47 protein-coding genes (2 of these 47 cut by a window edge) are annotated in these 57671 nt (G+C 59.3%); 21 read left to right on the forward strand and 26 right to left on the reverse strand.

The genetic code is table 11. From position 1 onward, the window contains the following. Both ACYZUM_RS00510 and ACYZUM_RS00515 read right to left on the reverse strand, forming a co-directional pair. Window positions 1-843: the 5' portion of an alpha-xenorhabdolysin family binary toxin subunit B gene (locus ACYZUM_RS00510; RefSeq protein ID WP_108181657.1), read on the reverse strand. It extends 159 nt beyond the left edge of the window; the window shows 843 of its 1002 coding nt (coding positions 1-843); it begins with the start codon at window positions 841-843; the stop codon falls past the left edge of the window. Between the two features lie 30 nt (window positions 844-873). Then, entirely contained in the window at window positions 874-1947 is a 1074-nt protein-coding gene (locus tag ACYZUM_RS00515) for an alpha-xenorhabdolysin family binary toxin subunit A (RefSeq protein WP_108181658.1), read from the reverse strand. A gap of 304 nt (window positions 1948-2251) precedes the next feature. On the opposite strand from ACYZUM_RS00515, the gene ACYZUM_RS00520 reads away from it, so the two are divergent. Further along, a complete protein-coding gene (locus ACYZUM_RS00520; RefSeq protein WP_108181659.1) occupies window positions 2252-4465 on the forward strand; it encodes an alpha-xenorhabdolysin family binary toxin subunit A in 2214 nt (737 codons plus the stop codon). Window positions 4466-4518: 53 nt separating this feature from the next. Continuing rightward, a complete protein-coding gene (locus tag ACYZUM_RS00525) occupies window positions 4519-5391 on the forward strand; it encodes a hypothetical protein (RefSeq protein WP_108181660.1) in 873 nt (290 codons plus the stop codon). A 44-nt stretch (window positions 5392-5435) separates the two neighbouring features. Here ACYZUM_RS00525 and ACYZUM_RS00530 read toward each other — a convergent pair whose 3' ends face one another. The 5 genes from ACYZUM_RS00530 to ACYZUM_RS00550 all read right to left on the reverse strand — a co-directional run bounded on the left by ACYZUM_RS00530 (window position 5436) and on the right by ACYZUM_RS00550 (window position 10659). Beyond that, entirely contained in the window at window positions 5436-6599 is a 1164-nt protein-coding gene (locus ACYZUM_RS00530; protein WP_047291221.1) for a type III PLP-dependent enzyme, read from the reverse strand. Between the two features lie 635 nt (window positions 6600-7234). Then, complete coding sequence (locus tag ACYZUM_RS00535) at window positions 7235-8392, reverse strand: osmoprotectant ABC transporter ATP-binding protein OsmV (protein WP_108181661.1); 1158 nt, start codon at window positions 8390-8392, stop codon at window positions 7235-7237. Further along, complete coding sequence (locus ACYZUM_RS00540; protein ID WP_041066877.1) at window positions 8389-9042, reverse strand: ABC transporter permease; 654 nt, start codon at window positions 9040-9042, stop codon at window positions 8389-8391. Before ACYZUM_RS00540 ends, ACYZUM_RS00535 begins: the two co-directional genes overlap by 4 nt. A gap of 12 nt (window positions 9043-9054) precedes the next feature. Continuing rightward, window positions 9055-9948, reverse strand: a complete 894-nt coding sequence (locus ACYZUM_RS00545; RefSeq protein WP_108181662.1) for a glycine betaine ABC transporter substrate-binding protein — start codon at window positions 9946-9948, stop codon at window positions 9055-9057. A 21-nt stretch (window positions 9949-9969) separates the two neighbouring features. Continuing rightward, window positions 9970-10659 carry an ABC transporter permease gene (locus ACYZUM_RS00550; protein WP_473061352.1) on the reverse strand — a complete coding sequence of 230 codons (690 nt, stop codon included), beginning with the start codon at window positions 10657-10659 and terminating at the stop codon, window positions 9970-9972. A gap of 449 nt (window positions 10660-11108) precedes the next feature. Here ACYZUM_RS00550 and ACYZUM_RS00555 point away from each other — a divergent pair, with 449 nt between their 5' ends. The 3 genes from ACYZUM_RS00555 to ACYZUM_RS00565 all read left to right on the forward strand — a co-directional run bounded on the left by ACYZUM_RS00555 (window position 11109) and on the right by ACYZUM_RS00565 (window position 15337). After that, on the forward strand, window positions 11109-12692 hold the full coding sequence (locus ACYZUM_RS00555; RefSeq protein ID WP_007965665.1) for a peptide chain release factor 3: 1584 nt from the start codon (window positions 11109-11111) through the stop codon (window positions 12690-12692). Between the two features lie 1003 nt (window positions 12693-13695). Further along, on the forward strand, window positions 13696-14925 hold the full coding sequence (locus ACYZUM_RS00560) for an MFS transporter (protein WP_108181664.1): 1230 nt from the start codon (window positions 13696-13698) through the stop codon (window positions 14923-14925). Between the two features lie 157 nt (window positions 14926-15082). Next, window positions 15083-15337 carry a hypothetical protein gene (locus ACYZUM_RS00565; RefSeq protein WP_047291237.1) on the forward strand — a complete coding sequence of 85 codons (255 nt, stop codon included), beginning with the start codon at window positions 15083-15085 and terminating at the stop codon, window positions 15335-15337. Window positions 15338-15547: 210 nt separating this feature from the next. Here ACYZUM_RS00565 and ACYZUM_RS00570 read toward each other — a convergent pair whose 3' ends face one another. The 9 genes from ACYZUM_RS00570 to ACYZUM_RS00610 all read right to left on the reverse strand — a co-directional run bounded on the left by ACYZUM_RS00570 (window position 15548) and on the right by ACYZUM_RS00610 (window position 28176). Continuing rightward, window positions 15548-16528, reverse strand: coding sequence for a peptide ABC transporter ATP-binding protein (locus ACYZUM_RS00570; protein ID WP_047291239.1), 981 nt, complete (start codon window positions 16526-16528; stop codon window positions 15548-15550). Continuing rightward, on the reverse strand, window positions 16528-17496 hold the full coding sequence (locus ACYZUM_RS00575; protein ID WP_041072769.1) for an ABC transporter ATP-binding protein: 969 nt from the start codon (window positions 17494-17496) through the stop codon (window positions 16528-16530). Before ACYZUM_RS00575 ends, ACYZUM_RS00570 begins: the two co-directional genes overlap by 1 nt. 10 nt (window positions 17497-17506) lie before the next feature. Then, a complete protein-coding gene (locus tag ACYZUM_RS00580; protein ID WP_041072771.1) occupies window positions 17507-18433 on the reverse strand; it encodes an ABC transporter permease subunit in 927 nt (308 codons plus the stop codon). 10 nt (window positions 18434-18443) lie between these two features. Next, window positions 18444-19454: an ABC transporter permease subunit gene (locus ACYZUM_RS00585; protein WP_041072773.1), complete on the reverse strand. Its 1011-nt coding sequence runs from the start codon at window positions 19452-19454 to the stop codon at window positions 18444-18446. 73 nt (window positions 19455-19527) lie between these two features. After that, window positions 19528-21123 (reverse strand): ABC transporter substrate-binding protein, encoded by a 1596-nt coding sequence (locus ACYZUM_RS00590; RefSeq protein WP_047291244.1) that lies wholly within the window; start codon window positions 21121-21123, stop codon window positions 19528-19530. A 77-nt stretch (window positions 21124-21200) separates the two neighbouring features. After that, window positions 21201-22613: an OprD family porin gene (locus ACYZUM_RS00595; RefSeq protein ID WP_041072777.1), complete on the reverse strand. Its 1413-nt coding sequence runs from the start codon at window positions 22611-22613 to the stop codon at window positions 21201-21203. Window positions 22614-22789: 176 nt separating this feature from the next. Further along, a complete protein-coding gene (locus tag ACYZUM_RS00600; RefSeq protein WP_108181665.1) occupies window positions 22790-24388 on the reverse strand; it encodes an ABC transporter substrate-binding protein in 1599 nt (532 codons plus the stop codon). A 300-nt stretch (window positions 24389-24688) separates the two neighbouring features. Then, complete coding sequence (locus ACYZUM_RS00605; RefSeq protein WP_041072781.1) at window positions 24689-26314, reverse strand: ABC transporter substrate-binding protein; 1626 nt, start codon at window positions 26312-26314, stop codon at window positions 24689-24691. A 260-nt stretch (window positions 26315-26574) separates the two neighbouring features. Further along, window positions 26575-28176, reverse strand: coding sequence for an ABC transporter substrate-binding protein (locus ACYZUM_RS00610; RefSeq protein ID WP_108181666.1), 1602 nt, complete (start codon window positions 28174-28176; stop codon window positions 26575-26577). Window positions 28177-29128: 952 nt separating this feature from the next. On the opposite strand from ACYZUM_RS00610, the gene ACYZUM_RS00615 reads away from it, so the two are divergent. Then, entirely contained in the window at window positions 29129-29491 is a 363-nt protein-coding gene (locus ACYZUM_RS00615; RefSeq protein ID WP_108181667.1) for a DUF6124 family protein, read from the forward strand. 169 nt (window positions 29492-29660) lie between these two features. Here ACYZUM_RS00615 and ACYZUM_RS00620 read toward each other — a convergent pair whose 3' ends face one another. Then, complete coding sequence (locus ACYZUM_RS00620; RefSeq protein ID WP_027610819.1) at window positions 29661-30380, reverse strand: SIMPL domain-containing protein; 720 nt, start codon at window positions 30378-30380, stop codon at window positions 29661-29663. A 408-nt stretch (window positions 30381-30788) separates the two neighbouring features. Here ACYZUM_RS00620 and ACYZUM_RS00625 point away from each other — a divergent pair, with 408 nt between their 5' ends. The 4 genes from ACYZUM_RS00625 to ACYZUM_RS00640 all read left to right on the forward strand — a co-directional run bounded on the left by ACYZUM_RS00625 (window position 30789) and on the right by ACYZUM_RS00640 (window position 35368). Then, entirely contained in the window at window positions 30789-32051 is a 1263-nt protein-coding gene (locus ACYZUM_RS00625) for an ATP-binding protein (RefSeq protein ID WP_027610820.1), read from the forward strand. Next, complete coding sequence (locus ACYZUM_RS00630; RefSeq protein ID WP_003221630.1) at window positions 32044-32604, forward strand: response regulator transcription factor; 561 nt, start codon at window positions 32044-32046, stop codon at window positions 32602-32604. The genes ACYZUM_RS00625 and ACYZUM_RS00630 overlap by 8 nt, the downstream gene beginning before the upstream one ends. 107 nt (window positions 32605-32711) lie before the next feature. Further along, a complete protein-coding gene (locus tag ACYZUM_RS00635) occupies window positions 32712-34439 on the forward strand; it encodes an ABC transporter ATP-binding protein/permease (protein WP_041072797.1) in 1728 nt (575 codons plus the stop codon). A 182-nt stretch (window positions 34440-34621) separates the two neighbouring features. Next, window positions 34622-35368 carry a FadR/GntR family transcriptional regulator gene (locus ACYZUM_RS00640; RefSeq protein ID WP_186448505.1) on the forward strand — a complete coding sequence of 249 codons (747 nt, stop codon included), beginning with the start codon at window positions 34622-34624 and terminating at the stop codon, window positions 35366-35368. Window positions 35369-35372: 4 nt separating this feature from the next. On the opposite strand, the gene ACYZUM_RS00645 is transcribed toward ACYZUM_RS00640, so the two are convergent. The 3 genes from ACYZUM_RS00645 to ACYZUM_RS00655 form a co-directional block, all read right to left on the reverse strand. After that, the gene (locus ACYZUM_RS00645; RefSeq protein ID WP_108181670.1) at window positions 35373-35726 is read right to left on the reverse strand and encodes a hypothetical protein; all 354 of its coding nucleotides are present in this window, start codon (window positions 35724-35726) and stop codon (window positions 35373-35375) included. A 271-nt stretch (window positions 35727-35997) separates the two neighbouring features. Beyond that, window positions 35998-36186 (reverse strand): hypothetical protein, encoded by a 189-nt coding sequence (locus tag ACYZUM_RS00650; RefSeq protein ID WP_041072799.1) that lies wholly within the window; start codon window positions 36184-36186, stop codon window positions 35998-36000. 3 nt (window positions 36187-36189) lie between these two features. Next, complete coding sequence (locus ACYZUM_RS00655) at window positions 36190-37503, reverse strand: phospholipase (protein ID WP_142580040.1); 1314 nt, start codon at window positions 37501-37503, stop codon at window positions 36190-36192. Window positions 37504-37740: 237 nt separating this feature from the next. On the opposite strand from ACYZUM_RS00655, the gene kdgD reads away from it, so the two are divergent. From kdgD to ACYZUM_RS00680, 5 genes are all read left to right on the forward strand, one after another. Then, entirely contained in the window at window positions 37741-38652 is a 912-nt protein-coding gene (gene kdgD / locus ACYZUM_RS00660; protein WP_041072803.1) for a 5-dehydro-4-deoxyglucarate dehydratase, read from the forward strand. Between the two features lie 60 nt (window positions 38653-38712). Then, a complete protein-coding gene (locus ACYZUM_RS00665; RefSeq protein WP_108181672.1) occupies window positions 38713-40158 on the forward strand; it encodes an aldehyde dehydrogenase family protein in 1446 nt (481 codons plus the stop codon). A 156-nt stretch (window positions 40159-40314) separates the two neighbouring features. Then, window positions 40315-41679: an MFS transporter gene (locus ACYZUM_RS00670; protein WP_108181673.1), complete on the forward strand. Its 1365-nt coding sequence runs from the start codon at window positions 40315-40317 to the stop codon at window positions 41677-41679. An 11-nt stretch (window positions 41680-41690) separates the two neighbouring features. Beyond that, a complete protein-coding gene (garD, locus tag ACYZUM_RS00675) occupies window positions 41691-43244 on the forward strand; it encodes a galactarate dehydratase (protein ID WP_041072809.1) in 1554 nt (517 codons plus the stop codon). A gap of 152 nt (window positions 43245-43396) precedes the next feature. After that, window positions 43397-44338 (forward strand): AEC family transporter, encoded by a 942-nt coding sequence (locus ACYZUM_RS00680; RefSeq protein WP_041072811.1) that lies wholly within the window; start codon window positions 43397-43399, stop codon window positions 44336-44338. Window positions 44339-44423: 85 nt separating this feature from the next. Here the strand turns inward: ACYZUM_RS00680 and ACYZUM_RS00685 are convergent, their stop codons facing one another. The 6 genes from ACYZUM_RS00685 to gatC all read right to left on the reverse strand — a co-directional run bounded on the left by ACYZUM_RS00685 (window position 44424) and on the right by gatC (window position 49643). Further along, window positions 44424-44801 carry a carboxymuconolactone decarboxylase family protein gene (locus ACYZUM_RS00685; RefSeq protein WP_007966091.1) on the reverse strand — a complete coding sequence of 126 codons (378 nt, stop codon included), beginning with the start codon at window positions 44799-44801 and terminating at the stop codon, window positions 44424-44426. Beyond that, entirely contained in the window at window positions 44798-45859 is a 1062-nt protein-coding gene (locus ACYZUM_RS00690; protein WP_108181674.1) for a calcium/sodium antiporter, read from the reverse strand. Before ACYZUM_RS00690 ends, ACYZUM_RS00685 begins: the two co-directional genes overlap by 4 nt. A 46-nt stretch (window positions 45860-45905) precedes the next feature. Then, window positions 45906-46280 (reverse strand): septal ring lytic transglycosylase RlpA family protein, encoded by a 375-nt coding sequence (locus ACYZUM_RS00695; protein ID WP_108181675.1) that lies wholly within the window; start codon window positions 46278-46280, stop codon window positions 45906-45908. A gap of 151 nt (window positions 46281-46431) precedes the next feature. Then, window positions 46432-47877: an Asp-tRNA(Asn)/Glu-tRNA(Gln) amidotransferase subunit GatB gene (gene gatB, locus ACYZUM_RS00700; RefSeq protein WP_041072816.1), complete on the reverse strand. Its 1446-nt coding sequence runs from the start codon at window positions 47875-47877 to the stop codon at window positions 46432-46434. 10 nt (window positions 47878-47887) lie between these two features. Further along, window positions 47888-49339, reverse strand: a complete 1452-nt coding sequence (gatA, locus tag ACYZUM_RS00705; RefSeq protein WP_041072817.1) for an Asp-tRNA(Asn)/Glu-tRNA(Gln) amidotransferase subunit GatA — start codon at window positions 49337-49339, stop codon at window positions 47888-47890. Window positions 49340-49355: 16 nt separating this feature from the next. Continuing rightward, window positions 49356-49643 carry an Asp-tRNA(Asn)/Glu-tRNA(Gln) amidotransferase subunit GatC gene (gene gatC, locus ACYZUM_RS00710; RefSeq protein ID WP_003221657.1) on the reverse strand — a complete coding sequence of 96 codons (288 nt, stop codon included), beginning with the start codon at window positions 49641-49643 and terminating at the stop codon, window positions 49356-49358. A gap of 211 nt (window positions 49644-49854) precedes the next feature. On the opposite strand from gatC, the gene mreB reads away from it, so the two are divergent. From mreB to ACYZUM_RS00740, 6 genes are all read left to right on the forward strand, one after another. Next, on the forward strand, window positions 49855-50892 hold the full coding sequence (gene mreB, locus ACYZUM_RS00715) for a rod shape-determining protein MreB (RefSeq protein ID WP_002555108.1): 1038 nt from the start codon (window positions 49855-49857) through the stop codon (window positions 50890-50892). 141 nt (window positions 50893-51033) lie between these two features. After that, window positions 51034-52161: a rod shape-determining protein MreC gene (gene mreC, locus ACYZUM_RS00720; RefSeq protein WP_108181676.1), complete on the forward strand. Its 1128-nt coding sequence runs from the start codon at window positions 51034-51036 to the stop codon at window positions 52159-52161. Next, on the forward strand, window positions 52161-52652 hold the full coding sequence (gene mreD, locus ACYZUM_RS00725) for a rod shape-determining protein MreD (protein ID WP_003221660.1): 492 nt from the start codon (window positions 52161-52163) through the stop codon (window positions 52650-52652). The genes mreC and mreD overlap by 1 nt, the downstream gene beginning before the upstream one ends. 44 nt (window positions 52653-52696) lie before the next feature. Continuing rightward, the gene (locus ACYZUM_RS00730) at window positions 52697-53293 is read left to right on the forward strand and encodes a Maf family protein (protein WP_108181677.1); all 597 of its coding nucleotides are present in this window, start codon (window positions 52697-52699) and stop codon (window positions 53291-53293) included. A 58-nt stretch (window positions 53294-53351) separates the two neighbouring features. Beyond that, complete coding sequence (gene rng, locus ACYZUM_RS00735) at window positions 53352-54809, forward strand: ribonuclease G (protein WP_007961585.1); 1458 nt, start codon at window positions 53352-53354, stop codon at window positions 54807-54809. A 75-nt stretch (window positions 54810-54884) separates the two neighbouring features. Then, window positions 54885-57671: the 5' portion of a YhdP family protein gene (locus ACYZUM_RS00740; RefSeq protein ID WP_108181678.1), read on the forward strand. 1017 nt of this gene lie beyond the right edge of the window; the window shows 2787 of its 3804 coding nt (coding positions 1-2787); its start codon is at window positions 54885-54887; its stop codon lies off the right edge, out of view.

The raw sequence follows: 57671 nt of genomic DNA on the forward strand, positions 1-57671 counted from the left end.
ACTGACATAGGTTTGCTGGTGTGGCACAACCTTCTGCGTATCTTTCAACTGGCGGGTCTTGTCGTCATTGTCGCGCAGTTGCCTGGCCAGCGACGCCACGCGCTCCTCGCGTTGTGCACGGCGACTCTGGATGATCTGGCGCGCCTTGATCAGATCCTTGTATTTGATCAGCTCGTTGGCTTCGTCGAGAAACTTGTTGGCGATAATCAGTCCGGCCTCCAGCGCCGCCGCTTCAGGGGTGGTCGGTTTGTTGCCGATGATCGCCTTCAGTTGTTCAAGCAATGGCTTGATTCGATCAATGAATGTCAGCTTTTCGAACTCGGCAATGGCCAGATTCAGAACGGTTTCATCGTCTTTCAATTCAGCCAGCGGGATTTGCTCGGCGTCGTACTCCCGGGTCAGATTGATTTTGCTCGCGGCCAGCTCTTCAAGTCTGAAACGGTTGTTGCTGATGCCGATGCTCTGCACCCCGAATGCACTGTTGTGCAGCGAAGTGTGGAGTCTGGTCATTTGTTCAGTGCACAGCTTGATCAGTTGGGTGACGATCTGCGAATACTGCTGGCGTGCTTTTTCAACCTGAGCACTCGGTTCACGGGCGTTGAGGCTGGCCAGTGCCTGCAGGTTTTCGTTCAGGTCGTCGGTCTCCAGCGCTGTCATTGCCGAAGTGAAGATATTCGCGGCCGTAAGATCAAGGTCGCTGACGGCGGCATTCAAAGCGATCAACTCATCGCTCAAGGCTTTGATGTACAGGTTGGCAGAGCCAACGATCGCTTGATAACGGATCGCCTCGCGGCTTTCTTGAATGCGGCCAAGGTCAGGCTGGGCATAACTGAGGTTTGTCATGATGAATATTTCCTGAATGATTGAGTGGCGTCAGTCGAATGCGTGGATAAGTTGATTCGCGTTGGCTTGAACGGTTTTCCAGTTTTTAATGACAATCTTGAAACTGGAGACAAAGCTTCTGAGGGTCAGAAACTCGTGCATACCCATGACTTTATTTTGCGAGGCGTTGATGTAGTCGGTAACGGAGATCCATAGCGTCTCCAGTTGCGAGGTACTCTGTATCGCGCCTTCGACGTACAGCGACATGCTGTCCAGACCCGACTGAAACTCCATGAGCGTGCCGGCCAGAATATTGGTTTGTTTGATCTGCTCCGCGAGTTGATCTCGCTGGGCAATCAATGGGCGTAAATGGGTATTTTGCTGAAGTTCGAGCGTTTTGTAATAAACGCTCGAGCTGAGAGGGCCGCCCTTGTAAGCGGCGACAAAACCAAGAATGTGATCAAAAAAATCCGGCGCCGTCTCGCGGGTTTTTTCCTCTATGAGTTTATTCGCTCGATCAATCGCAACATTCAGTTCAGTCAGCTGTCGGTTGAGTTGCGCATCGCCGGCCAGGCGTAGTTTTTCACCAATATTGACGGCAACCTTGTCGTTAAGATCGATCTTGAAGTACTTCAATCGCTCGCTGACATCCACACTGCTGAGCTTCTTCTCGCCGATCGATCTTTCGATGAACGCGAGAGACTCCTGAATGGAGCCGAAACGGTTCTTTTCTGCCGTGCCGATCTCCAGTGGCGGAAGCCTGGTTATTTGTTCTTCGCTCAGCGAGTCGATAGTACCCAGGTAGTTTATGTAACCCGGCATCGTCACGATGGCGTCGATAATTTCCTGACCAAAATTTTCCAGGTCCTCCGAAAAGGTCGAAAGACTTCCGGCCACACGCTTCATCGAGTACTCGATGTCGCTCCACGAATTGGCATTGTTGATGATCATATGATTGAGCTGAACAATATCGATCGGTTCCAGACCGATGATGCCGGTGTGTCTGGTTTTCAATTGGCGTTCTACATCTTCGATATTGCGCGGCAATGCTTTGGCGGCAGAGATGTAGTTTTTTATTTTTCGAATGTCGTCTTTGGTGACGAGCGGGTTTGAGCTGGGCTGCACTTTTAATTCCTTGAGTGGTTGTCTGAGCCTCAAGGTTAATATTGCTTTTGCTCGTGGGTATATGCATTGAGTGTGACTTCTTGTTGGTTATGATTTGTCGTTTTTTGAAATCTCTTGCATAAGTGGTGGGCGGGTTTGGGTTGTTCGGGATCTGTGTATTTTCTTCTAATATTTAATGGCTTGTGGGTATTTGTTTTCGTGCACTAAGTTAAATTGCAGCGCTGATGATATGCGTTCTGGATGGTTGGTTCAGCGTTGTAAATGAATAGTCAATATACAATCCGAAGAAGACAAGGAGTCTCTGATGGAACCGAAGTTAAGTGACAAGTTGGTTGAGGCCGCCGCAAAGGCGCCGCTGTTATTCGTGAGTGCATCGTTGGGGGAGGGCGGTGAATACAATCGAGATCCAGGGTTTCAGCTAACCAAGGAAGATATCGTCAACTTGCGCAAGTATGAGGTGTTAGGCCTGTCGCTTCCTGTGACTCTAGAAGATGTGATGGTCTATCTGGACTACGGTCAAGGCGAAACAGGTGGGCCGGGGCTGACGGCTCGTGATTTCCAGGCTACGTTCAAAAAAACCTATGATCACGCCAGGCGCTGGTCGCCGCTGCGTGAAAAAATAATGCTGACGGGCACCGATTTAAAGATCTTTGCCGGGAGTATTCTTCTGGCGGGCAGTGGAATCAGAGAGATATATGACGATCTGAAAGCCTCGAAATACCTTGAAGAGCACGACATCAAGACACCAGAGCAATATCTGGAACTGAAGCGGCGGATTCCAGGGCTTCCCGAACTGGACTTGCCGGCGGGTGACGTACCTGAACTGAAACTGTATCTGGATGACATTCTTGCCAAAGTTCGGAATGCTCATGCCAGAGCCGCATCTGTCAGGGATCAACTGGATAGCTTTGGCACAGACCTGCGCGAAGATGTGCTTCCGCAAGTCCAGTTACGCTTGAGGGCCGTTTCGAATAATACCTATCAGCAGGATATCAAAGAGCTGCAAAACAAGATGGATGAGCGCTCGAAAGAGATTGATGTGCTCACCAAACAATATGACCAGATGGTTCAGGAGGCAATCAAGTCGGCGGCAGGTCTCAATATTGGAGGGTTGATTCTGGCTATTTACACAGGCGTCCAGGCTGAAGCCATCCGCAAGAAGCGTAATGCCCTTAATGAAGAACAGCGCAACGATAATCTGCGAATGGCCAGTAAAAACAAGACGCTGGGGTCATTGAACAGAGTGCGCGCTGATTTGCAGGAGTTGAACAACGTTACCGTTGAGGCAGATGTGGCTACCCGCAATCTGATGTTGGTCTGGAATTCGTTGGCTGAATATATTACAGCCTCGAAAGAGGAGGCCGACTCGCTGACCATTGCCACAGAACTTAGGCGTTTCATGAACCATCTGGCAAAAATCGTCCTGCCATGGGAGCAAATCAAGGTCGATTCTGATCAATTACTTCGCGTGTTCGCTGAAGCAGATAAGGAGTACGAGGCGGGTAAAATAAAATTCACCGGAAGGATGGGGGCTTTTATGTTGAATCAAAAGGTTTCGCAAGAATTCAATATCGTCAGGCTGCGCGATTTTAATGCTGAGATGCAAGATATCAATGTCACCGCGCAAATGCTTTTCGAGCGGTATGTCTATGCGTCAGGCCCCGTGCAAACAGCTAATGGGCTGGCGCTTTCCGCCAGCCGGGCAACGGCTGATCTGCGTATTAAAGGTCAGACGCTTATTATCAATATGGAACGCTCACAGAGAAATTTGCGATTGCTAAAGGAGGAGGTTAACGACCCTGCAGATGCTGACGACGTTCGTGAAGACATGGAGGCTGAATTGTCGGCTATTGCCAAAAAGATCCAGGCGCAGTCTGAGGATCTGAAAGGCATTAATAAAAATCTGATGGCCGCTTACAGTCGCAGTGATTCGGCAAGATCGATTGCCGGTCTTCAGGATGAGCGCGCTTACGCGCAAGAGCGCAAGGATAAGCTTGAGGAGCAACTGGTCGAGCTGGACGCAGAAATAAAGTCAGTGGCTGAGGCCATTGACTTGATTGCCAAGGCCGGAATCGAAAAAATCGGCGAAGGCGTCGCACTGTCGCTCAGTAGCTTGAAGGAGTTGGGACTAGCGCCACCGCAGGTTCAAGTTGCCATGTTGGCTATCGATACGCTTAAAAAGCTGATCTCGGGGATCGGCGAGGCCGTGTCCTTCCTCAACATGGTGGCGGCTCACAACAAGCTCAGGGAAAAAGCCTTGGCGCTGAAAGACCAGGTGAAAAAGTACGCGAAAGATATCGTGGAAGCGGACGGGAAAATCGAACTGCTGGAAACGCTGGATAAGGTCGACGATGCGCGCTGGAAGTACGTCGGTGAATTTGCCGGACTGCTGGCCTATTTCGAAGAGCTGTCCAGCTCGTTTACTCAGGACACGTCCGTGCCAGTTGAGGAGCGAGTCGATCTGGCGATTGCCGGTGTTACACAAGCGATCCGGTATTTGAAGCCACTGACCTTGTAATACGTCGGTGGGGAGGGTGGGAGTCAGCCACCCTCCTTCATAAGGATATGAGCATGGCCGGATATGAATTTACCCGTGAGCAGCGCCGCACACTGGAGCGCTATATCGTTTTTCTGTCGACGGTTGTCGCAACGCATGACAACGCCAACCTTGTTTTTGCGCGACGCGCCCAGAGTGGCCATCAACGTACGTATTTACCATACGACTCGCGTCTGAATAATGCATTTTGGGATGAGCGAACACTGCTGGGGTTACACAAGCGCGTCGAAGAGCTGAAAAGCCAGGCCAGTCAATACATAGAGGCACTGCTTACTTTCAGAAAAGAGGTACTGGAATATACCGCCAGAACCTCCAGATCCGAGCCGGTCGATCAGGTGGATATCAGCTCTTTCACTATCGTGCAGTCGCCCATCTGGGGCTCGTTTCGACCCCGTACCATCAAGGATCTGGTTTACGGCCTGGGTAATCTGTTCTTCGCCGGAAAGGGCGACATGATTGTTATCGAGAAGATCGTCCAGGATGTGCATGAGCATTCATTCGGGCTCAAAGCGATATTCACCAGAGCCATGGGGTATCGCACGTGTGAATGTCATTCGCAGCCGATGGTTGCTCCCGAGTTGTTCAGGGCTCATGACACGACTCCTCAATGGAGTATTGAATATTCCTCGTCGGATCCCCTGATCAGGTCGAGAGAGTATGAGGCGGACGTAAAGCGGCTCTTTGATCAACAGGCGTATTTGCTCATGCAGATCGGCGCTTTTTTCGAGGAAGTTACTCAGCGCTTCGACAGTGCAAGAGTTGAACTTACCAAAGCCGATGACCTGACGACCCTGGGAAGGCTGAATGTGAAGCTGGCCACTGGCGAGGAGAATGCTGTGGAGCTATTGCAGAGGTTGACCCATATCGAGTCATGGTTGCGCAAATAAACAAAGGCCCATGAAAACATGGGCCTTTTGCCAATCGACGTGGTTTACACGTAGAACGATTTCAGCGGGGGGAAGCCATTGAATTCGACGGCGCTGTAACTGGTGGTGTAGGCACCGGTCGACAGCCAGTACAGACGATCACCGATCGCCAGGTTCAGTGGCAGGCCGTACTTGTAGTTCTCGTACATGATGTCGGCGCTGTCGCACGTTGGACCGGCGATCACCACTTCTTCCATCTCGCCTTTCTTCTCGGTCCAGATCGGGAACTTGATCGCTTCGTCCATGGTTTCGATCAGGCCGGAGAACTTGCCCACATCGGTGTAGACCCAACGCTCGACGGCGGTGCGCGATTTGCGTGCGACCAGTACCACTTCGCTGACCAGAATGCCGGCGTTGGCGATCAGCGAACGGCCCGGTTCGAGAATGATTTCCGGCAGGTCATCACCGAAGTCTTCTTTCAGGAAACGGATGATTTCTTCGGCGTAGGTTTCCAGGCTGTTGGTACGGGTGATGTAGTTGGCCGGGAAGCCACCACCCATGTTGATCAGCTTCAGGTGGATACCGTCTTCTTCCTTCAGGCGCTCGAAGATCACTTTGACCTTGGCGATCGCCGCGTCCCAGACGCTGATGTCGCGCTGCTGCGAACCGACGTGGAACGAGATGCCGTAAGGCACCAGACCGAGGTCGCGGGCCAGGATCAGCAGGTCCATGGCCATGTCGGTCTGGCAGCCGAATTTGCGCGACAGCGGCCAGTCAGCGGTGGTCGAGCCTTCGGTGAGGATGCGCACATAGACTTTCGAACCCGGCGCGGCTTTGGCGATGTTGCGCAGGTCGGCTTCGGAGTCGGTGGCGTACAGACGCACGCCCTTCTCGAAGAAGTAGCGGATGTCCTTGGACTTCTTGATGGTGTTGCCGTAGCTGATCTGATCCGGGCTGACGCCACGGCTCAGGACTTTGTCCAGCTCATAGATGGAGGCGATATCAAAGCTCGAGCCTTTCTCTTTGAGCAGGTCGATGATCTCGACAGCCGGGTTGGCCTTGACCGCGTAGTAGACCTTGGCGAATTCGAAACCGGCGCGCAGGTCATCGTAGGCCTGGGCGATCATCGCGGTGTCGATCACCACGAACGGGGTTTCCTGTTTGTCGGCGAACGCCTTCATTTTCTGAAAGGTTTCGCGCGCGAAATAGTCTTCGACCTGGATCGACATGCTGGAGTGCTCCTATGGGCAAACGGGTAAAAACATGGGTGTAAATGAACGTCCTCCGTATCCCCACTTTGGTTCGCCTACTTCCCAAGGCATGTCGCCGAAAGCAAAAAGGCCACGGGCGTAACTGCCCTTGGCCTTGCTGTCTCGTCGTCAGTACTTGAGCCGGATGGATCGTTTCCAGCATGGACGTTCGGCGCGAACTTTAGGGCGTGAGGGGCCTGAGATCAACTAAAAATGTCGCGTTTTTGCACGCTTCTGACGTACGTCGCGGATATCACTCTTTGTAGCCGACCGAGATGACGGACAGATGTTCCCCAAGAATTTTCATGTGTTAAAAATACCTGCACGTTCGCCGCTTTTGTCGGCGAAGTCGAGGGTAAGTACGTTAGGCGCAACATCGGCGACGTTGGCGGCGAGAGGTGGGTGTGAGGGGGATTTTGCTTGTTTGAACAGGTGTCTTTGCCCAGGTCCAACGAACATTGCTGTTGAGATTCTTTTCCGCCCTGTAAATGCCCCGAGGATTGCGCGAATCCTGTGGGAGCGAGCCTGCTCGCGAAAACATTTTCACAGCCAACATCATTGTTGACTGTTATTGCGCATTCGCGAGCAGGCTCGCTCCCACAGATTTGGAGTTTTTACGCGATTACAGCCTCAGCCGGCGAAACGATATTGGTCTTCATGCCCCGCGAACGTCCCGAGCTCAGGTAAGCCGCAATCGACTCCTGCGTCACCTCGCCGAGGAACACCCGCTCGGCATCCATCACCGGCAGCCACGAGCGATTGAACTCGTACATGCGCGACAGCAGGATGCGCAGGTGCTCGTCGTACGCTGCAGTGACGTTGAACTCGCGCAGATACTGCGCGCAGGTGCCGGTCTGGCGATGCAGGTCGCGGCGTCGCACATAACCCAGCGCCTTGTTCTCGGCACAGGTGACCACCACGTAGCGGCGGTCATGCTCGTCCATCAGCTCCAGCGCATCGGCCACCGGGGTTTCCGGGCTGACTGACGGGGCGTTGTCCGCCGCGTCTTCCGCCTTCACCAGCAGCAGACGCTTGAGGGTGCTGTCCTGGCCGACGAAGTTGCTGACAAAGTCGTCCGCGGGGTGCGCGAGCAGGGTGTCCGGGTGATCGATCTGCAGCAGTTTGCCGGCGCGGAAGATCGCGATCTTGTCGCCGAGCTTGATCGCTTCGTCGATGTCGTGGCTGACCATGATCACGGTCTTGTTCAGCGCGCGTTGCATCTCGAAAAACTCGTTCTGGATCATCTCACGGTTGATCGGGTCGACTGCGCCGAACGGCTCGTCCATCAGCAACAACGGCGCATCCGCCGCCAGTGCGCGGATCACACCGATGCGCTGTTGCTGGCCGCCGGACAGTTCACGCGGGTAACGATGCAGATACTGCTTGGGTTCCAGCTTGATCATGCTCATCAGTTCGCGGGCGCGGTCGTGGCATTTCTGTTTGTCCCAGCCGAGCAGTTTCGGCACCACGACGATGTTCTCTTCGATGGTCATGTTGGGGAACAGACCGATCTGCTGGATCACGTAGCCGATGTTGCGGCGCAGGGTGACTTCGTCGAGGTCGGTGGTGTCTTCGCCGTTGATCAGGATCTTGCCCGAGGTCGGCTTGATCAGGCGGTTGATCATTTTCAGCGTGGTGCTTTTGCCGCAACCCGATGGCCCGAGGAACACACAGATTTCGCCTTCATTGACGGTCAGGCTTACCGAGTCCACGGCTTTGACATCTTTGCCGTTGCTCTGGAAGGTCTTGCTGAGGTTTTGAAGTTCGATCATTTGAGGAGTCCTTTTGGAGTCAGCGTACGTTGCAGCCACTGCAGGAGAAGGTCGGCGAAGATCGCCAGAAGACTGACCAGCAGCGCGCCGACGATCAGCATCGACATGTCGCTGCGGCTGATGGAGGCGAGGATCAGCACACCGAGGCCTCCGGCGCCGATGGTCGCGGCGATGGTCATCACGCCGATGTTCATCACCACCGCAGTGCGCACGCCGGCGAGAATCACCGGCACCGCAATCGGCAGCTCGACCATGCGCAGGCGCTGGCCGAAGGTCATGCCGATGCCGCGCGCGGCTTCACGAATGCCCGGTTCGACGCCGGTCAGGGCGAGGTATGTGTTGCGCATGATCGGCAGCAGCGAATAGAGGAACACCGCAGTGATCGCCGGCATCGGCCCCAGGCCCTGGCCGAATTTGGAATAGAACGGCAGCAGCAGGCCGAACAGCGCAATCGACGGCACGGTCAGCAACACTGTGGCGCTGGCTTGCAAGGGACCTGCGAGTGTCGGGAAGCGCGTCATCAGAATGCCCAGCGGCACGCCGATGAGAATCGCCAATGTCACCGCGATGCCGACCAGGGTGATGTGCTGCCAGGTCAGGTGCATCACCTGCTGCCAGTCGAGGTGGGAAAAGGCGTTCAGAAATTCCATGACTTTTCCTCCTTAGTTGAGTGGATGCTGGCGCAGGAAATCGGCGGCCACTTTCGATGGGCTTTCGTGATCGACGTCGACCCGCGCGTTGAGCTGGCGCATGGTTTCGTCGTCGAACAGTTGCGCCAGCGGCTTGAGTTGCTCGGCCAGTTGCGGGTGCGCATCGAGGTAGGCCTGGCGCACCACCGGCGCAGCGGTGTAGTCGGGGAAGTAGTGCTTGTCGTCTTCCAGCAGTTTCAGGCCGAACGCATTCAGGCGGCCGTCGGTGGTGTAGACCAGGCCGGCAAACACCTGGCCATTGCGCAGCGCGGTGTAGACCAGCCCCGCGTCCATCTGCCGGATGTTCTTGCGGGTCAGGTTCATGTCGTAGAGCTTGACCATGCCGTCCAGACCGTCGGAGCGGTTGGCGAACTCGGTGTCCAGCGCCACCAGGTGATTGGTCTTGGCCTCATCGCGCAGCACCTTGTTCAGGTCGCTGATGGTGTTGACCTGCGGATACTCCTCGGCGACTTTTTTCGGCAGGGCGAGGGCGTAGGTGTTGCTGAATTTCGACGGGGTCAGCCAGACCAGGCCTTTTTTCGCGTCGAGTTCTTTGACCCGGGCGTAGGACTGTTCGCTGTCGAGTTTCTCGGTGACATGGTTGTAGGCCACCAGCGACACGCCGGTGTATTCCCAGAGCATGTCCAGCTGACCGCTTTCGTGGGCGCTGCGGGCGAGGTTGCTGCCCAGACCGCCGGTGATCTGCGCGTCGTAGCCTTTGCTGCGCAGGTATTGCGCGGTGATTTCCGCGAGCAGCGTCTGCTCGGTGAACACCCGGGCGCCGAGGCGGATAACCGGTTTTTCGGCGGCTTGGGCCAGTCCTGCAAACAGCAGGAGGCAGCTCAAGATCAAGCTAAATCGTTTCATAAATATTCCTTCGCAAAAGCCTTAAGACGGGCGCAAACCGCGTTCCAGCCAGAGACGGCTGGCGAGGGTGACGACGCCATCGAGCAGCAGGGCCAGCAGCGCGGTACACGCGGCGCCGAGCAGCAGTTGCGGCTGATTGTTCAGGGCGATGCCAGGGAAGATCAGGCTGCCGAGGCTGTTGGCGCCGATCAGGAAGGCCAGCGGCGCGGTGCCGACGTTGATCGCCAGCGCCACGCGCACGCCACCGATAATGATCGGCACGGCGTTGGGCAATTCGACTTTCCACAGCACCTGGCGCGGGGTCATGCCAATGCCGACGGCGGCTTCTTTGAGCGAACCCTGAACGTTTTTCAGGCCTTCGTAGGTGTTGCGCACAATTGGCAACAGAGAAGCGAGGAACAAAGCGAAGATCGCCGGACCACTGCCGATGCCGAGAATCCCCAGGGCAATCGCCAGTACCGCCAGCGGTGGCACGGTGTTGCCGATATTGAAGATCTGCATGAAGCGTTCAGCGCGGCCGACCATGCTCGGGCGGCTGAGAAAGATACCGGCGGGGATGCCCACGACCAGGGCGGCCAGCATTGAAGCGAGGACGAGAATCAGATGAGCTTGCAGGTAAAACAACAAATCGTCGCGGTAGTGTTTGATCGTGTTGATGCCGATCCAGTGAACCAGCAGGGCCAGGAGCGCGATCACCACCGCACCTCCCATCAGCCCTTTGCCATAGCGGATAGCCACAGGCGGACTCCTTTTTTTGTAGTCGGCGAACGCAGCTCCGTGTGGCAAGGCCATTCCTGGCTGCCGAAGTCAGCGTTCGCGAAAAGTAGCCGTTTTTCAGGACCGGCCAAGCGATCTGAAAGCGAGCCATGAGCGCAGCCTCGTCAGGCTAACTTGCTGATTTTTCAGCCCCTGACGAAATGTCGTAACAGGGGATGGACGTCTCCGTGCTTTAAAAGGTTCCCACGTCAGACACTGTTTGGCCACCTGTAGGAGCTGCCGCAGGCTGCGATTTTTTGATTTTGTTCTTGAGAGCAAGATCAAAAGATCGCAGCCTGCAACAGCTCCTACAGGGTTTTGCGCGGCCGAGGGACGGTGGTTCGGCGGTTACTTTTTAAGCTATACTCGCCGCCCTTTTTTGAATCACCGCCAGGCGATTTCCCATGACCAACCAGGCCGCCGAAGTCGCGAAACGCCGCACTTTCGCCATTATTTCCCACCCCGATGCCGGTAAAACCACGATCACCGAAAAGCTCCTGTTGATGGGCAAGGCGATTGCAGTGGCCGGCACGGTGAAATCCCGTAAATCCGACCGCCATGCGACATCCGACTGGATGGAGATGGAGAAGCAGCGCGGTATTTCCATTACCACGTCGGTCATGCAGTTCCCGTATCGCGAACACATGATCAACCTGCTCGACACCCCGGGCCACGAAGACTTCTCCGAAGACACCTACCGCACCCTGACGGCGGTCGACTCGGCGCTGATGGTGCTCGACGGCGGTAAAGGCGTTGAGCCACGGACCATCGCCCTGATGGACGTCTGCCGTCTGCGTGACACGCCGATCGTCAGCTTCATCAACAAACTCGACCGTGACATCCGCGACCCGATCGAACTGCTCGACGAAATCGAAGCCGTTCTGAAGATCAAGGCAGCGCCGATCACCTGGCCGATCGGTTGCTACCGCGACTTCAAGGGCGTGTACCACCTGGCCGACGACTACATCATTGTCTACACCGCCGGTCACGGTCACGAACGCACCGAAACCAAGATCATCGAGAAACTCGACTCCGACGAGGCGCGCGCGCACTTGGGCGACGAGTACGAGCGCTTCCTCGAACAGCTGGAACTGGTGCAGGGCGCCTGCCACGAGTTCAACCAGCAGGAATTCCTCGACGGCCAACTGACTCCGGTGTTCTTCGGTACGGCATTGGGCAACTTCGGTGTCGATCACGTGCTCGACGCTGTAGTTGACTGGGCACCGCGTCCGCTGGCCCGTGTCGCCAACGAACGTACCGTGGAGCCGGTGGAAGAGAAGTTCTCGGGCTTCATCTTCAAGATTCAGGCGAACATGGACCCGAAACACCGCGACCGTATCGCTTTCATGCGTATCTGCTCCGGCAAGTACGAGAAAGGCATGAAGATGCGCCACGTGCGTACCGGCAAGGACGTGCGCATCGGCGACGCCCTGACGTTCTTCTCCTCCGAGCGTGAACAGCTGGAAGAGGCGTACGCCGGCGACATCATCGGTCTGCATAACCACGGCACGATCCAGATCGGCGACACCTTCAGCGAAGGCGAAGTCCTCGGGTTCACTGGTATCCCGCACTTCGCCCCGGAGCTGTTCCGTCGCGTGCGTCTGCGTGATCCGCTGAAATCCAAGCAATTGCGTCAGGGTCTGCAGCAGTTGGCCGAAGAGGGCGCGACTCAGGTGTTCTTTCCGGAGCGCAGCAACGACATCATTCTTGGCGCCGTCGGTGTGCTGCAGTTCGATGTGGTCGCCAGTCGTTTGAAGGAGGAATACAAGGTTGAGTGCTCGTATGAGCCGATCACTGTTTACTCCGCGCGCTGGATCGAGTGCAGCGACAAGAAGAAGCTTGAGGAGTTTTCCAACAAGGCGGTGGAGAACCTCGCGCTGGATGGCGGTGGGCACCTGACCTACCTGGCGCCGACGCGGGTTAACCTGGCGTTGATGGAAGAGCGGTGGCCGGATGTCAAATTCCGTGCGACGCGTGAGCATCATTAAGCGCTGAGCTGGGTTGTTCGAAAGCCCCTGAGGTGTAGGCCTTGGGGGCTTTTTTTGGGCTTTGCCTTGGCGGCCTTTGGGCCGACCAGGCTTCGGGTGGTTTTGGGTGTATATCCGTTTTTTAGGTGATGGCGGCTTAGGGTTTCGCCCTGACGGCGACTCACTTTTTTGACAAACGCCTCAAAAAAGTAAGCAAAAAAAGGCTTGCTCCTGCGTTCGGCCCGCTCGCTGGGGCTCGGGGTCCCTTCGCTCCGGGATTGATCCGGGCGCAGCGCCTACGGTTTGCTTCGCTGCACCTCCTCTCGCTGTGTTTGGCTGCGCCAAACGGTCGCTGCGCTCCCACCCCGGATCAATCCCTCCGCTCAGCCTTCCGATGTCGCCCGTGGATCAAGATCAAAAGCGGTACTCGAGCTAACGCTCATTGTGTTGAGTGGTGAGGAGCAAGAGCGGTGCGCGTTCTGCTCTTGCTCTTGTGTGGGAGCTGGCTTGCCAGCGATGGCGGCCTGCGAGCCGACCAATCTCCCACTGAAGTCACTCAATTTCCCTGTGGGAGCGAGCCTGCTCGCGAAGGCGCCCTGCCAGCCAACCGTTCTCCAAATGAATACCCCAATCCATTGTGGGAGCTGGCTTGCCAGCGATGGCGGCCTGTCAGCCGACCAATCGCCCACTGAAGTCACTCAATTTCCCTGTGGGAGCGAGCCTGCTCGCGAAGGCGCCCTGCCAGCCAATCGTTCTCCAAATGAATACCCCCAATCCATTGTGGAAGCTGGCTTGCCAGCGATGGCGGCCTGCGAGCCGACCATTTTCTAATCGAACTTAGCGACCGAGGGCTGCGATCTTTTGGATTTGAAGCGCGAAGTCAAAAGATCGCTGCCTACGACAGCTCCCACAGGGTTGTAGGGCGACTCTGTATTTTGAGATATCGATGTTCTTGAGCGCGACAACCGGTGTGCTGGGCGTTAGTGTTTCAGGTCCACGCCAGTCGCTTTGAGAGGTCAATGGAATGACGCGCAACCTCGTCCATCTGCTGCGCCCCAACGGCTATTTCAGCCTGATGGCCTGGGTGCTCGCGGCGCTGCTGTTCATCAATCGCTTGAGCAGCATGGTCAAGTTGTTCATGGCGCTGTATCTGCGCCAGGAGCTGGGGCTGGCGATCGAGACGGTGGGCTGGCTGTTGTCGGCTTACGGAGCCGGGTTGTTGATTGGTTCGATGCTGGGTGGGCTGCTCAGTGATCATGTGCGGACGGCGCGGCTGACCGCCGCGTTGTTCTTTGTTTCCATGTGGGTGTTGATCCTGTTGGGGCTGGTGACGCAGGTGGCGTTGCTGGCCGTGTTGCTGTTGCTCAGTGGTGCCGTCGACGGGGCGATTCGAACGCTGCATCAGCGACTGATCATGGAGTATTGCGAGCCTGCGCAGCGCTCCCGTGCCCAAGCCTTGAGCCGGGTGGCGCGAAACCTTGGCATGGCGGCGGCCGGGGTGGCCGGCGGGGTGTTGGCGCAAACGGATTTCCGTTGGGTGTTTTTTGTCAGTGCGGCGATGACGCTGCTCGCGTTGCTGTGGTTTGTGCGCACTACATGGCGCCGCGCGGTACTCAAGCCCGATGAGGTGACCGAAGCTGGCACTGGTACACCGTTGCGCGACGCGGCATTCCTCTGGCTGCTCGGTGCGGCCGTGTTGCTGGGGATGGCCTTCGACACGGTTTACAGCACGCTGGGCAACTATCTGCGCGACTACTACCACTTGAGCACCGAGGCCATCGGCTGGCAGTTCGGGCTTAACGCGATGCTGGTGGTGGCGCTGCAGATCCCGCTCACGCACTGGGGCGAGCGGTGGGGCTTGCGTCGGCAATTGCTCGCGGGTTGTGTGTTGTTGGCGGTCGGGTTGGGGATGTTGCCGTTTGGCTCCGGGTTGCTTTACGTGTGTCTGTCGACGGTGATCTGGACCTTGGGTGAAGCTTTTTTCATGCCGCCGCTGAATATGCTGGTCATGCGGCACGCGCAGGGCGGCAAAAGCGGCCAGTATTTCGGTCTGTTTTTCATGAGCTGGAGCGCCAGTGCATTGTTGTCGCCGGTGTTGAGTGGTCAGCTGTATGGGCACTTCGGAGGGCACAGCGTATGGCTTGCAAGCGCGACACTGGCGTTGTTGACCTTGCCGCTGATCTGCCTGGCGACGCGCTCGTCGACCCAGGCCAAAGCGCTGGCCACCAGCGAACGCACGGCCTCGCTTAGCTGATTCGGTTATAGCGGTTATTCACAAGTGATCTCTCGTACCAGGGCATTTCCCGGGGTTGGTCAGCGTCCTATCTGGTGAACCGGACTGATCGGAACTAGATTTCATTCAGCGCCGGATCGGCACCCCAGGCTTCAACCACGAAAGGATGGAAATGGCTATGAGCATTTTTCAACGCATTGTGCTGTTGCTTAAGGTTTTGGTGATGTTGACGCTTGGCACTACGGCGGCGTGGGCAAGTTCTGCCACACCATCACAGGGGTTTAACGCAGCCCACGGGCAAGCCGGTGTGGTCATGCTGGCCAAGTCGGAATCCGAACCGGGCGATCAGGATCAGGGCGGCAGCAAGGATGATGACGACTCGACCACTGACGAGCCGGACACTGACGATGACGAAGGCGACAGCCAGTCGTAAAGCGCCGGCAAAAGAAAACCCCTTCTTCCCCGACTGATGCGCAATCGGGGGAGAAGAGGTTTGGGTTAACACATTATTTCCGGATAAACACGATTCCTGCAGGAGCTGCGGCACGCTGCGATCTTTTGATCCTGATGCTGAAAATCAACAGATCGCAGCCTCGTTTCACTCGACAGCTCCTACAGGTTGAGTGGCGGTCTCCGGTTTTGCCTACGCGGCGCCATCAAGGAACTGCTCGGCGTAGTGGCAAGCCACCTGCCGGTTGTCGAGTTGGCGCAGGGCCGGCTCTTCAGTGCTGCAACGCTCGGTCGCGTACGGGCAACGCTTGTGGAACGCGCAGCCCGGTGGCGGGTTCAGCGGGTTGGGCAGTTCGCCGACAATCTTGATTTTCGGCTTGTCCGGATCCGGGTGGATCGTGGGTGTCGCCGACAACAAGGCCTGGGTGTAAGGGTGCAGAGGTCGGGTGTAGATGTCCTCTTTCGGGCCCATTTCCACCGGACGGCCGAGGTACATCACCAGCACCGAGTCGGCGACGTGACGCACCACCGCCAGGTTGTGCGAGATGAACACGTAGGCGGTGTTGAACTCCTGCTGCAGGTCCATGAACAGGTTCAGCACCTGCGCCTGAATCGACACGTCCAGCGCCGAGGTCGGTTCGTCCGCCACCAGCACTTTCGGTTGCAGCATCATCGCCCGCGCCAGGGCAATACGCTGACGCTGACCACCGGAGAACATGTGCGGATAGCGCTGGTAGTGCTCGGGACGCAAGCCGACCTGCTTCATCATCGCCTGGACTTTCTCGCGACGCTCGGTAGCACTCAGGTTGGTGTTGATCAGCAGTGGCTCGGCCAATTGATCACCGATTTTCTGCCGCGGGTTCAACGACGCGTACGGGCTCTGAAACACCATCTGCACGTCTTTGCGCAGTTGTTTGCGCTGGGCCTTGTCGGCGCCGGCGACTTCTTGCCCGGCGATTTTCAGCGAGCCGGAAGACGGCTCTTCAATCAGGGTCAGGGCGCGAGCGAGGGTGGATTTGCCGCAACCCGATTCGCCTACGACAGCGAGGGTCTTGCCGGCTTCGAGCTCGAACGACACGCCGTTGAGGGCGCGCACGGTCGCGTGGCCCTTGAACAGGCCACGGGAGACTTCGTAGTGACGGGTCAGGTCGCGGGCGGTAAGTACGACGGCCATTACGCCACCTCCTGGTTCAGCGGGTAGAAGCAACGGGCGAGGCTGTTGGCTTTCGGATCAAGGGCTGGACGTTGCACGCGGCAGCTGTCCTGCACGTACGGGCAGCGCGGCGACAGCAGGCAGCCCTGCGGACGGTCGTAGCGGCCTGGAACGATGCCCGGCAGGGTCGACAGGCGCTCGGCGCCCAGACTGTGCTCGGGAATCGCCTTGAGCAGGGCTTCGCTGTAAGGGTGTGCCGGGATGTCGAACAGTTGCGGCACCTGACCGACTTCTACCGCTTGGCCTGCGTACATCACACAGACGCGCTGGGCGGTTTCGGCCACGACCGCAAGGTCGTGAGTGATCAGCACCAGGCCCATGTTCTGTTCTTTCTGCAACGCCAGCAGCAGATCCATGATCTGCGCCTGAATCGTCACGTCCAGCGCCGTGGTCGGTTCGTCGGCGATAAGCAGTTTCGGCTCGCCGGCAATCGCCATGGCAATTGCCACACGCTGGCTCATGCCGCCGGACAGTTGGTGCGGGTAGGCGTCCATACGGCTGGCGGCGCCCGGGATTTCCACTTTCTCCAGCAGTTCGATGGCGCGTTTGCGCGCTTGCTTGCCGGACATTTTCAGGTGCAGGCGCAGCACTTCTTCGATCTGGAAACCGACGGTGTAGCTCGGGTTGAGCGCGGTCATCGGATCCTGGAACACCATCGACAGGTCTTTGCCGACGATTTGCCGACGCTGACGATTGCTCAGCTTGAGCATGTCTTTGCCGTCGAAGCTGAGCGAGTCGGCCGTGACGATGCCGGGATGCTCGATCAGCCCCATCAGCGCCATCATGGTCACGGATTTACCCGACCCCGACTCGCCAACGATGGCCAGGACTTCGCCCTTGTCGACTTTCAGGTCGAGGCCATCGACCACGGGCGTCGCGTTCTTGTCGCCGAAGCGGACGTTGAGATTCTTGATTTCTAGCAGTGACATGGGAATCTCCTCAGGCGGCGTTCTTGAGTTTCGGGTCCAGCGCATCGCGCAGACCGTCGCCCATCAGGTTGATTGCCAGCACGCTGAGCAAAATGGTCAGACCCGGCAGACTCACGACCCACCAGGCGCGTTCGATGTAGTCGCGGGCCGAGGCCAGCATGGTGCCCCACTCAGGGGTTGGCGGTTGTACGCCAAGGCCGAGGAAGCCCAGCGCCGCCGCGTCGAGAATCGCCGAAGAGAAACTCAGGGTGGCCTGAACGATCAGCGGTGCCATGCAGTTGGGCAGCACGGTGATGAACATCAGGCGCGGCAGACCGGCACCGGCCAGGCGCGCGGCAGTGACGTAGTCGCGGTTCAGTTCGCCCATCACGGCGGCACGGGTCAGACGCACGTAGGACGGCAGCGAAACCACGGCGATGGCGATCACGGTGTTGATCAGGCCAGGGCCGAGGATGGCGACAATCGCCACAGCCAGCAGCAGGGACGGCAGGGCCAGCATGATGTCCATCAGACGCATGATGGTCGGGCCGATCATCTTCGGGAAGAAACCGGCGAACAGACCCAGCAGGATCCCCGGGATCAACGACATCACCACCGACGACAGACCGATCAGCAGCGACAGGCGCGAACCCTGGATCAGCCGCGACAGCAGGTCGCGGCCCAGTTCATCGGTGCCGAGAAGGAACTGCATTTGCCCGCCTTCGAGCCACGCCGGTGGCGTCAGCAGGAAGTCACGGTATTGCTCGCTCGGGTTATGCGGCGCGACCCACGGCGCGAAGATCGCGCAGAAAATCACCAGCAGCATGAACAGCAGGCCGGCAACCGCGCCCTTGTTCTTCGCGAAGGCTTGCCAGAATTCTTTGTACGGTGACGGATACAGCAGGCTTTGATCCGCGCTTGGGGCGGAAGTGGCTACTGAGGATGTTGGAGTGCTCATGGTATGGACCTCAGCGCTGATGACGGATGCGTGGGTTGGCAAAGCCGTAGAGGATGTCCACTACGAAGTTGACCAGAATCACCAGGCAGGCGATTAACAGGATGCCGTTTTGCACAACCGGGTAGTCCCGGGCGCCGATGGCTTCGATCAGCCATTTACCGATGCCGGGCCAGGAGAAAATGGTTTCGGTCAGGACCGCGCCGGCCAGCAGGGTACCGACTTGCAGGCCGACCACGGTCAGAACCGGAATCAGCGCGTTACGCAGGCCGTGCACGAACACCACGCGCGACGGCGACAGGCCTTTGGCCTTGGCAGTGCGGATGTAGTCTTCACGCAGCACTTCGAGCATCGACGAACGGGTCATCCGCGCGATCACCGCCAGTGGAATGGTGCCGAGCACGATGGCCGGCAGAATCAGGTGATGCAGGGCATCGAAGAATGCGCCCATGTCATCGGCCAACAGCGTGTCGATCAGCATGAAACCGGTGCGCGGCTCGATGTCGTAGAGCAGGTCGATCCGCCCGGACACCGGGGTCCAGCCCAGGCTCACCGAGAAGAACATGATCAGGATCAGGCCCCACCAGAAGATCGGCATCGAATACCCCGCCAGGGAGATGCCCATCACCCCATGGTCGAACAGGGATCCTCGTTTGAGGGCCGCGATCACCCCGGCCAGAAGACCGAGAATGCCGGCGAACAGCAGGGCGGCCATGGACAGTTCCAGGGTCGCCGGGAAGAGGGAGGTGAACTCGGTCCATACGCTCTCACGCGTACGCAGGGATTCGCCGAGATCGCCGTGGGCCAGTTTGCCGATGTAGTCCAGGTACTGGGCATACAGCGGTTTGTTCAGACCAAGGCGTTCCATTGCCTGAGCGTGCATTTCGGGGTCGACCCGACGTTCGCCCATCATCACTTCCACGGGGTCGCCGGGAATCATGCGAATCAACGCGAAAGTCAGCAGGGTGATGCCGAAAAACGTGGGGATCAACAACCCCAGTCGGCGGGCAATAAAACTAAACATCTTGTGTGGTACCTCATCAGCCGGTTAGGCGTGCCCGGCGACCCTGGGGTCAGGGAGGCCGGGAGTTTCTTATCTACTTCACCTGGGTGGTGGCGAAGTTATTCGTGGTCAGAGGGCTGATGTGGTAACCCTCTACGTTATTGCGCATTGCGGTAAACATACGGGTGTGGGCCATGCTGATCCACGGTTGGTCCTGATTAAACAGCACCTGAGCCTGTTCGTAGAGCTTCGCGCGTTCGGCCGGATCTACTTTAGCCCGTGCTTCGTCGAGCAGTGCCTGGAATTTCTCGTTGCACCAGCGCGCGTAGTTTTCGCCGTTCTTGGCCGCTTCGCAACTGAGCATAGGCGTCAGGAAGTTATCCGGGTCGCCGTTGTCGCCCGCCCATCCGGCCGACACCATATCGTGTTCGCCGGCCTTGGCGCGCTTGAGCATCTCGCCCCATTCCATCACACGGATGTCGACCTTGATCCCGACTTTCGCCAGATCGGCCTGCATCATCTGTGCGCCGAGCATCGGATTGGGGTTGGTCGGGCCGCCGCCGTTACGGGTAAACAGAGTAAACACGGTGCCTTCCGGGACCCCGGCTTCCTTGAGCAGGGCGCGGGCCTTGTCGAGGTCACGTGGCGGGTTCTTCAGGTCGTGGTTGTAGCCCAGCAGTGTCGGCGGGTAGGGGTTGACCGCTACGGTCGCGTTGCCTTTGCCGAACAGGGCGTTGACGTAGGCTTCCTTGTCGAAAGCGATGTCGATCGCTTTGCGGACCCGCACGTCGCTCATGTATTTGTGCTGAGTGTTCATGGCGATGTACGAGACGGTCATCGCGTCCAGTTCATCGACCTTCAGGTTGCTGTCTTTCTTGATGCTCGGGATGTCATCCGGCTTCGGATACAGTGCGATCTGGCACTCGTTGGCCTTGAGCTTCTGCAGGCGCACGTTGTTGTCGGTGGCGATTGCCAGGATCAACGCATCGGCCGGTGGCTTGCCACGGAAGTAGTCCGGGTTGGCCTTGAAGCGCACCTGCGCATCCTTGGCGTAACGCTGGAAGATGAACGGGCCGGTGCCTACAGGCTTGTTGTTGAGGTCGGCGGTCTTGCCGGACTTGAGCAACTGGTCGGCGTATTCGGCCGGGTAAATCGAGGAAAACGCCATGGCGATGTCGGCCAGGAACGGCGCTTCGCGGCGGGTCAGGGTGAACTTGACCGTGTTGTCGTCGACTTTTTCGACGCTTTTGAGCAGTTCCTTGAAGCCCATGCTTTCAAAGTACGGGAAGCCCACGCTCGACAGTTTGTGCCACGGGTGATTCGGGTCCAGCTGACGCTGGAAGCTCCAGACCACGTCGTCGGCGTTCATGTCACGGGTCGGCTTGAAGTATTCGGTGGTGTGAAACTTGACGCCTTTGCGCAGGTGGAACGTGTACGTCAGGCCGTCTTCACTGATGTCCCAGGATTCGGCCAGTGCCGGAATCACTTCGGTGGTGCCGGGCTTGAAGTCCGCCAGACGGTTGAAGATCGTTTCGGCCACCGCATCGGCAGTGACTGCAGTTGTGTACTGGACCATATCGAAGCCTTCCGGGCTGGCTTCGGTGCAGACCACCAAGGGTTTGGCCGAGACGCCGATGGCGGCGCTCAACAACACAGCCGTGACGGCCGCACGTAGGGGAAGCATTTTCATCGATAACCCTCTGCAATCGGTTGAAGACAAAAAACCGAACGGCCGACTCGTCATGAGTCAGCCGTCGGTCGGCGTTTTTACAGGATGTTGAACGGGATGGTGGTCACGAGACGGAACTCGTTGATGCTGCCGTCAGCCTGGTTTTCGCTGGCGCGGTGAGCGGTGTAGGTGCCACGGATGGTGGTCGCCTTGAGCGGGCCGCTCTGTACGGCGTAGGTCGCACCAATGCCGTATTCGTAGTGGTGCTCGCCGTCCATGTTGCGTACGTCATAGGCAGTGCCGGTGTAGTGAGTACCGTCGATACCCCAGCCGCGAGCCTGGTAGATGTTGAACTTCAGGCCTGGCACGCCATATTCGGCCATGTTCAGACCATAGGCGACCTGGAAGGATTTCTCGTTCGGGCCGTTGAAGTCGGACAGCAGGGAGTTGGCCAGGTAGATGCCGTTGGTTTCGTGCAGGTAGTCGAAGTACTCGTTACCGTTAATTTCCTGGTACGAGAAGGTCAGGCTATGAGCCTGGTGAGTCAGGCCGAACGACAGCGAGTAGGTGTCGTTGTCGATTTCGCCCATCTCTTTTTTGCCGGTATCGACGGTCTTGTAGTAGTTCAGGCCGGTGGTCAGGCTGACGACATTGCTGTCACCCAGTTCGTGGGTGGCGCCGAAGTAGTACTGGTTCCAGAAGTCTTCAACCTTGGAGGCGTACAGGCTGGTCTTCAGGCTTTTCAGCGGCTGATAGTTCAGGCCGACGATGCTGACGCGATCGGTTTCGGCGTTGTTGTTGGTGTACTCGGAACGGAATTTCGACAGGCTTTCTTCGGTACGTGGCGATACGCGGTCGAAGCTGCCGGCGTCGAACGACAAGTTGTTCAGTTCTTCGCTGTGCAGGCTCACACCTTCAAAGCTCGAAGGCAGCGCACGGTTGCCGATGGTGTCGACGATCGGGGTGCTGAAGTTCTGGCGACCGGCGGTCAGGGTGGTGTTCGACACGCGGAACTTGACGTTGGCCAGACCCAGTTTGCTCCACTGGCCCTCAGCGTCGCCGCCTTCTTTGGTCAGCGTACGGTTGTTGCCCGCGCCTGGACGCGAACCCGGTGCGCCACCGTTGTTGGAGGCCAGGTCCTTGCGATTGCGCTCCAGCGCTACAGCGTTGTAAGCAGCGACTTCAGTGCTGACACCCACGGTGCCCTGAGTGAAACCGGAAGTGAAATTGACGATGGTGCCCTGCACCCAGTTGATACGACGATCAGTCGGGGTGGCAACGCCGTCCTTGCGATAAGTGAACTTGCCGCCGCGCTTGAGTTGCTCGTTGGCGTACCAGTTACGGGTCGTGCCGCTGATGGTGGAACCTTCGAGGAAGCCGGTGGCATCAGCCTGGGCGCTTTTCTCGTTGACGGTCACCGGGGTGAATGCCTGGCTCTGTTCCTCGGCATAGGCCGTGGCGGTGATGCTGCTGATGGCCAGGGCCAGTATCGCGGTGCTGCTCAGTTTCATGGGTGAAGCTCCTTTACTTTCTTTTTATGCCGGCTTTTTTGGGTGGGCCGGTTATTGGTTTAGAACTCATTTCACACATCGCAAACGTTTGCAAAAGGCCGGATCGGCGAATTTCGGCAAAGCGCTTGCGTGAGGGGGATAGACAGCCCCCTCAGCATTGCGGCTAATCGGTTGGGTTAATCGATACTGACGCCCGAGAACACATTGCGACCGAAGGGGCTGACCTTGAAGCCTTCAACCCGGGCGCTTAACGGCTGGTTGACCGTCGAGTGGGCGACAGGCGTGATCGGCACTTGCTGCTTGAGCAACTGCTGCGCCTGTTTGTAGAGCGTGGTGCGCTGGTCGCGGTCGGTGACGACCTTGGCCTCTTTGATCAGCTTGTCGTAAGCCGGATCGCACCACATGGAGTAGTTGTTGCCGCCGATGGCATCGCAGCTGTACAGGGTGCCCAGCCAGTTGTCCGGATCCCCGTTGTCGCCGGTCCAGCCAATCAGGCTGATGTCGTGCTCGCCATTCTTGGTGCGCTTGATGTACTCGCCCCATTCGTAGCTGACGATCTTCACTTTCAGACCGATCTTGGCCCAGTCAGCCTGGAGCATTTCGGCCATCAATTTGGCATTCGGGTTGTACGGACGCTGGACCGGCATCGCCCACAGCGTGATCTCGGTGCCTTCCTTGACGCCGGCGGCCTTGAGCAGCTCTTTGGCTTTTTCCGGGTTGTAGGCGGCATCCTTGATGCTGTCGTCGTAGGACCACTGGGTCGGCGGCATGCCGTTGACCGCCAGTTGTCCGGCGCCTTGATAAACAGCGTTGAGAATCCCTTGTTTATTCACGGCCATGTCCAGCGCCTGACGCACTTCGAGTTGGTCGAAGGGCTTGTGACGGACGTTGTACGCAATGTAACCGAGGTTGAAGCCAGGCTTGGAAATCAGCTGCAGTTTCGGGTCGGCCTTCAGCGCCTCCACGTCGGCAGGGCGCGGATGCAGAGTGATCTGGCATTCGCCGGCCTTGAGCTTCTGCACGCGCACCGAAGCGTCGGTGTTGATCGCGAAGATCAGATTCTTCAGCTTGACCCGGCTTGGGTCCCAGTAGTGTTCGTTGCCGGTGTAACGGATGTTCGAGTCCTTCTGATAGCTCTTGAACACGAACGGCCCGGTCCCGACCGGTTTCTGGTTGATGTCGCTTGGCTTGCCTTCAGCCAGCAGCTTGTCGGCGTATTCGGCGGACAGGATCGCGGCGAAGCTCATGGCAATGTTCTGGATGAACGCGGCGTCGACGCTGTTGAGCGTGAACTCCACGGTCAGCGGCCCGGTCTTTTCGACCTTGGCGATGTTCTTGTTCAGGCTCATCCCGTTGAAATACGGGAATTCGGTTGGATAAGCCTTACGGAATGGCTGCGCGGGATCGAGCATGCGGTTAAACGTGAACAGCACGTCGTCGGCGTTGAAATCGCGCGTCGGTTTGAAGTACGGCGTTGTATGAAATTTCACACCTTCACGCAGGTGAAAGGTGTACTTGAGTCCATCCTCGGAAATATCCCACTGGGTTGCCAGTCCCGGTACGACGTTGGTCGCGCCTTTTTCGAACTCGACCAGACGGTTGTACAGCGGCTCGGCGGCGTCGTTATCGGTCGCCGTCGTGTATTGCGCGGTATCAAAACCCGCCGGGCTGCCTTCGGAGCAGAACACCAGGCTCTTGCTGGCGGCAAAACTGGCGGACGTGGCGGCCAGCAGGCCGGCGCCCAGCAATGCGGAAAAAACCAAGGTATGGCGCATGACGCTCCCTCTTTTTGTCGTGTTGTTCAATGCACCGCGATCCCGTCCAGGGAAGTTGAGGTGGCATTGAGCTCAATCCAGTACGTACAGCAAGCCGATGGCCCACGCAGAAACTGGTCAGAACCCGACGGTAGGGGCCGTGGGTCTGGCAGTAAATGCGTAATTGCCTGAATGCTCGTAGGAAAAGTCGACACATCCCCTGCCGTTGCAGTCATCCGCAACGGAATTGGCTGTAGGCAAATTCCTGACTTCCGGCAGCTAAAGCAGCGGCGACGTCATGAACGTCGCCGCTGCGATGGCTTAATTGCTGACGCTGACGCCGTAGAAGGAATTCAAGCCGAATGGGCTGATCTTGAAGTCCTGCACGTTGGCGCGCATGGGTTGGAACACCGTCGAGTGAGCGATAGGTGTGTAGGGAACAGCATCTTTGAGGACGTGTTGCGCCTGTTTGTACAGTTCGGTGCGCTTGGCCTGATCGGTGGTGCGCTTGGCATCTTTGACGAGACCGTCGTACTTCTTGTCGCACCACTTGGAGAAGTTGTTGCCGTTGAGCGAGTCGCAGCCGAACAGCACGTTCAGCCAGTTGTCGGGATCACCATTGTCACCGCTCCAGCCAATCAGCATGGCCTGGTTCTCGCCACCTTTGGAGCGCTTGATGTACTCGCCCCATTCGTAGCTGGTGATCTTCACGTTCAAGCCGATCTTCTTCCAGTCTGACTGGAGCATTTCAGCCATCAGCTTGGCGTTCGGGTTGTACGGGCGCTGTACCGGCATCGCCCACAGAACGATTTCGGTCCCTTCCTTGACGCCGGCTTCCTTGAGCAGCTGTTTGGCTTTCTCAGGATCGTATTTGGCGTCCTTGATGGTGGTGTCGTAGGACCACTGGGTCGGCGGCATGGCGTTGACGGCCAGCTGACCGGCGCCCTGGTAAACCGAATCGATGATCTGCGGCTTGTTCACCGCCATGTCCAGCGCCTGGCGCACGCGCAGGTCGGCCAGCGGGTTAGGCTCGTTGCTGCCCTTGACCTTGTCCATCACGTTGTAGGCGATGTAGCCCAGGTTGAAACCGGCCTGGTCAGGCATCTTCAGGGTCTTGTCGGCCTTGAGCGCCGCGAGATCCGCCGGACGCGGGAACAGGGTGACCTGGCATTCGTTCTTTTTCAGCTTCTGGATGCGCACCGACGGGTCGGTGGTGATAGCGAAGATCAGGTTGTCGATCTTCACGTCCTCGGGCTTCCAGTAGTCCTTGTTGCCGGTGTAACGGATGTTCGAGTCTTTCTGGTAGCTCTTGAACACGAACGGACCAGTGCCGATCGGCTTCTGGTTGATGTCGGCAGCCTTGCCTTCCTTGAGCAGCTGGGCAGCGTACTCGGCGGACTGGATCGAGGCGAAGCTCATGGCCATGTTCTGGATGAACGCGGCGTCGACTTCTTTCAGCGTGAACTTGACGGTGTGGTCGTCGACTTTATCGATCTTGGTGATGTTGGTGTCCATCCCCATGTCGGTGAAGTACGGGAATTCGGTCGGGTAGGCCTTACGGAACGGGTCATCCTTGTTAATCATGCGATTGAAGGTGAACAGCACGTCGTCGGCGTTGAACTCACGAGTCGGCTTGAAATACGGGGTGGTGTGGAACTTGACGCCTTCACGCAGGTGGAAGGTGTAATTCAGGCCATCCGGGGAAATGTCCCAGCTGGTGGCCAGGCCCGGGATAACGGCGGTGCCGCCACGCTCGAACTGGCTCAGACGGTTGAACATGGTTTCGGCTGAGGCGTCGAAGTCGGTTCCGGTGGTGTACTGGCCTGGATCAAAACCGGCCGGGCTCCCTTCGGAGCAGAACACCAGGTTAGTCGCAGCGGATGCGAAAGGTGCGGAGGCTAACAAGCCTGCGCCGACTAAAAACGGAATGACCGCGTGTTTAAGCATGTTGGCCTCATGATTTGTTGTCATTTTTTAATATTGAGGTACGACCTCGTGAGTCGTGCCTGCGGATACTTATGCAGGGGCCATACCCAATGCAAGATCCAGAGCGACTGCCGGCCTCAAAGCGTGGCACGAACGTACCTTAATGTCGCATTTGTATAAGAGTTGACGCATTTGACCGTTTGCGGCCGTTTTTTACGGTGCAAACGAGGCCCCAAAACGGTGCGTTGGTCACGTTGTGCGCGCCGCCTTGGGGCTCGGTGTTACTTATTTATACCCACGCCGTAGAAGGGTGTAAGGCCAAACGGACTGATCTTGAAGTCGCTCACTTCCTTGCGCAGCGGCTGGAACACCGTGGAGTTGGCAATGGGCGTGATCGGCACCTGCTGTTTAAGGATCAGTTGCGCCTGTTGATACAGTTTTACCCGCTGCGCTTTATCCGTGGACACCTTGGCCTGCTGAATCAATTTGTCGTAGGCCGGATCGCACCACTTGGCGTAGTTGCTGCCCTTGACTGCCGCGCAGCTGTAGAGCACGCCGAGCCAGTTGTCCGGGTCGCCGTTGTCACCTGTCCAACCATAGATCATCGCGTCGTGTTCGCCATTTTTCGCGCGCTTGATGTATTCGCCCCATTCGTAGCTGACGATGTTGGCCTTGATCCCGATCTTGTCCCAATCCTGCTGGATCATCTGCGCCGACATCCGCGCATTCGGGTTGGAGGCGCGCTGCACGGTCATCGCCCAGAGATTGGTGGTGGTACCCGGTGCAACCCCGGCTTCCTTGAGTAGCGCCTTGGCTTTCACCGGGTCGTACGGCGCGTCCTTGATGTTCGGGTCATACGACCATTGCGCAGGTGGCAAGGCGTTCTGCGCCAGTTGCCCGGCACTCTGGTAGACGGCTTTGATGATCGCCGGTTTGTCGATGGCCATGTCCAGCGCCTGACGGACCTTGAGCTGGTCCAGCGGCGGATGCGTGGTGTTGTAGGCGAGGAAGCCGAGGTTGAAACCGGCCTGCTTCAATACGCGCAGGTTCGGGTCTTGTTCCATCACTTCGATGTCGGCCGGGCGCGGGTAGCCGCTGACCTGGCATTCGCCGGTCTTGAGTTTCTGCAGGCGGACGGCGGCGTCCGGGGTGATCGAGAACACCAGGTTGTCGATCTTCACGTCCTCGGGTTTCCAGTAGTCCTTGTTTGCGGCGTAGCGGATCTGCGCGTCTTTCTGGTAACGCTTGAACACGAACGGGCCGGTGCCCACCGGTTTCTGATTGAGGTCGGCGGCTTTGCCTTCCTTTAACAGTTGGGCGGCGTATTCGGCCGATTGCACCGAGGCGAAGCTCATGGCGAGGTTTTGCACGAACGCGGCGTCGACGTTGTTCAGGTTGAAGCGCACGGTGTTGTCGTCGAGTTTTTCCACTGATTTGATCGTGGTGTTCAGGCCCATGTCGGTGAAGTACGGGGACTCGGCGGGGTAGGCCTTGCGGAAGGCGTTGTCCGGGTCGAGCAGGCGCTGGAAGGTGAACAGCACGTCGTCGGCGTTGAAGTCGCGCGTCGGGGTGAAGTATTCCGTTGTGTGGAATTTCACGCCTTGGCGCAGGTGGAAGGTGTATTGCAGGCCGTCGTTGGAGACGTCCCATTTTGTCGCCAGGCCGGGTTCGATGTCGGTGCCGCCGCGCTGGAATTGGGTGAGGCGGTTGAAGACGGTTTCGGCGGAGGCGTCGAAGTCGGTGCCGCTGGTGTATTGGCTGGGGTCGAAGCCGGCGGGGCTGGCTTCGGAGCAGTAGACCAGGGTTGTTGCTGCGTTTGCGATTGGGGCTATGGCGGTTAGTGCGAGGGTGATTAGTAGTGGTTTTAGGGTGAATCTTTCCATGGAGTCCCCGGGTCGATTGGAGGTGGTTGTGTTTTTCAGGGTAGCGGGGATTTGGGTGTGTTCGGAAATATCGTTTTTCCTGTTGAGATGTCTATCTCGGTATATGTGGCGGCTTTTGTCGGGTACATATCCGTTGCTGCGGTAACGGCCACTTAGGGTTCCGCCCTGACGGCGGGTCACTTTGGCAAACGCCCCAAAGTAACCAAAGGGCTTTACCCTGACGTTCGGCCCTCGCCTAGGCTCGGGTTCCTTCGCTCCGGGATTCATCCGGGGGGCAGCGCCTACGGTTTGCTTCGCTGCACCTCCTCTCGCTGTGTTTGGCTGCGCCAAACGGTCGCTGCGCTCCCACCCCCGGATAAACCCCTCCACTCAGCCTGCCGACGGGCCCTCAGATCAAAAGCGGTACTCGAGCTAACGCTCATCGTGTTGAGTGGTGAAAAGCGGTTGCGGCGACTTGCCAGCGATGGCGGCCTGACAGCCGACCTGACTTTGATTGAATACTCTGAGTTCTCCTGTAGGAGCTGCCGAAGGCTGCGATCTTTTGATCTTGCTTTTGAGTTGTGAGAGCCAAAGTCAAAAGGTCGTCCGAACGCGGCCCGAGCCTTCGGCAGCTCCTACAGAGAGTGGGGTTGTGTTTAAAGGTGTGTGGGATAACCAGAACCATCCCACAAGGTTTTCAGGTTGTCCCTCGGACGTCAGCTCTCTAGCCTTGGGCTGTCGCTGAAAACTCAGCGATCGGGTGTGAGAACCCGCAGGAACTGTTAATCCACAATCAGTACCACCATAATTGCCGCCGGCATTTCTGCTGCTGCAATATTCTATGGCGGCTGTGTGCGGGCGGGCTTCGGTCCGGCCGGGCTTGTTCCTACCGGTTTCTCACCCCGCACATTGCTGCCACCACTCCGCCGCGTGAGAACGGCGAGTGAATGGCTATTGATCAGGAACGCTATCAATGTCCAAACCGGTCCCAGATCCACCGCTCGAACCCACAACCCCACTCACCGAAGCCCTCCACGCCGAAGACCTCGCAAAAAACCGCGAAGCGATCAAGCGTGCCCTCGATTTCTACCTCAGCCCCGAAGCCACAAAACCGCGCCCACCCAGCTCGATGTTCCTCGTCCATCCGGGCATCGACACGGAAAGTCTGTTGGCCCACGCCTGTGAGTCCCTGGCCTCGGCCAACACCATGGCCAGCGATTTCGCCGATCAGCTCAGTCGCCCGCAGCGCAATACGGCGTTGGCGATTCAGCAGATCATCATGCTCGCTGAGCTGGCGGTGAATCGGGCGCTGGATCGGGTTGATCAGCAGGCTTGAGACCGCGTTATCGTTCTTCGCGAGCAGGCTCGCTCCCACAGGAGTGCGCATTTCAAATGTGGGAGCGAGCCTGCTCGCGAAGGCGTCAGATCAAACAACACAAATCCCGGGCACAAAAAAACCGGCGATCATTCACTGATCGCCGGTTTCTCATTCAGCAAGCATCAATTCACTGCATCAGCACTTCAATCGAGCCATCCGCTGTCAGGCTGACCTGGCTGGTGCCGGCTTCGACTTCCGGTGTGACCGGTGCCGAATCCGCCATGCCGGCGGCCTTCATCATCATCGGGGCGCGCATGTACGGTTGTGGGTAGCCGTTGCTGTTGAGGTTCAGGTTGACGATTTTGTAGCCCTTGCCGCCCAGTGCGTCGGTGGCCAGTTGCGCGCGGGCCTTGAAGGCGCTGACGGCTTCTTTGAGCAGTTTGTCTTCGCTGGCCTTGCGGGTCGGCTCGGCGATGGCGAAGTCCATGCCGCCCATTTTCAGGTCGGTCAGCAGTTCGCCAGTGAGTTTGGACAGGGCGGCGAAGTCGGCGCTTTCCAGGCGCAGTTCGGCGCGTTCACGCCAGCCAGTGATTTTCTGGCCCTTGGTGTCGTAGATCGGGTAGCTGTTGCGGCTGCCCTGGCGCAGGGTGATGTCTTTGACTTGCTTGGCCTGGGCCAGCGCCTTGTTCATGGTGGTGCTGACGTCGGCGGCGAGTTTGGCCGGGTCGGTGTTTTGCGCTTCGGTGTAGAGCGTCACGATCATCAGGTCGCGGGCCACTTCCTGGCTGACTTCGGCGCGCAGGGAGATCTGGTTGTAGTGCAGCTCATCGGCGGCCAGCGCCGGAAGGCTGGCGATGCTGCCGACGGTCAGGGCGAGAAGGGCGGCGCTGCGGCGAAAGGTGTGCATGAAGGCTCCTTGAATAATGCGCAGGTGTTGGTTCGTCCCTGCGTGAAACCATCAGACTCTAGCTTCTGTGCTGCGGTTCGCCCAGTTACAACTTCTATACAGATGGCCGCACGCCGCAAGCTCTTTGTGGCGAGGGGATTTAGCGAAACGTCGCACCGCCCCGATCGGCTGCGAAGCAGTCGCAATTCAGCAGATGCGGTCTGCCTGTGAAAAACGGATTGCAGGGTTTGGGGCGGCTTCGCCACCCATCGGGGATAAATCCCCTCACCACACTGATCTCGGACAGCTATGTGAGGTAGCTGAATTTTCCGGCAGCGCCATGTGGTCATTTGCCGCACTTTCGCCTCTCAAAGGCACGGCTTGGTTATACTCCGTGCGATCCGCCTGGAGCGCTCATCAGGAGAGCTCATGCTCGCCCCCGTACAACTGACTTCCGCCACTCGCCAGAACCTCTGGCGGCTGACGTTCATCCGCACCCTGGTGCTCGCCGCGCAAGCCGGGTCCGTCGGCCTGGCCTACTGGCTGCAATTGTTGCCGTTGCCGTGGGTGCAATTGGCGATGACCCTCGGCTGCTCGATTCTTCTGTGCGTGTTCACCGCCGTGCGACTGCGTACGTCGTGGCCGGTGACCGAACTCGAATATGCGCTGCAACTGGCGTGCGATCTGGTGATCCACAGTGCGTTGCTGTATTTCTCCGGCGGTTCGACCAACCCGTTCGTTTCCTACTATCTGGTGCCACTGACCATCGCGGCGGTGACGCTGCCGTGGCGTTATTCGGTGATTCTGTCGGGTATCGCGCTGGCGCTCTACACCGTGATGCTGACGCGGTTCTACCCGCTGGAAACCCTGCCGGTGGCCCGCGAGAACCTGCAGATCTACGGCATGTGGCTGAGTTTTGCCCTCGCGGCTGCGGTCATCACGTTTTTCGCTGCGCGCATGGCCGAAGAGCTGCGCCGTCAGGAAGAATTGCGCGCGATTCGCCGCGAAGAAGGCTTGCGCGATCAGCAATTGCTGGCCGTCGCCACCCAGGCCGCTGGCGCCGCGCATGAACTCGGCACGCCGCTGGCAACCATGAGCGTGTTGCTCAAGGAAATGCAGCAGGATCACCCCGACGCGATGTTGCAGGACGATCTGAAAGTGCTGCAGGATCAGGTCAAGCTGTGCAAAGAAACGTTGCAACAACTGGTGCGCGCCGCCGAAGCCAACCGCCGTATGGCCGTGGAAATGCAGGACGTCACCCAATGGCTCGACGAAGCGCTGAACCGTTGGCACCTGATGCGTCCGGAAGCCAGTTATCGCTTCCAGCGTCTCGGCCAGGGCACAGTCCCGCGCATGGCACCGCCGCCGGATCTGACCCAGGCGCTGCTCAATCTGCTGAACAATGCCGCCGACGCCTGCCCGGAAAATCTTCAGGTGACGCTGGACTGGGACGCGGAAACCGTGACCATCAGCATTCGTGACCACGGTGCCGGTGTGCCGCTGGCCATCGCCGAGCAGATCGGCAAACCGTTTTTTACCACCAAGGGCAAAGGTTTCGGCCTGGGCCTGTTTTTGAGCAAGGCCAGCGTGACACGCGCCGGCGGCTCAGTGAAACTCTATAGTCATGAGGAAGGCGGCACGCTCACCGAGCTGCGCCTGCCCCACGGCGCCCGAGGAGACCAACATGAGTGACGAAATCCAAGTCGAAGGCGAAGAACTGCCGCATCTGCTGCTGGTCGACGACGACGCGACCTTCACCCGAGTAATGGCCCGTGCCATGGCCCGCCGTGGCTTTCGCGTGAGTACCGCAGGCTCCGCCGAAGAAGGCTTGACCATCGCCCAGGCCGACCTGCCGGACTACGCCGCGCTGGACCTGAAAATGGACGGTGACTCCGGTTTAGTGCTGCTGCCCAAGCTGCTGGAACTGGACCCGGAAATGCGCGTGGTGATCCTCACCGGTTATTCGAGCATTGCCACGGCGGTCGAAGCGATCAAGCGCGGCGCCTGCAACTACCTGTGCAAACCGGCCGACGCCGACGACGTGCTGGCTGCGCTGCTCTCCGAACACGCCGACCTCGACAGCCTGGTGCCGGAAAACCCGATGTCGGTGGACCGTCTGCAATGGGAGCACATCCAGCGCGTGCTCACCGAGCATGAAGGCAACATCTCCGCCACTGCCCGCGCCCTGGGCATGCACCGCCGCACCCTGCAGCGCAAACTGCAGAAGCGCCCGGTTCGTCGCTGAACCTGCGCTGAACCTGCGCTGAACGGCCATCGCCAGCCCTCGCGATAACGCGCACCGATCAACTATGATCGGTGCGTGTCTGTTCTTTTCTTTATCGAGCCTTTTCCATGAATCAGAACGCTGAATATTCCGCGGTCAACGATGCTGTGCGCGGGCAGTTTTTTCGCAAGGTGTGGGGGATCATCACGCCTTACTGGCGCAGCGAAGAGAAGGGCAAGGCCTGGACATTGCTGATTGCGGTGATTGCGCTGTCGTTGCTCAGCGTGGGGATCTCGGTGTGGTTCAACACCTGGTACAAGGATTTCTACAACGCGCTGCAGAAGAAAGATGAAGCGGCGTTCTGGCAGCTGATTCTGTATTTCTGCGCGATTGCAGCGGTGGCGATTGTCGGTGCGGTGTACCGGCTTTATCTGACCCAGATGCTGACGATTCGCTGGCGGGCCTGGCTCACCGAAAAGCATTTCTCCCGTTGGCTCGCCGACAAGAATTACTACCAGCTGGAGCAGGGCGGTTACACCGATAACCCGGACCAGCGGATTTCCGAAGACCTCAATAACTTCACCTCCAATACCCTTGAGCTGGGGATCGGCCTGCTGCGCAATATCGTCAGCCTGGTGTCGTTCTCGATCATTCTGTGGGGCGTGTCGGGCAGCATTGAGGTCTATGGCATCACCATTCCCGGCTACATGTTCTGGTGCGTGCTGGTCTACGCCGTGGTGGGCAGCTGGCTGACGCACTTGATCGGTCGCCGCTTGATCGGCCTGAACAACCAACAACAACGCTTCGAAGCCGACCTGCGTTTTTCCATGGTGCGGATTCGTGAAAATGCCGAGAGCATCGCGTTGTACAACGGCGAGCCGAACGAAAATCGTCGTTTGAGCGGTCGCTTCGGTAATGTCTGGCACAACTTCTGGGACATCATGAAAGTGTCCAAGCGCCTGACGTTCTTCACTGCCGGTTACAGCCAGGCTGCGATCATTTTCCCGTTTATCGTGGCGTCGCCGCGCTACCTCGCCGGCAAGATCGAGCTGGGTGAACTGATGCAGATCAGCTCGGCATTCGGCAACGTCCAGGAGAGTTTCAGCTGGTTCATCAGCGCCTATCAGAGCCTCGCGTCCTGGCGCGCCACCTGTGATCGTCTGCTGAGTTTCCGTCAGGCCATGACCGATAACGAACAGCGCCGCCCGGCCATCGACGTGCAAAACCAAGGCAGCGAATTGCAAGTGCACAACCTCGGCCTGGACCTGGCCGATGGTCGTCACCTGCTGACCAATGCCGACATGACGGTAGAGCCCGGCGAGCGGGTGATGCTCAGCGGTCGTTCCGGCAGCGGCAAGTCCACGCTGTTGCGGGCGATGGGGCACTTGTGGCCCGCGGGCCACGGCGCTATTCGTCTGCCGGCAGCGCGTTATCTGTTCCTGCCGCAGAAGCCGTATCTGCCGATCGGTACCCTGCGCGAAGCCTTGAGTTATCCACAACCGGGCGACACCTACGCGCCAGAGCGTTACGCGCAGGTGCTGGAGACTTGCCGTCTGCCGCATCTGGTCGCACGTCTGGACGAAGCCAATCACTGGCAGCGCATGCTGTCGCCGGGTGAGCAGCAACGCCTGGCCTTCGCCCGCGCGATGCTTTACGCACCGCAATGGCTGTACATGGACGAGGCGACGTCGGCGATGGATGAAGAGGATGAGGCAACGTTGTATCAGGCGCTGATTGATCAGTTGCCGGGCCTGAGCATCGTCAGCGTCGGCCACCGCAGCAGCCTCAAGCGCTTCCACCCACGGCATGTACGGATCGACAGCGGGCATCTGGTGGAACAGGCCGTGACCGCCTGACCCACAGAAATCCCCCTGTAGGAGCTGCCGCAGGCTGCGATCTTTTGATGTTGTTTTTCAAGATCAAAGATCGCAGCCTGCGGCAGCTCCTACAAGGGCGGTGTTTCGACTCGACAGTGATCGTACAACCCGCCTGCGCTATGATGCCCACCAAGCCGATTTTTCGAGACCAGACGTTGACCATGGAAAACCCGATCGACACCCCACGCCTCCCGCGCAAGCGCCGCAGCCTGGCCCAGGAACTGGTGACGGTGCTGAGCGAGCAGATCCGCGATGGCCTGCTCAAGCGCGGTGACAAACTGCCTACCGAGTCGGCGATCATGGAAGCCCATGGCGTCAGCCGCACCGTCGTGCGCGAGGCCATTTCCCGTTTGCAGGCGGCCGGTCAAGTTGAAACCCGCCACGGCATTGGCACTTTTGTGCTCGACACGCCAAGCCCGAGCGGTTTCCGTATCGATCCGGCCACTGTCGTCACCCTGCGTGATGTGCTGGCCATTCTCGAATTGCGCATCAGCCTTGAAGTCGAATCTGCCGGGCTTGCCGCGCAACGTCGCAGCCCCGAGCAATTGGCAACCATGCGCGCCGCCCTCGATGCGCTGAACGACAGCGTGGCCCACGCCAGCGATGCGGTAGCGTCGGACTTCGCCTTCCACCTGGAAATCGCCCTGTCCACCGGCAACCGCTACTTCACTGACATCATGACCCACCTGGGCACCAGTATCATTCCGCGTACGCGGTTGAACTCGGCACGCCTGGCCCATGATGACCAGCAGCACTACATGAACCGCCTGAGCCGTGAGCACGAGGAAATCTACGAGGCGATTGCCCGCCAGGATGCCGATGCGGCGCGGGCGGCGATGCGCCTGCATTTGACCAACAGCCGTGAAAGACTGCGCCAGGCCCATGAAGAGGCACAGGCGCAGGGGTGAAAGGTTACCGTTCCAGCTTAATGGTAAGAAGTGGTGATGCCTTTGGTGGCTGATCGCGACTTGTAACGCTGTAGCGAAGTTCAGCAGTGGCCTCAGGAGTCAGATTCTTTTCAAAAACATCTTTGGGGATTAGGAAAATGATTGGTTTTCCTACCTCGGGCTCCGTGAGTATTTGATGGTCTTCCCGAGTGTTACCGGAGGTGGTCACTACATGAAAAGTAATGTGGTCACCGACAGATGCATTAGGGTAGGGCAGCACTTCTCCGTGGGCAGCTCCTGTCAGTTTGCCAACATAAAGTTTTCCGTTTTCTGCTTCCCTGAGACTTGGCGCGGCCAAAGCTTTAGCGTGTGCAGTCATGATCAAACTCCGTTTCAATATCCATCAAACCGTTGAAGGCATGCTCATTACAGCGTTGCCTGGCGGAGCCGGTTCGTTTACTCCTTGGGTATTGAAGCCGGCAGAGGATTGATCTGGAACCTGTAAGAAATACCAGTTTCGACGAACGGTCTTGGTAACGATTCCCTTTGCGAGCAAGCTCTCTCCCATAATGATTCTCGGCTGAACTCACAATCGGGCTGGCCGAAAATCCAGGGTGGGAGCGAGCTTGCTCGCGAAGAGGCCCGTGAATTCAGCGCGGCAATATCGAGCGATCCACCCTCACTGCCAGTTTCGCGTTACCAGGCTTGGCAGCAAACGCCACCTCTCCCGATTTATCCACAACCCCCCGCGCAATCGGCTTGCCGTCCTCCAGCAGCTCCAGCGGCGCGCCCTGCAGCGACTGCCCCGACGTCAGTTCCAGTTTCAATGTGATCGTCATTGCTCATTCTCCTTGATTGACGTTACCCGTCGGGTGGTAGTCCTTGAGCAGCAGGTAGGTGCTCCAGCCCCACCAGTCATCGATGGTGGCGGTGTCGTTGAGGTTGTTCACGTCTTTGCGCCGCAGCACCTTGCCGCCCTCGACGCGGAACAGCGGCGAGAAGTTGCTGGAAAGATTCAGCACCGCCGTCAGATCCGGCAGGCGTTGCAGCGCGGCAAACGTTGAAGGGGCGGGCACGTTGCCGCTGAGGTAGGCGGCGAAGATTTCATCCGCCGAAGCCTGCACCGCCAGATTGACCTGGGTGCGGTTGTCCGCGTCGCTGGCGTCGAAGTAACGTTTGTCGCCGTAGGCGCGCCATTGATCGCCATGGGCGTTGCGCACCTTGAGGCCGAATTTGCTGTCCTCGTCGTGCATGAAACGGGTGACCAGCGAGCCGAGATCGCTCGGCCTGACCACCGCCGCCATCTCTTTGCGTGGCACACGCAGGTGGCCGGCAGAGAACAGGTCGGTGAGGAAGTGGTCGGCAAACGCGTTCATCGCGTAGGCCCGTTCCAGTTGCTGCTCATCGTGATTGGCGCGGGCTGCGACGGCGGTTTGCAGGGCGGCGGTGTGGCCGGCGATGTAGGCCAGTCTGGCCCATTCACCAAAGTGGTCGGCGTTGTTCGCCGCCAGTTTCAGATAGCGCCCAAGCGGGAACAGCGCGGAGACGAAACTGCCGCCGCCGGTGAGCTTGTTCCACTCTTCGGACAACGTATCTCCGAGCGCGTCGTAGGCTTCGTGCGGTGATTTACCGTCCTTGATCGCCTGTTTAACCGCGTCGATCTCTTTTTGCATGACCGCGAGAATCTGCGTGGCCTCGGCGCGTGAGGCCGGCAGCACGGCGAGAGAATCAAATGCAGCGTGGAAGCGATTCAGGCGATCAGCCGGGGTCGCGCCTTCGTTGATCGGTCGATCGACCACGCCGTAGAAATCTCCAGCCAGCGCCACCACCTGGCCGTAGGTCAGCGCAAGGCCATTGGGCAAGTGCAAGGGCTTGTTTTGCGCGCGAATCGGCTCGGCGTTTTCACTGAAGCGCAGCAGGGTGTTATCGCCGATGGCCGTGTGTTCAGCGCCTTCGAAGCGCAGTGGCGGTCGAATGTTCAAGGCGTTGCCGGGGAGGGCGGCGGCTGGTACGACATCGCTATGGGCGTCGGCGATGTGCAGCAGCAGATGCGGATTGTCGGCGTTGAAGCGAATGCCTTTTACAGTGAAAAGATCATCGAGTCGAGCGACGACCGGTTTGGGTCGTACCTGTGGTTTTGCATGCAGTCCGGACATTTCTGGCTCCTTGATATGTCGTCGGTGGATTTATTTTTAACTGTATGGATATACAGTCATGTCGAGCCTAGACCAGATTTTTCCTACGTCAAGATCGAATCTTGTCCGACAAAAAGTGCGGGGCAACGATGAAATGCAGTTGACGGTTGTCTTTTAAGTTGTACGATGACCTACAACTTCAGCGCTGGCTGAATCATAAAACTCACAAAAAACGTTGCTACCCAGGGTGTTCGAATAATGAATCCACAAGAACTGAAGTCCATCCTCTCCGCCGGTCTGCTGTCGTTCCCGGTCACCGATTTCAACGCGCAGGGCGATTTCAACCGCGCCGGCTACATCAAGCGTCTGGAATGGCTGGCTCCGTACGGCGCTTCAGCCTTGTTCGCCGCCGGCGGCACCGGTGAGTTCTTCTCCTTGGCCGCCAGCGAATACTCGGAAATCATCAAGACTGCCGTCGACACCTGCGCCAGCAGCGTGCCGATTCTGGCCGGTGTCGGCGGCTCGACCCGTCAAGCCATCGAGTACGCCCAGGAAGCCGAGCGTCTGGGCGCCAAAGGCCTGTTGCTGCTGCCGCACTATCTGACCGAAGCCAGTCAGGACGGCGTCGCCGCCCACGTTGAAGCGGTGTGCAAATCGGTGAACATCGGGGTGGTGGTCTACAACCGCAACGTCTGCCGCCTGACTGCGCCATTGCTGGAGCGACTGGCCGAGCGCTGCCCGAACCTGATCGGCTACAAGGACGGTCTGGGCGATATCGAGTTGATGGTGTCGATCCGTCGCCGCCTCGGTGATCGCTTCAGCTACCTCGGCGGCCTGCCGACTGCGGAAGTCTACGCCGCTGCCTACAAGGCACTGGGCGTGCCGGTTTACTCCTCGGCAGTGTTCAACTTCATCCCGAAAACCGCGATGGACTTCTACCACGCGATTGCCCGTGACGATCACGCCACCGTCGCCAGGATCATCGACGACTTCTTCCTGCCGTACCTGGACATCCGCAACCGCAAGGCCGGTTACGCCGTGAGCATCGTCAAGGCAGGCGCGAAAATCGCCGGCTATGACGCAGGCCCGGTGCGGGCGCCGCTGACTGACCTGACCGGCGAAGAATTCGAAATGCTCGCCGCGCTGATCGACAAACAAGGCGCGCAATAAACACCGACCCACAAGGCCGCTGAGCAATCAGCGGCTTTTGCGTAGAGAGGAGAATTTTCTGTGGCTGATTCCAAGCGTTACGACAACTACATCAACGGTGAATGGGTCGCCGGTGCCGACTACTCGGCCAACGTCAACCCGTCCGAGCTGAGCGACACCATCGGCGACTACGCCAAGGCTGACCTGACTCAGGTTAACGCCGCCATCGATGCGGCCCGCGCCGCGTTCCCGGCGTGGTCGACTTCGGGCATCCAGGCCCGTCACGATGCGCTGGATAAAGTCGGCACGGAAATCCTCGCCCGTCGCGAAGAACTCGGCACTCTGCTGGCCCGGGAAGAGGGCAAGACCCTGCCCGAAGCCATCGGCGAAGTGACCCGCGCCGGCAACATCTTCAAATTCTTCGCCGGTGAATGCCTGCGTCTGTCCGGCGACTACGTGCCGTCGGTGCGCCCGGGCGTCAACGTTGAAGTGACCCGCGAAGCTCTCGGTGTGGTCGGTCTGATCACCCCGTGGAACTTCCCGATTGCCATCCCGGCATGGAAAATCGCCCCGGCCCTGGCCTACGGCAACTGTGTGGTGCTCAAACCTGCCGATCTGGTGCCAGGTTGTGCCTGGGCGCTGGCGGAAATTATCTCCCGCGCTGGCTTCCCGGCCGGTGTGTTCAACCTGGTGATGGGCAGCGGTCGGGTGGTCGGCGAAGCGCTGGTCAACAGCCCGAAAGTTGATGGCATCAGTTTCACCGGTTCGGTCGGCGTCGGTCGGCAGATCGCGGTCAACTGCGTGTCGCGCCAGGCCAAGGTTCAGCTGGAAATGGGCGGCAAGAACCCGCAGATCATTCTCGACGACGCCGACCTCAAGCAGGCGGTCGAGCTGTCGGTGCAGAGCGCGTTCTACTCCACCGGCCAGCGTTGCACGGCGTCGAGCCGATTGATCGTCACTGCCGGGATTCATGACAAGTTCGTCGAAGCCATGGCCGAGCGCATGCAGTCGATCAAGGTCGGCCACGCGCTGAAATCCGGCACCGACATCGGTCCGGTGGTTTCCCAGGCGCAGCTGGAACAGGACATGAAGTACATCGATATCGGCCAGTCCGAAGGTGCACGTCTGGTCAGCGGCGGTGGTCTGGTGACCTGCGACACCGAAGGCTACTTTCTCGCGCCAACGCTGTTTGCCGACAGCGAAGCGTCGATGCGCATCAGCCGTGAAGAAATCTTTGGCCCGGTGGCTAACGTCGTTCGCGTGGCCGACTACGAGGCGGCGCTGGCGATGGCCAACGACACCGAGTTCGGTCTGTCGGCCGGCATCGCCACCACGTCGCTGAAGTACGCCAACCACTTCAAGCGCCATTCGCAGGCCGGGATGGTGATGGTCAACCTGCCGACCGCCGGTGTCGATTACCACGTTCCGTTCGGGGGCCGTAAGGGGTCATCCTATGGCTCACGTGAGCAAGGCCGCTATGCGCAAGAGTTCTACACGGTCGTGAAGACCAGCTACATCGGCTCCTGAAGCAATACCCCTGTAGGAGCTGCCGAAGGCTGCGATCTTTTGATTTGTTTGAAGATCAAGATCAAAAGATCGCAGCCTTCGGCAGCTCCTACAGGGAATACATGCAGCACAACAGATTCACCCGCGCATAAAAATAATCAGTGGGAGTACATCTACATGCAATCGTCCAAGCCGACTCACGTCCGCTATTTGATCCTGCTCATGCTGTTTCTGGTGACTACGATCAACTACGCCGACCGCGCGACCATCGCCATCGCCGGTTCCAGCCTGCAAAAAGACCTCGGCATCGACGCGGTCACCCTCGGTTATATCTTCTCCGCTTTCGGGTGGGCCTACGTTGCCGGACAGATTCCCGGTGGCTGGCTGCTCGATCGCTTCGGCTCGAAAAAAGTCTACGCCCTGAGCATTTTCACCTGGTCGCTGTTCACCGTGCTGCAAGGCTTTGTCGGTGAATTCGGCATGTCCACGGCGATCGTTGCGCTGTTCATGCTGCGCTTTCTGGTCGGTCTGGCGGAGGCGCCATCCTTTCCCGGTAACGCACGGATTGTCGCGGCCTGGTTCCCGACCGCTGAACGCGGTACGGCCTCGGCGATCTTCAACTCGGCGCAATATTTCGCCACTGTGCTGTTCGCGCCGCTGATGGGCTGGATCGTGTATCGCTTCGGCTGGGAGCACGTGTTCATTGTCATGGGTATCCTCGGCATCATCTTCTCGCTGGTCTGGCTCAAGGTTATCCACAGCCCGCGTCAGCATCCGCTGGCCAACGAAGCCGAAGTGCAGTTCATCGCCGACAATGGCGGCATGGTCGACATGGACGTCAAGCAAGGCAAAAAAACCGACGGGCCGAAGTGGGATTACATCCGTCAGTTGCTGACCAACCGCATGATGCTCGGCGTGTATCTGGGCCAGTATTGCATCAACGGCATCACTTATTTCTTCCTGACCTGGTTCCCGGTGTACCTGGTGCAGGAGCGCGGCATGACCATCCTCAAGGCTGGTTTCATTGCCTCGCTGCCGGCGATCTGCGGTTTCATCGGTGGCGTGCTTGGCGGGGTGATTTCCGATTACCTGCTGCGCAAAGGGCATTCGCTGACCTTCGCCCGCAAGGCGCCGATCATTGCCGGCTTGCTGGTCTCGAGCAGTATCGTGGCCTGCAACTATGTTGACGTGGAATGGATGGTCGTTGGTTTCATGGCATTGGCCTTCTTCGGCAAAGGCGTAGGCGCGCTGGGTTGGGCGGTGGTGTCCGACACTTCGCCAAAACAGATCGCTGGCCTGAGCGGCGGGTTGTTCAACACCTTCGGCAACCTCGCTTCGATTACCACGCCGATCGTGATCGGCTACATCATCAGCTCCACCGGTTCGTTCAAGTGGGCGCTAGTGTTCGTCGGTGCCAACGCACTGGTCGCGGTGTTCAGCTACCTGGTGATCGTCGGCCCGATCAAACGTGTGGTGCTCAAAGAGCCGCCAACCAACGGTGGTTCTGAAATCACCGGCAAATTGTCTCAAGCGCATTCCTGAGGAGCGGCGTCATGCAGTTGATTGAACATTCCGACTCGCCGCGCTACATCCGCCTGCACGAGCGGGACAACGTAGTGATTGTGGTCAACGACCAGGGCGTGCCGGCCGGTACCGAGTTCCCGGACGGTCTGGTGACCGTGGACTTTGTGCCGCAGAGCCACAAGGTCACCCTCGAGGACATTCCCGAGGGCGGCCAGGTGATTCGCTACGGCCAGACCATCGGCTACGCGTTGCAGCCGATCCCGCGTGGCAGCTGGGTCAAGGAAGATCAACTGCGCATGCCGACCGCGCCGCCGCTGGACAGCCTGCCGCTGTCCACCGAAGTACCGGCCGCGCAGTCGCCGCTGGAAGGCTTCACGTTCGAGGGTTATCGCAACGCCGACGGCACCGTCGGCACACGCAACATTCTCGGGATCACCACCACGGTGCAGTGCGTCACCGGCGTGCTCGACCACGCGGTAAAGCGCATCAAGGACGAGCTGCTGCCGAAGTATCCGCACGTTGATGACGTGGTGGCGCTGACCCACAGTTACGGCTGCGGCGTGGCGATCACCGCGACTGACGCCTACATCCCGATTCGCACCGTGCGCAATCTGGCGCGCAACCCGAACCTGGGTGGCGAAGCGCTGGTGATCAGTCTGGGCTGCGAGAAATTGCAGGCCGGGCAGGTGATGCATGAGGACGATGCCTCGGTCGATCTCAGCGAGCCATGGCTGTATCGCCTGCAGGATTCCAGTCACGGTTTCACCGAGATGATCGAGCAGATCATGGCGCTGGCCGAAGTCCGTTTGCAGAAGCTTGACCAGCGCCGCCGCGAAACCGTGCCGGCCTCCGAGCTGATCCTCGGCATGCAGTGCGGCGGCAGCGATGCGTTCTCCGGCATCACCGCCAACCCGGCGTTGGGGTATGCCTCGGACTTGCTGCTGCGCGCCGGGGCGACGGTGATGTTTTCCGAAGTCACCGAAGTGCGCGATGCGATCTATCTGCTGACGTCCCGTGCCGAAACCAAGACCGTGGCGCAGGAACTGGTGCGCGAGATGGACTGGTACGACCGCTATCTGGCCAAGGGTGAGGCGGATCGCAGCGCCAATACCACGCCGGGCAACAAGAAGGGCGGGTTGTCGAACATTGTCGAGAAATCGCTGGGCTCGATTGTCAAATCCGGCAGCAGCGCGATCAATGGCGTGCTCGGCCCGGGCGAGCGTTTCAAGCAGAAGGGTTTGATCTTCTGCGCGACGCCAGCGAGTGATTTTGTCTGCGGCACCTTGCAGTTGGCCGCGGGGATGAACCTGCATGTGTTCACCACCGGGCGGGGCACGCCGTATGGCTTGGCCATGGCGCCGGTGGTCAAGGTCTCGACCCGGACCGAGCTGGCGCAACGCTGGCCGGATCTGATCGATATCGATGCCGGGCGGATTGCTACCGGCCGTGCGTCCATCGAGGCGTTGGGCTGGGAGTTGTTCCACTATTACCTGGATGTGGCGAGCGGCAAGCAGCAGACGTGGGCGGAGAAGCACAAGCTGCATAACGACATCACCCTGTTCAATCCGGCGCCGATTACCTGAGTCCAAAAAAGATCGCAGCCTGCGGCAGCTCCTACAGGGAAACGCGAATTCCACTGTAGGAGCTGCCGCAGGCTGCGATCTTTTGATCTTCAACAGCAACTCAGTGGCTTATCATTAAGCCCTGACGACGCTCACCCAAAGGCTCCCCCGGCATGCTGGCAATCTTCCTCGAAACCCTGAACATCACCGCGCCGGTGTTCGCCATGCTGTTCCTCGGGGTGTTGCTCAAGCGCATCGACTGGATCAACGACAACTTCATCCACACTGCCTCAGCGCTGGTGTTCAACGTCAGCATGCCGGCGCTGCTATTTCTCGGGATTCTGCATGCGGATCTGCACGCCGCGCTGCAACCGGCGCTGCTGATCTATTTTGCAGTCGCCACGCTGGTGAGTTTTGCCCTGGCCTGGGGCTGGGCGATCATCAAGTGCCCGCGTGAAGATCGCGGCATCTACACCCAGGGCGCGTTTCGCGGCAACAACGGGGTGATTGGTCTGGCGCTGGCGGCGAGCATGTACGGCGACTACGGGATTTCCCTCGGGGCAATTCTCGCGGCGCTGGTGATCCTGTTCTACAACACGCTGTCGACCATCGTGCTTGCGGTGTACAGCCCGGTGATCAAGTCCGATCCGTGGAGCATCTGCAAAAGCGTGTTCAGCAATCCGCTGATCATCAGCGTGATTGCCGCCGCACCGTTCGCGTATTTCCAGATCAGCCTGCCAGGCTGGCTGGAAACCTCCGGCCAGTATCTGGCGCAAACCACCTTGCCGCTGGCGCTGATCTGCATTGGCGGCACGCTGTCATTAGCGGCGCTGCGCAAGAGCGGGAGCATGGCGCTCAGTTCGAGTCTGGTGAAGATGATCGGTTTGCCGGTGCTGGCGACGCTCGGTGCGTGGCTGTGGGGCTTTCGCGGAGCGGAGCTGGGGATTCTGTTTCTGTACTTCGGCAGCCCGACGGCGGCGGCGAGTTTCGTCATGGCCCGGGCAGCGCAGGGCAATCATGAGCTGGCAGCGGCGATCATTGTGCTGACCACGCTGATGGCGGCGGTGACCACCAATATCGGGATCTTTCTGTTGCAGTGGGGTGGGTGGATCTGAAGGGCAAGATCAAAAGATCGCAGCCTGCGGCAGCTCCTACATTGGAATGCGTTCTCCTGTAGGAGCTGCCGAAGGCTGCGATCTTTTAGTTTTTCTGATAACTGTCGATCACTTCCTGCGCCGCGCGAAACGCATCTATCGCCGCCGGTACTCCGGCATACACCGCGCAATGCAGCAGCGCCTCACGAATCTCCTCGACCGTGCAGCCATTGTTCAGCGCACCCCGTACGTGGCCTTTCAATTCCTGCGGGCACTTCAATGCAGTCAGCGCGGCGAGGGTGATCAGGCTGCGGGTCTTGAGTGGCAGACCTTCGCGATTCCACACGCCGCCCCAAGCGTGTTCATTGACGAAATCCTGCAGCGGCTGGGTGAACTCGGTGGCGTTGCCCAGCGCGCGATCAACGAACGCATCGCCCATTACCTGACGGCGGATTTCAACCCCGGTTTTCTGCGAATCGGTCATGGCACATCCCTCTTGTGGTGTTGGCGGCGCCAGGCGCGTACGGACGTGAATAACAGAAACGCCAGCAGCGTTGGCAGCACGTAAAACAGCATCAGCTTTTCCAGTTTGCCGGCCAGTGGCATGCCGGTGGTGAACGACACCACGTGCAGCCCGTAAACCGCGTACAAACCGAGCAACAACAAACCTTCAGCGCGGGTCACGCGATAGCCGGAATAGAACACCGGCAGGCACAGCGCGGCGACGCCGAGCATCACCGGCAGGTCGAAATCCAGTGCGTTGGGCGAGACCGACAACGGTGTCGGTGCGAACAGTGCGGTAACGCCGAGCACCCCGAGCAGGTTGAACAGGTTGGCGCCGATCACGTTGCCCACGGCGATATCGCGCTGCCCGCGCAGTGCGGCGATCAGCGAGGTGGCGAGCTCCGGCAGCGAGGTGCCGACCGCGACCACGGTCAGGCCGATTACTCGTTCGGAGAAGCCCAGATCCGTCGCCACCGCCACCGCTGCGCCGAGCAGCAAATGCCCGGCGAACACCAGCAGCGCCAGACCGACGACGATCATCAACAGACTGCTGAACCACGGCACCTGCGGGGCTTGCGGCAATTGCGAATGCGGACGCGCCGAGTGCCGCGACTGGCGCAGCAACAAACTGAGGTACAACGCCAATGCCGCGAGCAGCAGCACGCCGTCGAAGCGACCGATCTGTTCGTTCCAGGCGAGGACAAACACCAGCAGGCTGGCGCCGATCATCAGCGGAATATCCAGGCGCACCAGTTGCCGCGAGACCCGCAGCGGAATGATCAGCGCCGACAGACCAAGGGTCACGAGGATGTTGAAGATGCTGCTGCCGATCACGCTGCCGACGGCGATGTCGGGGTTGTGCGTCAGGGTCGCTTGCAGGCTGACCGCCATCTGCGGGGCGCTGCTGCCAAGGGCGACGATGGTCAGGCCTATGATCAGCGGGCGCACATGCAGGCGGGCGGCCAGACGCACCGCGGCGCGCACCATCAGTTCGGCGCCGAGGATCAACAGGATCAGGCCGCTGAGCAACTCGATCACGTTGATCAGCGGTAAATCGGCCAGAGCAAAAATGGTCAGCGCTCCATCAGTCGTCGAGGGCCTGTATGCGCACGCGTGCCGTGCCGCTGCCTAGCATGCCGAGGCGTTCGGCGGCTTCACGGGAGACATCGATCAAGCGGCCACGGGTGTGCGGGCCGCGATCATTGATGCGCACAACGCAGGATTTGTCGTTTTTCAGGTTGGTGACCTTCACCCGCGTGCCGAACGGCAGTTGGCGATGGGCGGCGGTCAGGGAATTCTGGTTGAACGCTTCGCCGCTGGCGGTGCGTTTACCGTGGTGCTTGGTACCGTAATAGGAAGCGACGCCAGTCTGGTCGTAACCGTGCGGGTCGATGATGTCGTTGCTGGCGCAACCGGCGAGCAAGGAGAGCAGGGCGCAGGCGCCGAGCAGGCGTTTCATTCGAAAGCTCCACAAAACAAATGTGGAAACAACCCAATGTGGAGATCAGCTTCTGTGGTGAGGGGATAAATCCCCTCACCACAAAACCCCTTCAGCCATGGATTGTTCCCACAGGGGATGGAGCCAGGCTTCAGGTCTGGCCCCATTTGCATCAGCCTTCGAGCTTGCTTTTCAGCAGTTCGTTCACTTGCTGCGGGTTGGCTTTGCCTTTCGAAGCCTTCATGGCCTGACCGACGAAGAAGCCGAACATCTTGCCGCGTTTGGCTTCGTCTGCCGCGCGGTATTGTTCGACCTGCTCGGCGTTGGCCGCGAGCATTTCGTCCAGTACCGCGGAGATCGCGCCGCTGTCGGTCACTTGCTTGAGGCCACGCTTGTCGATGATCTCGTCCGCCGTGCCTTCGCCGTTGGCCATCGCTTCGAACACCACTTTGGCGATCTTGCCGGAGATGGTGTTGTCCTTGATGCGCTGCAGCATGCCGCCCAACAGCTCGGCGGAGACCGGCGAGTCCTCGATGTCCAGGCCTTGCTTGTTGAGCAGGCTGCCCAACTCGACCATCACCCAGTTCGCCGCCAGTTTGGCGTCGCCACCGATGGCTGCGACTTTCTCGAAGTAGTCCGCTTGCTCACGGCTGGTGGCCAGCACGTTGGCGTCGTAGGCCGACAGACCGAACTGGCTCTGGAAGCGCTCGCGCTTTTGCGGTGGCAGTTCCGGCAGAGTGGCGCGCACCTCGCCGAGGAACGACTCTTCGATGACCACCGGCAGCAGGTCCGGATCGGGGAAGTAACGATAGTCGTTGGCTTCCTCTTTGGAGCGCATCGGACGGGTCTCGTCCTTGTTCGGATCGTACAGACGGGTCTGCTGGATCACTTTGCCGCCGTCTTCGATCAGCTCGATCTGCCGCTGGATCTCGGAGTTGATCGCCTTCTCGATGAAGCGGAACGAGTTGACGTTCTTGATCTCGCAGCGGGTGCCGAACTCGACCTGGCCTTTCGGGCGGACCGAGACGTTGCAGTCGCAACGCAGCGAGCCTTCGGCCATGTTGCCGTCGCAGATGCCCAGGTAACGCACCAGCGCGTGGATCGCTTTGACGTAAGCCACGGCTTCCTTGGCGCTGCGCATGTCCGGCTCGGAAACGATTTCCAGCAGCGGCGTGCCGGCACGGTTCAGGTCGATGCCGGTGGCACCGTTGAATTCTTCGTGCAGGCTCTTGCCAGCGTCTTCTTCCAGGTGCGCGCGGGTGATGCCAACGCGTTTGACCGTGCCGTCTTCCAGGGCGATGTCCAGGTGGCCCTTGCCGACGATCGGCAATTCCATCTGGCTGATCTGGTAGCCCTTCGGCAGGTCCGGGTAGAAGTAGTTTTTACGCGCGAACACGTTGTGCTGACCGATCTCGGCGTCAATCGCCAGACCGAACATCACCGCCATGCGTACCGCTTCCTGGTTCAGTACCGGCAATACGCCGGGCATGCCCAGGTCGATCAGGCTGGCCTGGGTGTTCGGCTCGGAGCCGAACTGGGTGGAACTACCGGAAAAGATTTTCGACCGGGTAGTGAGCTGAGTGTGAATCTCCAGCCCGATCACGACTTCCCATTGCATGTGTGTCTCCTCAGAAGCCGGTTGGGGTGCGGGTGTGCCAGTCAGTGTTCAACTGATACTGATGGGCAACGTTCAACAGGCGACCTTCCTGGAAATACGGCGCGAGCAACTGCACGCCCACCGGCAGACCGTCGACAAAACCGGCCGGCATCGACAGGCCCGGCAGGCCCGCGAGGTTGGCGGTGATGGTGTAGACGTCTTCCAGATAGGCAGCGACCGGATCGCTGTTCTTTGCGCCGAGCTTCCAGGCCGGGTTCGGCGTAGTCGGGCCGAGGATGATGTCGACTTCATTAAAGGCCGCCATGAAGTCGTTTTTCACCAGGCGACGGATCTTCTGCGCTTTCAGGTAGTAGGCGTCGTAGTAACCGGCGGACAGCGCGTAGGCGCCGACCATGATCCGGCGCTGCACTTCCGGCCCGAAGCCTTCGCCACGCGAGCGCTTGTACAGGTCGATCAGGTTTTCCGGGTTCTCGCAGCGATGGCCAAAGCGCACGCCGTCGAAACGCGACAGGTTCGAAGAGGCTTCGGCCGGGGCGATCACGTAGTACGCAGGAATCGCGTGCTGCATGTTCGGCAGGCTGATTTCCTTGATCACGGCACCGAGCTTCTGCAGCTCTTTGATGCTGTTCTGGATCAGTTCGGCGATGCGGGGATCGAGACCGGCGCTGAAGTATTCCTTCGGCACGCCGATGCGCAGGCCCTGCAGCGAAGTGTTGAGGCTGGCGGAGTAATCCGGAACCGGCTCATCGATGCTGGTGGAGTCGTTCTGGTCGAACCCGGCCATACCTTGCAACAAAATCGCGCAGTCTTCGGCAGTGCGCGCCAACGGGCCGCCCTGATCGAGGCTGGAGGCGTAAGCGATCATGCCCCAGCGCGAAACACGACCGTACGTCGGTTTCAGGCCGGTGAGGTTGGTGAATGCAGCGGGCTGACGGATCGAACCACCGGTATCGGTGGCCGTGGCCGCCGGCAACAGACGAGCGGCAACCGCCGCCGCCGAACCACCGGACGAACCACCCGGCACGTGTTCCAGGTTCCACGGGTTTTTCACCGCGCCGTACCAGCTCGACTCGTTGGCCGAACCCATGGCGAATTCGTCCATGTTGGTCTTGCCCAGGGTCACGGCGCCGGCAGCTGCCAGTTTCGCAACCACGGTGGCGTCGTAGGGCGCCTTGAAGTTGTCGAGCATCTTCGAGCCGCAGCTGGTGCGGATGCCCTGGGTGCAGAACAGGTCCTTGTGGGCGATCGGCGCACCGAGCAGGGCGCCGCTCTCACCGTTGGCCCGGCGCGCGTCGGCGGCTTTCGCCTGCGCAAGCGCCAGCTCTTCGGTGAGGCTGATGAAGCTGTTGAGCTGCGGATCGAGCTGGGTAATACGCGCCAGCAGGACTTTGGTCAGCTCTTCGGAGGAAAACTTTTTATCGGCGAGACCGCGGGCGATCTCGGCCAGAGTCATTTGATGCATTGCAGGCTCTTTCCCTTTAGTCGATGACTTTCGGAACCAGATACAGGCCGTTTTCGACCGCTGGTGCGATGGACTGGTAAGCCTCGCGGTGATTGGTCTCGGTCACGACGTCGGCGCGCAGGCGCTGACTGGCTTCCAGCGGGTGGGCCAAAGGCTCGATACCGTCGGTATCGACGGCCTGCATTTCGTCGACCAGCCCGAGAATGCTGTTGAGGGCGGAAGTAATGTGCGGAAGATCGGCATCATTCAGGCCAAGGCAGGCCAGATGCGCGATTTTTTCCACGTCGGAGCGTTCTAGCGCCATCGGGATTCTCCAGTGGAAAACAGAACGGACGGCGTCCGTGTGTTAGATTGTCGGAACACTACCGCACTTCTACGGTCATAAGGCCGCGATTGTGGGGCTTGGTGCACAGAAAAGCGGCCAATTTAACATATTGGCGCCTTGCCCAAAATCCCTGTCGTTGTTAGAGTTTGCCGCACTTTTTTACCCACGCGTTGCCTAGGGTCCCTTTCCCATGTTCAAGAAACTGCGTGGCATGTTTTCCAGCGATCTTTCCATTGACCTGGGCACTGCCAACACCCTTATTTACGTGCGCGAGCGCGGTATCGTCCTGAATGAGCCATCGGTTGTGGCCATTCGGACACACGGTAACCAGAAAAGTGTCGTCGCTGTCGGCACCGAAGCCAAGCGCATGCTCGGCCGTACGCCGGGCAACATTGCTGCCATTCGTCCGATGAAGGACGGCGTGATTGCCGACTTCAGCGTCTGCGAAAAGATGCTGCAATACTTTATCAACAAGGTTCACGAAAACAGCTTTCTGCAGCCCAGCCCTCGTGTGCTGATCTGCGTTCCATGCAAATCCACCCAGGTTGAGCGTCGTGCCATCCGTGAATCGGCCCTTGGTGCCGGTGCCCGTGAAGTGTTCCTGATCGAAGAGCCGATGGCCGCTGCGATCGGTGCCGGCCTGCCGGTTGAAGAAGCCCGTGGCTCGATGGTCGTCGATATCGGCGGTGGTACCACCGAAATCGCGCTGATCTCCCTGAACGGTGTGGTCTATGCCGAATCCGTCCGCGTGGGCGGCGACCGCTTCGACGAAGCGATCATCACCTACGTGCGCCGCAACTACGGCAGCCTGATCGGTGAATCGACTGCCGAGCGCATCAAGCAGGAAATCGGTACGGCCTACCCGGGCGGCGAAGTTCGCGAAGTCGACGTTCGCGGTCGCAACCTGGCCGAAGGCGTTCCACGCGCATTCACCCTGAACTCCAACGAAGTGCTGGAAGCTCTGCAAGAGTCTCTGGCAACCATCGTTCAGGCGGTGAAAAGCGCCCTGGAGCAATCGCCGCCGGAACTGGCTTCCGACATCGCCGAGCGTGGTCTGGTGCTGACCGGTGGTGGAGCGCTGCTGCGTGACCTCGACAAGTTGCTGGCCCAGGAAACCGGTCTGCCGGTGATCGTTGCCGAAGACCCGCTGACCTGCGTTGCTCGCGGCGGTGGCCGTGCATTGGAAATGATGGACAAGCACACCATGGACCTGCTCTCCAGCGAATAAGCGCTGGGTTGCAATACGTGGGTGAGCGCACAGGCAGCACTTTGCAGTGCTGCCTGTTGGCGTTTATCTTCTGTCAGTCTTCATCCAGGCCGGTTTGATGCCGTATGAATAAACAGAACATTTGCCTGGGAGGAGCGGCTTATTAAACCGCTTTTCGCCAAGGGCCCTTCGTTGGGCGTGCGCCTGTTGGTGCTGGCCGTGCTGTCGGTCGCGCTGATGGTGGTCGATGCCCGCTTCAGTCTGCTCAAACCTGCACGCAGCCAGATGTCGCTGGTGCTGATGGACGCCTACTGGATCACCGACCTGCCCGGCCGGTTGTGGGACGGTGTCGCCAGTCAGTTTGGCAGTCGCACCGAGCTTGTCGCCGAAAACGAAAAACTCAAGACCGAGAACCTGCTGTTGCAGGGCCGCATGCAAAAGCTCGCCGCTCTCACCGAGCAGAACGTGCGGCTGCGCGAGTTGCTCAATTCCTCCGCACTGGTCAACGAAAAGGTCGAAGTGGCCGAGTTGATTGGCATGGACCCCAATCCCTTCACCCATCGCATCATCATCAATAAGGGTGAGCGCGATGGCGTGGTGCTCGGTCAGCCGGTGCTCGATGCGCGCGGTCTGATGGGCCAGGTGGTCGAGTTGATGCCGTACACGTCCCGTGTGCTGCTGCTGACCGACACCACGCACAGCATTCCTGTCCAGGTGAACCGTAACGGTCTGCGGGCGATTGCCAGCGGTACCGGCAACCCGGAACGTCTGGAACTGCGGCACGTCGCCGATACCGCTGACATCAAGGAAGGCGATCTGCTGGTCAGCTCCGGCCTCGGGCAGCGCTTCCCGGCCGGTTATCCGGTGGCAACGGTCAAGGAAGTCATCCACGACTCCGGTCAGCCTTTCGCGATTGTCCGTGCGGTGCCGACCGCTGCGTTGAACCGCAGCCGTTATCTGCTGCTGGTATTCAGCGACAACCGCACCGCCGAAGAGCGCGCCAACGATGCGGCGCAGGCTCAGGAAAATCTTGATGCGCAGGGCGGTGGACCGGTGATTCCGGCCACGGTGCCGAAAACCGTGACACCGCCTGCAGCGGTGCCTGCGCCGGCCGCGACCGCCACGCCGGCAGTCAGTGCTACGCCGGCCAAACCGGTCGCCAGCAAGCCGCCTGCCAAACCAACTGCAGCCACGCCCGCGAATAGCCGGCCTGCAGCGTCCCAGCCGGCGGTTCGATCAGCGGCCAAACCGCCTGTCACCACGCCGGCCAACACCGGGAGACAAGAATAATGGTCGGGGCTACCGCTTCGCGTAACGGTTGGATGGTCTGGCTAACGTTTCTCATCGGCCTGCTGCTCAGTGTGTCGCCGATGCCGCAATTCATGGAGATCCTGCGCCCGCTGTGGCTGGCGCTGCTCCTGGCGTTCTGGGCTTTGGCCCTGCCGCAAACGGTCGGCATGGTGACCGCGTTTTGCCTGGGACTGGCCGAAGACGTGCTCTACGGCACGCTGCTTGGGCAGAACGCGTTGATCCTGACGCTGATCACCTTCCTGGTGCTGTCGTTGCAGCAGCGTCTGCGGATGTTCCCGATGTGGCAGCAATGCCTGGTGATCCTGGTGATCTTCGGCCTCGCTCAGCTGGTTCAACTGTGGCTCAGCGCGCTGACCGGCAACCGCCAGCCAACGCTGGCACTGGTGCTGCCGGCATTGACCAGCGCGTTGCTCTGGCCCTGGGTCAGCTTCGCTTTGCGTGGATTGCGCCGGCGCTACAAAATCAACTGATTCGGTCAGGCATGTGCCCGCACCTCGACAAGGGAGATGTCTTGATGAAGCCGCTTTACCTCGCCTCTGGTTCGCCGCGCCGGCGTGAATTGCTCACGCAGATCGGCGTGCCGTTCTCCGCCATCAGCGCGGAAATCGACGAAACCCCGCTTGCCGAAGAATCGCCTTCGGCCTATGTCGAGCGCCTGGCGCGTGGCAAGGCCGAGGCCGGTCGACGCGCGCTCGCCTGCGACGCGGCGTTTTGCGTACTGGGGGCGGACACTGCCGTGGTGCTTGACGGTAAAATTCTTGGCAAACCGGTGGACGAAGTCGACGCATGCGCCATGCTGATGATGTTGTCCGGCAAAGAGCATGAAGTGCTGACCGCCATCGCTGTGCTGGAAGGCCAGCGTTGCGAGTCGCGCGTGGTGCGCAGTCTGGTGCGCTTCCGCCCGATCAGCCGCGAAGAGGCGGCGGCCTACTGGGCCAGTGGCGAACCTCGGGACAAGGCTGGCGGTTATGGCATTCAGGGCCTCGGCGCGGTGTTTGTCGCCGGGCTCAATGGCAGCTATTCGGCGGTGGTCGGGCTGCCGGTTTGCGAAACCGCAGAACTGTTGGGCCATTTCGGCATACCCTGTTGGCAAAACCTGAACGCGCAATGAGCGTCGTATGGATCAAGATGCGGCCATTATCGTGAACATGCCTGAACGAGACCCTGCCATGAGTGAAGAGATTCTGATCAACATCACGCCGATGGAATCGCGCGTGGCGGTGGTCGAAAACGGTGTGCTGCAAGAAGTCCACGTCGAGCGCACGCAAAAACGCGGGATCGTCGGCAACATCTATAAAGGCAAGATCGTCAGGGTGCTGCCGGGCATGCAGGCGGCATTTGTCGATATCGGTCTGGACCGTGCGGCATTCATTCACGCCTCGGAAATCTCCCTGCGCGAAGGCCCGGCGGTGGAAAGCATCAGCGCGCTGGTGCATGAAGGCCAGAGCCTGGTGGTGCAAGTCACCAAGGATCCGATCGGTTCGAAAGGCGCACGTTTGACCACCCAGCTGTCGATCCCGTCGCGCTATCTGGTGTACATGCCGCGCACCGCCCATGTCGGCATTTCCCTGAAGATCGAAGACGAAGCCGAGCGCGAGCGCCTCAAGCAGGTGGTCAGCGATTGCGTGGCCAAGGAAGGAATCAAGGAGGCCGGTGGCTTCATCCTGCGTACCGCCGCCGAAGGCGCCGGGGCCGATGAAATCCTCATGGACATCCGCTACCTGCGGCGCCTGTGGGACCAGATCAATGCGCAGATCCAGACCATCGGCGCACCGAGCGTGATCTACGAAGACCTCGGTCTGGCGCTGCGTACCCTGCGCGATCTGGTCAGCCCGAAGATCGAGAAAATCCGCATTGACTCCCGGGAAACCTTCCAGAAAACCACGCAGTTTGTCGCCGAACTGATGCCGGAAATCGCCGATCGTCTGGAACACTATCCGGGCGAGCGGCCGATTTTCGACCTGTATGGCGTCGAAGACGAAATCCAGAAAGCCCTCGAGCGCAAAGTGCCGCTCAAGTCCGGCGGCTATCTGGTGGTCGATCCGGCGGAAGCCATGACCACCATCGACGTCAACACCGGCGCGTTCGTCGGTCATCGCAATCTCGAAGAAACCATCTTCAAGACCAACCTCGAAGCCGCCACCGCGATTGCCCGGCAGATGCGCCTGCGCAATCTGGGCGGGATCATCATCATCGACTTCATCGACATGGAAGATGAGGAGCATCAGCGCCAGGTGCTGCGCACCCTGGAAAAACAGCTCGAACGTGATCACGCCAAGACCAACATCATCGGCATCACCGAGTTGGGCCTGGTGCAGATGACCCGCAAGCGCACCCGTGAAAGCCTTGAGCAAGTGCTGTGCGAGCCGTGCAGCAGCTGTCAGGGGCGGGGCAAGCTGAAGACTCCGGAAACCATCTGTTACGAGATCTTCCGCGAAATTCTGCGTGAAGCCCGGGCCTATCAGGCCGAAGGTTACCGGGTGCTGGCGAACCAGAAGGTGGTGGACCGTTTGCTCGATGAAGAATCCGGTAACGTTGCCGAGCTTGAAGGGTTTATTGGCCGCACCATACGCTTTCAGGTCGAGACCATGTATTCGCAGGAACAATATGACGTGGTGCTGCTCTGAACCCCTGCAGCACATTTAATCCACAACGGCTGGCCTCAGCTTTTAGTAGTTTTTTTGCCATGGGAGCCAACTGACATGGAGCGTCTGACACGCATTTTGGCCGCACTGACCCGCTGGGGGCTGGGCCTGTGCGCGTTGGTTCTGGTGTTGATGGCGTTGTACGTCAACCTCGGTCGGGAACTGGCGCCGCTGGTGGCGGAATACCGCACCGATATCGAAGACAAGGCCACGGCTGCGCTCGGTATGCCGTTGCAGATTGGCGAACTGGAAGGCAACTGGAGCGGCTTCGCACCGATTCTGCTGGCCCATGATGTGATGGTCGGTGACGGTGCCAACGCCTTGCGCCTGGATCGGGTGCGCGTGGTACCTGATCTCTGGGCCAGTCTGTTGGCGCGCGAAGTCCGCATCGCCCATCTGGAACTGAACGGCCTGAAGATCAGCGTCAAGGAAGCGCAGGACGGCACATGGTCGCTGGAAGGCCTGCCGGTGCAGAACGACCAGCCGCTTGATCCCGAACAACTGTTCAAGCGCTCGCAGATCGTTCAGCAACTGTCGGTGCTCGACAGTCAGGTGACCGTGCAGCCGCTGGACCATGCGCCGATGACCTTCACCTACGTCGGCCTCAATCTGAAAACCGGCAGCAGCCGGCAGCGCCTCGACGCTCGTCTGACTTTGCCCGACGGGCAGCCGATGGCGATGAGCCTGCGAACACGGATTCGCCCCTCCCGACTGCCGGACAGCTCGGTGGAAGGCTATGTCAGCCTGCCGCAAAGCGACTGGTCGAAGTGGTTGCCCGAGCGTTTGACCCAGCAATGGAATTTTTCCGAGATCAAGGCGGGCGGCGAGTTGTGGGTGAACTGGAACGACGGCGCCCTGCAAAGCGCCGCTGTCCGTTTGAACGCACCGCAGGTGACCGGCGCTTATGCCGAGCGCAAGCCGATCAAGATCAGCAATCTGGCGCTCAATGGCTATTACCAGCGCGACGATGGCGGCGCCACCGTTACGCTTGATTCGCTGGCGATGAGTGTTGGCGAAACCCGCTGGGAAACCCACGTGCAGCTCAAGCAGACGGCAGCCACTGATACAGTCGACGAGCTGTGGCATCTGCAGGCTGACCGCCTCGATTTGCAGCCGATCACCCCGTTGCTGAATGCACTGGGGCCGCTGCCTGAAGGCTTCGCCACTGTTGTCGACCACCTGAAAGTGACCGGCGGGTTGCGCAACGTGTTGCTGGATTTTCGTCCCAATGCCACCGACGGCTCGAAATTCGGCTTCGCGGCCAATCTGGATAAAGTCGGGTTCGACGCCTATCACGGCGCCCCGGCGGCGCGAAACGTCAGTGGCAGCCTCAGCGGCAACCTTGACGGCGGCGAGCTGCGCCTGGACAGCAAGGATTTCGTCCTGCACCTCGACCCCATCTTCGCCAAGCCATGGCAATACATTCAGGCCAATGCCCGGCTGACCTGGAAGCTCGATAAAGAAGGTTTCACCCTGATCGCGCCTTACCTGAAAGTGCTGGGCGAGGAGGGCAAGATTGCCGGCGATTTCCTGATCCGCCTGCACTTCGACCATAGCCAGGAAGACTACATGGACCTGCGCGTCGGGCTGGTCGATGGCGACGGTCGCTACACCGCCAAATACCTGCCCGAAGTCTTGAGTCCGGCCCTCGACGAGTGGCTGCGCACGGCGATCCTCAAAGGCGCGGTGGACCAGGGTTTTTTCCAGTATCAGGGTTCGCTGAGCAAAAATGCCAAGGATGTCGATCGCAGCATTAGCCTGTTCTTCAAGGTGCATGACGCCGAGCTGGCGTTCCAGCCAGGCTGGCCGCACGTGAGCAAGGTCAGTGGCGACGTGTTCATCGAGGACAGCGGCGTGCGCATCGTGGCCGACAAGGGGCAGTTGCTCGACACTCAGGTCAGCGACGTTTTCGTCAATATTCCCCATGTCCCGGCGGGGCAGCATACGCATCTGTTCCTCGACGGCGGGTTTGCCGGTGGGTTGGGTGATGGCCTGAAAATTCTCCAGACTGCACCGATCGGCACTGGCGAAACCTTTGCCGGCTGGGAAGGCGAGGGCGATCTGCAGGGCAAGGTCAAACTCGATATCCCGCTGGAAAAGGGCGATTTGCCGAAGATCCTCGTCGACTTCAAGACTGCCAATGCGCGCTTGAAACTGGCGGAGCCGAAACTTGAGCTGAGCCAGCTCAAAGGCGATTTCCGTTTCGACAGCGCCAAGGGGTTGAGTGGGCAGAACATCGCCGCCAAGGCTTTTGACAAGCCGGTGACCGCGCAGATTTTCGCGGATGGCAGCCCGGGCAAGCTCAAGACGCGGGTCTCGGCTTCCGGGCAGGTCGAGGTCAAGAAACTCACTGACTGGCTGGGCGTGACTCAACCGTTGCCGGTGTCTGGGACCCTTCCCTATCAGTTGCAGGTCAACCTCGACGGCACTGACAGTCAACTGACGGTCAGTTCCAGCATGAAAGGCGTCGCGGTGGATCTGCCGGCGCCGTTCGGCATGTCGGCCCAGCAAGGGCGTGACACGGTGTTCCGCATGAGCTTGCAAGGTCCGGAGCGACGTTTTTGGGTCAGTTACGATCAACTGGCCAGCTTCACCTTCGCCGCACCGCCGAGCAATTTTGCCGATGGTCGTGGCGAGCTGTTTCTCGGTACTGGCGACGCAGTCCTGCCGGACGCCAAAGGCCTGCGCATACGCGGTGTGCTGTCGGAGCTGGACGTCGCGCCGTGGCAGGACCTGGTCAATAAATACGCCGGTAACGACCCGGGTGGCAGCGCCAAGCAATTACTCAACAGTGCCGACTTCAAGGTGGGCAAGCTCACCGCATTCGGCACCACACTCGATCAG

The organism is Pseudomonas sp. m6p (assembly GCF_055760375.1).

Bases quoted from the DNA above. Each gene is read 5' to 3' on its own strand.
- ACYZUM_RS00520 (WP_108181659.1), top strand. From the start codon at position 2,252: ATGGAACCGAAGTTAAGTGACAAGTTGGTTGAGGCCGCCGCAAAGGCG.
- ACYZUM_RS00525 (WP_108181660.1), top strand. From the start codon at position 4,519: ATGGCCGGATATGAATTTACCCGTGAGCAGCGCCGCACACTGGAGCGC.
- ACYZUM_RS00530 (WP_047291221.1), bottom strand. From the start codon at position 6,599: ATGTCGATCCAGGTCGAAGACTATTTCGCGCGCGAAACCTTTCAGAAA.
- ACYZUM_RS00535 (WP_108181661.1), bottom strand. From the start codon at position 8,392: ATGATCGAACTTCAAAACCTCAGCAAGACCTTCCAGAGCAACGGCAAA.
- ACYZUM_RS00540 (WP_041066877.1), bottom strand. From the start codon at position 9,042: ATGGAATTTCTGAACGCCTTTTCCCACCTCGACTGGCAGCAGGTGATG.
- ACYZUM_RS00545 (WP_108181662.1), bottom strand. From the start codon at position 9,948: ATGAAACGATTTAGCTTGATCTTGAGCTGCCTCCTGCTGTTTGCAGGA.
- ACYZUM_RS00550 (WP_473061352.1), bottom strand. From the start codon at position 10,659: ATGGGAGGTGCGGTGGTGATCGCGCTCCTGGCCCTGCTGGTTCACTGG.
- ACYZUM_RS00555 (WP_007965665.1), top strand. From the start codon at position 11,109: ATGACCAACCAGGCCGCCGAAGTCGCGAAACGCCGCACTTTCGCCATT.
- ACYZUM_RS00560 (WP_108181664.1), top strand. From the start codon at position 13,696: ATGACGCGCAACCTCGTCCATCTGCTGCGCCCCAACGGCTATTTCAGC.
- ACYZUM_RS00565 (WP_047291237.1), top strand. From the start codon at position 15,083: ATGAGCATTTTTCAACGCATTGTGCTGTTGCTTAAGGTTTTGGTGATG.
- ACYZUM_RS00570 (WP_047291239.1), bottom strand. From the start codon at position 16,528: ATGGCCGTCGTACTTACCGCCCGCGACCTGACCCGTCACTACGAAGTC.
- ACYZUM_RS00575 (WP_041072769.1), bottom strand. From the start codon at position 17,496: ATGTCACTGCTAGAAATCAAGAATCTCAACGTCCGCTTCGGCGACAAG.
- ACYZUM_RS00580 (WP_041072771.1), bottom strand. From the start codon at position 18,433: ATGAGCACTCCAACATCCTCAGTAGCCACTTCCGCCCCAAGCGCGGAT.
- ACYZUM_RS00585 (WP_041072773.1), bottom strand. From the start codon at position 19,454: ATGTTTAGTTTTATTGCCCGCCGACTGGGGTTGTTGATCCCCACGTTT.
- ACYZUM_RS00590 (WP_047291244.1), bottom strand. From the start codon at position 21,123: ATGAAAATGCTTCCCCTACGTGCGGCCGTCACGGCTGTGTTGTTGAGC.
- ACYZUM_RS00595 (WP_041072777.1), bottom strand. From the start codon at position 22,613: ATGAAACTGAGCAGCACCGCGATACTGGCCCTGGCCATCAGCAGCATC.
- ACYZUM_RS00600 (WP_108181665.1), bottom strand. From the start codon at position 24,388: ATGCGCCATACCTTGGTTTTTTCCGCATTGCTGGGCGCCGGCCTGCTG.
- ACYZUM_RS00605 (WP_041072781.1), bottom strand. From the start codon at position 26,314: ATGCTTAAACACGCGGTCATTCCGTTTTTAGTCGGCGCAGGCTTGTTA.
- ACYZUM_RS00610 (WP_108181666.1), bottom strand. From the start codon at position 28,176: ATGGAAAGATTCACCCTAAAACCACTACTAATCACCCTCGCACTAACC.
- ACYZUM_RS00615 (WP_108181667.1), top strand. From the start codon at position 29,129: ATGTCCAAACCGGTCCCAGATCCACCGCTCGAACCCACAACCCCACTC.
- ACYZUM_RS00620 (WP_027610819.1), bottom strand. From the start codon at position 30,380: ATGCACACCTTTCGCCGCAGCGCCGCCCTTCTCGCCCTGACCGTCGGC.
- ACYZUM_RS00625 (WP_027610820.1), top strand. From the start codon at position 30,789: ATGCTCGCCCCCGTACAACTGACTTCCGCCACTCGCCAGAACCTCTGG.
- ACYZUM_RS00630 (WP_003221630.1), top strand. From the start codon at position 32,044: ATGAGTGACGAAATCCAAGTCGAAGGCGAAGAACTGCCGCATCTGCTG.
- ACYZUM_RS00635 (WP_041072797.1), top strand. From the start codon at position 32,712: ATGAATCAGAACGCTGAATATTCCGCGGTCAACGATGCTGTGCGCGGG.
- ACYZUM_RS00640 (WP_186448505.1), top strand. From the start codon at position 34,622: ATGGAAAACCCGATCGACACCCCACGCCTCCCGCGCAAGCGCCGCAGC.
- ACYZUM_RS00645 (WP_108181670.1), bottom strand. From the start codon at position 35,726: ATGACTGCACACGCTAAAGCTTTGGCCGCGCCAAGTCTCAGGGAAGCA.
- ACYZUM_RS00650 (WP_041072799.1), bottom strand. From the start codon at position 36,186: ATGACGATCACATTGAAACTGGAACTGACGTCGGGGCAGTCGCTGCAG.
- ACYZUM_RS00655 (WP_142580040.1), bottom strand. From the start codon at position 37,503: ATGTCCGGACTGCATGCAAAACCACAGGTACGACCCAAACCGGTCGTC.
- kdgD (WP_041072803.1), top strand. From the start codon at position 37,741: ATGAATCCACAAGAACTGAAGTCCATCCTCTCCGCCGGTCTGCTGTCG.
- ACYZUM_RS00670 (WP_108181673.1), top strand. From the start codon at position 40,315: ATGCAATCGTCCAAGCCGACTCACGTCCGCTATTTGATCCTGCTCATG.
- garD (WP_041072809.1), top strand. From the start codon at position 41,691: ATGCAGTTGATTGAACATTCCGACTCGCCGCGCTACATCCGCCTGCAC.
- ACYZUM_RS00680 (WP_041072811.1), top strand. From the start codon at position 43,397: ATGCTGGCAATCTTCCTCGAAACCCTGAACATCACCGCGCCGGTGTTC.
- ACYZUM_RS00685 (WP_007966091.1), bottom strand. From the start codon at position 44,801: ATGACCGATTCGCAGAAAACCGGGGTTGAAATCCGCCGTCAGGTAATG.
- ACYZUM_RS00695 (WP_108181675.1), bottom strand. From the start codon at position 46,280: ATGAAACGCCTGCTCGGCGCCTGCGCCCTGCTCTCCTTGCTCGCCGGT.
- gatB (WP_041072816.1), bottom strand. From the start codon at position 47,877: ATGCAATGGGAAGTCGTGATCGGGCTGGAGATTCACACTCAGCTCACT.
- gatA (WP_041072817.1), bottom strand. From the start codon at position 49,339: ATGCATCAAATGACTCTGGCCGAGATCGCCCGCGGTCTCGCCGATAAA.
- gatC (WP_003221657.1), bottom strand. From the start codon at position 49,643: ATGGCGCTAGAACGCTCCGACGTGGAAAAAATCGCGCATCTGGCCTGC.
- mreB (WP_002555108.1), top strand. From the start codon at position 49,855: ATGTTCAAGAAACTGCGTGGCATGTTTTCCAGCGATCTTTCCATTGAC.
- mreD (WP_003221660.1), top strand. From the start codon at position 52,161: ATGGTCGGGGCTACCGCTTCGCGTAACGGTTGGATGGTCTGGCTAACG.
- ACYZUM_RS00730 (WP_108181677.1), top strand. From the start codon at position 52,697: ATGAAGCCGCTTTACCTCGCCTCTGGTTCGCCGCGCCGGCGTGAATTG.
- rng (WP_007961585.1), top strand. From the start codon at position 53,352: ATGAGTGAAGAGATTCTGATCAACATCACGCCGATGGAATCGCGCGTG.